The organism is Galactobacter valiniphilus (assembly GCF_003575975.1).
Taxonomy (GTDB): domain Bacteria; phylum Actinomycetota; class Actinomycetes; order Actinomycetales; family Micrococcaceae; genus Galactobacter; species Galactobacter valiniphilus.
Genome location: NZ_QQXK01000007.1, coordinates 56568 through 113165, shown reverse-complemented (window position 1 = coordinate 113165; position 56598 = coordinate 56568). Strand labels below are relative to the sequence as shown.

The 56598-nt window shown below is 72.6% G+C and carries 50 protein-coding genes, 1 tRNA gene and 1 pseudogene (2 of these 52 running past the window's edge); 22 read left to right on the top strand and 30 right to left on the bottom strand.

All coding sequences use genetic code 11. The features are described from left to right. Nucleotides 1-300, bottom strand: partial view of a WhiB family transcriptional regulator gene (locus DWB68_RS16600; protein ID WP_119424067.1) — the 5' portion only. 231 nt of this gene lie to the left of the window's left edge; only the first 300 of its 531 coding nucleotides appear in the window; the start codon lies at nucleotides 298-300; its stop codon lies off the left edge, out of view. A 202-nt stretch (nucleotides 301-502) separates the two neighbouring features. Here DWB68_RS16600 and DWB68_RS05120 point away from each other — a divergent pair, with 202 nt between their 5' ends. Next, complete coding sequence (locus DWB68_RS05120) at nucleotides 503-1216, top strand: TIGR03089 family protein (RefSeq protein ID WP_147391581.1); 714 nt, start codon at nucleotides 503-505, stop codon at nucleotides 1214-1216. A gap of 62 nt (nucleotides 1217-1278) precedes the next feature. Here DWB68_RS05120 and DWB68_RS05115 read toward each other — a convergent pair whose 3' ends face one another. Next, nucleotides 1279-1920 (bottom strand): GtrA family protein, encoded by a 642-nt coding sequence (locus tag DWB68_RS05115; protein ID WP_325048541.1) that lies wholly within the window; start codon nucleotides 1918-1920, stop codon nucleotides 1279-1281. A gap of 232 nt (nucleotides 1921-2152) precedes the next feature. Here DWB68_RS05115 and DWB68_RS16595 point away from each other — a divergent pair, with 232 nt between their 5' ends. From DWB68_RS16595 to manA, 4 genes are all read left to right on the top strand, one after another. After that, nucleotides 2153-3301, top strand: a complete 1149-nt coding sequence (locus DWB68_RS16595) for a 5-(carboxyamino)imidazole ribonucleotide synthase (RefSeq protein WP_233548624.1) — start codon at nucleotides 2153-2155, stop codon at nucleotides 3299-3301. 84 nt (nucleotides 3302-3385) lie between these two features. Beyond that, complete coding sequence (gene purE, locus DWB68_RS16590) at nucleotides 3386-3919, top strand: 5-(carboxyamino)imidazole ribonucleotide mutase (RefSeq protein WP_233548623.1); 534 nt, start codon at nucleotides 3386-3388, stop codon at nucleotides 3917-3919. Then, nucleotides 3916-5598: an LCP family protein gene (locus tag DWB68_RS05105; RefSeq protein WP_119424065.1), complete on the top strand. Its 1683-nt coding sequence runs from the start codon at nucleotides 3916-3918 to the stop codon at nucleotides 5596-5598. The genes purE and DWB68_RS05105 overlap by 4 nt, the downstream gene beginning before the upstream one ends. Nucleotides 5599-5649: 51 nt before the next feature. Then, nucleotides 5650-6852 carry a mannose-6-phosphate isomerase, class I gene (gene manA, locus DWB68_RS05100; RefSeq protein WP_119424064.1) on the top strand — a complete coding sequence of 401 codons (1203 nt, stop codon included), beginning with the start codon at nucleotides 5650-5652 and terminating at the stop codon, nucleotides 6850-6852. Nucleotides 6853-6955: 103 nt separating this feature from the next. Here manA and glpX read toward each other — a convergent pair whose 3' ends face one another. Further along, nucleotides 6956-7978 carry a class II fructose-bisphosphatase gene (gene glpX, locus DWB68_RS05095; protein WP_119424063.1) on the bottom strand — a complete coding sequence of 341 codons (1023 nt, stop codon included), beginning with the start codon at nucleotides 7976-7978 and terminating at the stop codon, nucleotides 6956-6958. 180 nt (nucleotides 7979-8158) lie between these two features. Here glpX and DWB68_RS05090 point away from each other — a divergent pair, with 180 nt between their 5' ends. Together DWB68_RS05090 and DWB68_RS05085 are read left to right on the top strand one after the other, a co-directional pair. Continuing rightward, nucleotides 8159-8860, top strand: coding sequence for a DUF4245 family protein (locus DWB68_RS05090; protein ID WP_119424062.1), 702 nt, complete (start codon nucleotides 8159-8161; stop codon nucleotides 8858-8860). A gap of 127 nt (nucleotides 8861-8987) precedes the next feature. Continuing rightward, nucleotides 8988-9593, top strand: coding sequence for a carbonic anhydrase (locus tag DWB68_RS05085; RefSeq protein WP_119424061.1), 606 nt, complete (start codon nucleotides 8988-8990; stop codon nucleotides 9591-9593). A 75-nt stretch (nucleotides 9594-9668) separates the two neighbouring features. Here the strand turns inward: DWB68_RS05085 and DWB68_RS05080 are convergent, their stop codons facing one another. From DWB68_RS05080 to DWB68_RS17120, 3 genes are all read right to left on the bottom strand, one after another. Beyond that, nucleotides 9669-10784, bottom strand: a complete 1116-nt coding sequence (locus DWB68_RS05080) for an adenylosuccinate synthetase (protein ID WP_119424060.1) — start codon at nucleotides 10782-10784, stop codon at nucleotides 9669-9671. A gap of 2 nt (nucleotides 10785-10786) precedes the next feature. After that, a complete protein-coding gene (locus DWB68_RS05075; protein ID WP_119424059.1) occupies nucleotides 10787-11788 on the bottom strand; it encodes a hypothetical protein in 1002 nt (333 codons plus the stop codon). 221 nt (nucleotides 11789-12009) lie between these two features. Beyond that, nucleotides 12010-12705, bottom strand: a complete 696-nt coding sequence (locus DWB68_RS17120; RefSeq protein WP_119424058.1) for an NUDIX hydrolase — start codon at nucleotides 12703-12705, stop codon at nucleotides 12010-12012. Nucleotides 12706-12864: 159 nt separating this feature from the next. Between DWB68_RS17120 and DWB68_RS05065 the strand changes: the two genes are divergently transcribed. From DWB68_RS05065 to DWB68_RS05050, 4 genes are all read left to right on the top strand, one after another. Next, nucleotides 12865-13524, top strand: a complete 660-nt coding sequence (locus DWB68_RS05065) for a DNA alkylation repair protein (RefSeq protein ID WP_119424057.1) — start codon at nucleotides 12865-12867, stop codon at nucleotides 13522-13524. A 106-nt stretch (nucleotides 13525-13630) separates the two neighbouring features. After that, complete coding sequence (locus DWB68_RS05060; RefSeq protein WP_119424056.1) at nucleotides 13631-14488, top strand: alpha/beta fold hydrolase; 858 nt, start codon at nucleotides 13631-13633, stop codon at nucleotides 14486-14488. A 215-nt stretch (nucleotides 14489-14703) separates the two neighbouring features. Further along, on the top strand, nucleotides 14704-16122 hold the full coding sequence (locus DWB68_RS05055) for a class II fumarate hydratase (RefSeq protein ID WP_119424055.1): 1419 nt from the start codon (nucleotides 14704-14706) through the stop codon (nucleotides 16120-16122). 229 nt (nucleotides 16123-16351) lie between these two features. After that, the gene (locus tag DWB68_RS05050; protein ID WP_119424054.1) at nucleotides 16352-18835 is read left to right on the top strand and encodes a DUF5129 domain-containing protein; all 2484 of its coding nucleotides are present in this window, start codon (nucleotides 16352-16354) and stop codon (nucleotides 18833-18835) included. Between the two features lie 80 nt (nucleotides 18836-18915). Here DWB68_RS05050 and DWB68_RS05045 read toward each other — a convergent pair whose 3' ends face one another. Both DWB68_RS05045 and DWB68_RS05040 read right to left on the bottom strand, forming a co-directional pair. Beyond that, nucleotides 18916-20496 carry a hypothetical protein gene (locus tag DWB68_RS05045; protein ID WP_119424053.1) on the bottom strand — a complete coding sequence of 527 codons (1581 nt, stop codon included), beginning with the start codon at nucleotides 20494-20496 and terminating at the stop codon, nucleotides 18916-18918. Nucleotides 20497-20548: 52 nt separating this feature from the next. Beyond that, on the bottom strand, nucleotides 20549-21445 hold the full coding sequence (locus DWB68_RS05040; protein WP_119424052.1) for a hypothetical protein: 897 nt from the start codon (nucleotides 21443-21445) through the stop codon (nucleotides 20549-20551). A 60-nt stretch (nucleotides 21446-21505) separates the two neighbouring features. Between DWB68_RS05040 and DWB68_RS05035 the strand changes: the two genes are divergently transcribed. Then, complete coding sequence (locus DWB68_RS05035; protein WP_119424051.1) at nucleotides 21506-23224, top strand: AMP-binding protein; 1719 nt, start codon at nucleotides 21506-21508, stop codon at nucleotides 23222-23224. Nucleotides 23225-23414: 190 nt separating this feature from the next. Here DWB68_RS05035 and DWB68_RS05030 read toward each other — a convergent pair whose 3' ends face one another. Then, nucleotides 23415-23945, bottom strand: coding sequence for an NUDIX hydrolase (locus tag DWB68_RS05030; protein WP_119424050.1), 531 nt, complete (start codon nucleotides 23943-23945; stop codon nucleotides 23415-23417). A gap of 94 nt (nucleotides 23946-24039) precedes the next feature. Between DWB68_RS05030 and DWB68_RS05025 the strand changes: the two genes are divergently transcribed. Continuing rightward, nucleotides 24040-25440, top strand: a complete 1401-nt coding sequence (locus DWB68_RS05025) for an FAD-binding oxidoreductase (RefSeq protein ID WP_119424049.1) — start codon at nucleotides 24040-24042, stop codon at nucleotides 25438-25440. A gap of 64 nt (nucleotides 25441-25504) precedes the next feature. Here the strand turns inward: DWB68_RS05025 and DWB68_RS05020 are convergent, their stop codons facing one another. Beyond that, nucleotides 25505-26596: a hypothetical protein gene (locus tag DWB68_RS05020; RefSeq protein ID WP_233548622.1), complete on the bottom strand. Its 1092-nt coding sequence runs from the start codon at nucleotides 26594-26596 to the stop codon at nucleotides 25505-25507. Between the two features lie 178 nt (nucleotides 26597-26774). Here DWB68_RS05020 and deoD point away from each other — a divergent pair, with 178 nt between their 5' ends. Further along, on the top strand, nucleotides 26775-27482 hold the full coding sequence (gene deoD, locus DWB68_RS05015) for a purine-nucleoside phosphorylase (protein ID WP_119424047.1): 708 nt from the start codon (nucleotides 26775-26777) through the stop codon (nucleotides 27480-27482). Nucleotides 27483-27594: 112 nt separating this feature from the next. Beyond that, entirely contained in the window at nucleotides 27595-29361 is a 1767-nt protein-coding gene (locus DWB68_RS16145; RefSeq protein ID WP_158588210.1) for a zinc-binding metallopeptidase family protein, read from the top strand. A 32-nt stretch (nucleotides 29362-29393) separates the two neighbouring features. On the opposite strand, the gene DWB68_RS05005 is transcribed toward DWB68_RS16145, so the two are convergent. The 8 genes from DWB68_RS05005 to DWB68_RS04970 all read right to left on the bottom strand — a co-directional run bounded on the left by DWB68_RS05005 (nucleotide 29394) and on the right by DWB68_RS04970 (nucleotide 38031). After that, nucleotides 29394-29891, bottom strand: coding sequence for a prepilin peptidase (locus tag DWB68_RS05005; RefSeq protein ID WP_119424046.1), 498 nt, complete (start codon nucleotides 29889-29891; stop codon nucleotides 29394-29396). Between the two features lie 91 nt (nucleotides 29892-29982). Then, nucleotides 29983-31155 carry a cysteine desulfurase family protein gene (locus tag DWB68_RS05000; RefSeq protein WP_119424045.1) on the bottom strand — a complete coding sequence of 391 codons (1173 nt, stop codon included), beginning with the start codon at nucleotides 31153-31155 and terminating at the stop codon, nucleotides 29983-29985. Beyond that, nucleotides 31152-32105, bottom strand: a complete 954-nt coding sequence (gene nadC, locus DWB68_RS04995; protein ID WP_119424044.1) for a carboxylating nicotinate-nucleotide diphosphorylase — start codon at nucleotides 32103-32105, stop codon at nucleotides 31152-31154. Before nadC ends, DWB68_RS05000 begins: the two co-directional genes overlap by 4 nt. Continuing rightward, nucleotides 32102-33691 carry an FAD-binding protein gene (locus DWB68_RS04990; protein ID WP_119424043.1) on the bottom strand — a complete coding sequence of 530 codons (1590 nt, stop codon included), beginning with the start codon at nucleotides 33689-33691 and terminating at the stop codon, nucleotides 32102-32104. The genes nadC and DWB68_RS04990 overlap by 4 nt, the downstream gene beginning before the upstream one ends. Beyond that, on the bottom strand, nucleotides 33688-34944 hold the full coding sequence (nadA, locus tag DWB68_RS04985) for a quinolinate synthase NadA (protein WP_119424042.1): 1257 nt from the start codon (nucleotides 34942-34944) through the stop codon (nucleotides 33688-33690). Before nadA ends, DWB68_RS04990 begins: the two co-directional genes overlap by 4 nt. Further along, a complete protein-coding gene (locus DWB68_RS04980; protein WP_158588209.1) occupies nucleotides 34941-35678 on the bottom strand; it encodes an NUDIX hydrolase in 738 nt (245 codons plus the stop codon). The genes nadA and DWB68_RS04980 overlap by 4 nt, the downstream gene beginning before the upstream one ends. A gap of 140 nt (nucleotides 35679-35818) precedes the next feature. Next, a complete protein-coding gene (locus tag DWB68_RS04975) occupies nucleotides 35819-37156 on the bottom strand; it encodes a PhoH family protein (protein ID WP_119424041.1) in 1338 nt (445 codons plus the stop codon). Between the two features lie 113 nt (nucleotides 37157-37269). Beyond that, on the bottom strand, nucleotides 37270-38031 hold the full coding sequence (locus DWB68_RS04970; RefSeq protein ID WP_119424040.1) for an isoprenyl transferase: 762 nt from the start codon (nucleotides 38029-38031) through the stop codon (nucleotides 37270-37272). Nucleotides 38032-38224: 193 nt separating this feature from the next. On the opposite strand from DWB68_RS04970, the gene trhA reads away from it, so the two are divergent. Continuing rightward, nucleotides 38225-38974, top strand: a complete 750-nt coding sequence (gene trhA, locus DWB68_RS04965; RefSeq protein WP_119424039.1) for a PAQR family membrane homeostasis protein TrhA — start codon at nucleotides 38225-38227, stop codon at nucleotides 38972-38974. A 158-nt stretch (nucleotides 38975-39132) separates the two neighbouring features. On the opposite strand, the gene DWB68_RS04960 is transcribed toward trhA, so the two are convergent. Beyond that, a complete protein-coding gene (locus DWB68_RS04960) occupies nucleotides 39133-39465 on the bottom strand; it encodes a hypothetical protein (protein ID WP_119424038.1) in 333 nt (110 codons plus the stop codon). Between the two features lie 148 nt (nucleotides 39466-39613). Beyond that, complete coding sequence (mca, locus tag DWB68_RS04955) at nucleotides 39614-40633, bottom strand: mycothiol conjugate amidase Mca (RefSeq protein ID WP_233548621.1); 1020 nt, start codon at nucleotides 40631-40633, stop codon at nucleotides 39614-39616. Between the two features lie 78 nt (nucleotides 40634-40711). On the opposite strand from mca, the gene DWB68_RS04950 reads away from it, so the two are divergent. Beyond that, the gene (locus tag DWB68_RS04950; RefSeq protein ID WP_119424037.1) at nucleotides 40712-41161 is read left to right on the top strand and encodes a DUF4307 domain-containing protein; all 450 of its coding nucleotides are present in this window, start codon (nucleotides 40712-40714) and stop codon (nucleotides 41159-41161) included. A gap of 238 nt (nucleotides 41162-41399) precedes the next feature. Beyond that, a complete protein-coding gene (gene greA, locus DWB68_RS04945) occupies nucleotides 41400-41885 on the top strand; it encodes a transcription elongation factor GreA (protein ID WP_119424036.1) in 486 nt (161 codons plus the stop codon). Nucleotides 41886-42010: 125 nt separating this feature from the next. On the opposite strand, the gene ilvA is transcribed toward greA, so the two are convergent. The 4 genes from ilvA to DWB68_RS04925 form a co-directional block, all read right to left on the bottom strand. Next, nucleotides 42011-43291, bottom strand: coding sequence for a threonine ammonia-lyase (ilvA, locus tag DWB68_RS04940; protein ID WP_233548620.1), 1281 nt, complete (start codon nucleotides 43289-43291; stop codon nucleotides 42011-42013). A gap of 3 nt (nucleotides 43292-43294) precedes the next feature. After that, nucleotides 43295-44668 (bottom strand): AI-2E family transporter, encoded by a 1374-nt coding sequence (locus tag DWB68_RS04935; protein WP_119424088.1) that lies wholly within the window; start codon nucleotides 44666-44668, stop codon nucleotides 43295-43297. Between the two features lie 187 nt (nucleotides 44669-44855). Beyond that, nucleotides 44856-45683 (bottom strand): Bax inhibitor-1/YccA family protein, encoded by an 828-nt coding sequence (locus DWB68_RS04930; RefSeq protein ID WP_119424035.1) that lies wholly within the window; start codon nucleotides 45681-45683, stop codon nucleotides 44856-44858. 75 nt (nucleotides 45684-45758) lie between these two features. Further along, nucleotides 45759-46397 carry a peptidyl-tRNA hydrolase gene (locus tag DWB68_RS04925; RefSeq protein WP_119424034.1) on the bottom strand — a complete coding sequence of 213 codons (639 nt, stop codon included), beginning with the start codon at nucleotides 46395-46397 and terminating at the stop codon, nucleotides 45759-45761. A gap of 128 nt (nucleotides 46398-46525) precedes the next feature. Between DWB68_RS04925 and DWB68_RS04920 the strand changes: the two genes are divergently transcribed. Beyond that, a complete protein-coding gene (locus DWB68_RS04920; RefSeq protein ID WP_119424033.1) occupies nucleotides 46526-48292 on the top strand; it encodes a SpoIID/LytB domain-containing protein in 1767 nt (588 codons plus the stop codon). A 697-nt stretch (nucleotides 48293-48989) separates the two neighbouring features. Here the strand turns inward: DWB68_RS04920 and DWB68_RS17115 are convergent. Next, nucleotides 48990-50666 carry a peptidoglycan DD-metalloendopeptidase family protein gene (locus tag DWB68_RS17115; RefSeq protein ID WP_119424032.1) on the bottom strand — a complete coding sequence of 559 codons (1677 nt, stop codon included), beginning with the start codon at nucleotides 50664-50666 and terminating at the stop codon, nucleotides 48990-48992. A gap of 221 nt (nucleotides 50667-50887) precedes the next feature. Here DWB68_RS17115 and DWB68_RS17235 point away from each other — a divergent pair. The 3 genes and pseudogenes from DWB68_RS17235 to DWB68_RS04895 all read left to right on the top strand — a co-directional run. Continuing rightward, nucleotides 50888-51520: pseudogene (locus DWB68_RS17235) on the top strand (phosphotransferase enzyme family protein); the annotation flags it as partial. Beyond that, nucleotides 51409-53172 (top strand): aminotransferase class III-fold pyridoxal phosphate-dependent enzyme, encoded by a 1764-nt coding sequence (locus DWB68_RS04900; protein WP_407645654.1) that lies wholly within the window; start codon nucleotides 51409-51411, stop codon nucleotides 53170-53172. The pseudogene DWB68_RS17235 and the gene DWB68_RS04900, both read left to right, overlap by 112 nt. Next, nucleotides 53169-53765: a TetR/AcrR family transcriptional regulator gene (locus DWB68_RS04895; protein WP_119424029.1), complete on the top strand. Its 597-nt coding sequence runs from the start codon at nucleotides 53169-53171 to the stop codon at nucleotides 53763-53765. Before DWB68_RS04900 ends, DWB68_RS04895 begins: the two co-directional genes overlap by 4 nt. Here the strand turns inward: DWB68_RS04895 and DWB68_RS04890 are convergent. The 5 genes from DWB68_RS04890 to DWB68_RS04875 all read right to left on the bottom strand — a co-directional run. Further along, nucleotides 53762-54154, bottom strand: a complete 393-nt coding sequence (locus DWB68_RS04890; RefSeq protein ID WP_119424028.1) for a hypothetical protein — start codon at nucleotides 54152-54154, stop codon at nucleotides 53762-53764. The genes DWB68_RS04895 and DWB68_RS04890 overlap by 4 nt on opposite strands. 9 nt (nucleotides 54155-54163) lie before the next feature. Then, nucleotides 54164-54313 carry a hypothetical protein gene (locus DWB68_RS16140; RefSeq protein WP_158588208.1) on the bottom strand — a complete coding sequence of 50 codons (150 nt, stop codon included), beginning with the start codon at nucleotides 54311-54313 and terminating at the stop codon, nucleotides 54164-54166. Between the two features lie 49 nt (nucleotides 54314-54362). Continuing rightward, a tRNA-Leu gene (locus tag DWB68_RS04885) sits at nucleotides 54363-54436 on the bottom strand. 124 nt (nucleotides 54437-54560) lie between these two features. Then, complete coding sequence (locus DWB68_RS04880; protein WP_119424027.1) at nucleotides 54561-55937, bottom strand: NAD-dependent succinate-semialdehyde dehydrogenase; 1377 nt, start codon at nucleotides 55935-55937, stop codon at nucleotides 54561-54563. A gap of 204 nt (nucleotides 55938-56141) precedes the next feature. Then, nucleotides 56142-56598, bottom strand: the final stretch of a protein-coding gene (locus tag DWB68_RS04875; protein WP_119424026.1) for an NAD(P)/FAD-dependent oxidoreductase. The gene runs 944 nt beyond the window's last position; 457 of the gene's 1401 nt are visible here — the last part of the coding sequence; the start codon falls outside the window, past its right edge; the stop codon is at nucleotides 56142-56144.

The window sequence follows — 56598 nt, the reverse complement described above, 5'->3', positions numbered from 1 at the left end:
GGCGCCGGGGAAGCCGGGCACGGGGAGCCAGACGCGGTTCGGCGCGGGCTGGAGCTCCTCGTCGGGGAGGAGCCCGGCGTCCGCCAGGTCCTCGTCGGGGAGGAGGCGCAGGAGCGCGGGGGCCTCGCTGTGGCTCTCCAGGAAGGCGGTGGCCGCGTCCTCGAGGGAGCGACCCGCCTCGTAACGCTCGGCGGCGTCCGGATCGGCCGGGTCAAGGAACCAATCGGCCGGTACGTTCCTGGGCCGGGCATTCTGGGGCTCGGCGGCGGTCACTGCGCCCTTGCGTACGACGTTCCCCATGGTTCTGAACCCTTCGTCAGTGTGCTTTCACGTAACACCGAGTAGGCCGAATCCCGTTCCCCTCGGTTCCGGCCACCGTGCTGTGGTGGTCATGCACCCGGCGTCACACCAGTAATTACACTGGTGTAAGTCGGGGGCGTCAAATGTCTGTTCACGAATGTGGCACCAAATTCCCCCAAAAATCGAGATTCTGGAGGAATTCATGCCGACGATGTCCCGCGCCGACGGCGCCGGAGCCGCCCTGCTGCGCTGGGCGGCCCAGCGCGCAGCGTCCACCAGCCCCGCCCTCGTGGATCTCTCGCTGGAGCCCGCGCGCATCGAATTGAGCGGGCGCGTGCTCGTGAATTGGTGGGCCAAGAATGCCGGGTTGCTTGATGCCGAATGGGGCATCGGTCCGGGTTCCCGGGTGGCAGTGCAGGCCCCGGCCCACTGGCGCGTCCTCCCGCTCGTGCTCGCGGCCCTCTCGCTCGGGGCTCAGGTGGGCCCCGCCGATCTCGAGGACGCGGATCTGCTCATCACGACCGACCCCGCCTCGCCGGAAGCCGCGGCACACCCCGAGGTCCTCGCCGTCACGACGGCCGCCCTCGCGGTGAGCTTCGGGGCACCGCTCCCGGCCGGCGCGGTGGATCACGCGGCCGAGGTCAGGGCCTATCCGGACCGCCTGCTGGCCCAGCCTGGCCAGGCGGACGCCGCGGCGTGGGAGCACGACGGCGCGGAGCTGACTTTGGGTGAACTCCTCGCCGGGGGCGAGGACGGGGAAGGCGCGGCGCTCGAGGTGCCGGCGCAGGCCGGTCTGCTGGCCGCGCTCACCGCGCTGCTGCGCTCCGGCGCCGCGGGATCGGTGGTGCTCGCGCCCGAGGGTGGGCTGAGCGAGAGGCTGCGGGCCCAGGAGCGTGTCACACGCTCCCTGGCCTGAGCCGCGACGGCGTGCGGGGTGCGAACCCCCGCCGCCTCGGGCGGCCCGGCGCGGCCGCTTGCTTAGGCCTCGCCGGAGCGGCGCGCGGCGTCGGCCGTGAGCTCGGCCTCCGCCTCGTCCGTGAGCGGGGCGTCCGGGTCGAAGCCGGCGGCACCCTGCAGATCGCGGGCCACCTGCAGGGCCTCGGCCTCGACGACCGGGATGGCGCCCGTGGGCTCGCGCTTGAGCAACTCGTGATCGCCCTTGAAGGCCTCTTCCTCGTCCATGACGTCGTTGAAGACCCAGAAGCGGTAGGCGAAGTAACGGAAGATCGTGCCGAGCACGAGGCCCACCACGGAACCGGCGATGAACAGCGCGGTCTTCGAGTCCAGGTGCAGCACGTACTTCGTGAAGGCGACACACCCGGCGGCGATGAGCAGGCCGATGGCGTTCATGACCATGAAGAGCGTCACCTCGCGCCCCATGTTCGCCTGCTTGCGGTGACGAAAGGTCCAGTAGCGGTTGGCGGCCCACGAGAAGATCGAGGCGACCACGGTGGCCCAGCCCTTGGCCCAGACCTCACCGGAGTGCATGGGGCCGTTCATGAGGTAGAGGTAGATCCCCGAGTCGATCACCCAGGCCACGGCCCCGACCACGCCAAACTTGGCGACCTCGCGCCACAGCATCTGGATGAGGCCGATCAGGCGCTGATACAGCTTGTTCACTCGAGTCCTTCGTCAATTCCCTCGTAGTGGGCCGCAGATGGGCACCCCAGGTGCCCCGGCCCGGCGCCGACAGCTCGCGGCGCAACGCCCCATCCTAGCGCCGTGCCCGCCCCGAACGGGTCGCGGCGGGTACTCCTGCCGCACAAGACCCAGGCAACACCCAGGCGCGTTCACAGCCCCCTCGCCGCGTAGCGCGGCCACGGCGGCGGCCTCGTTTCGCTAACCTGGTGGGGTGACTAGCCCCAAAATCGGCGTCATCGGCGGCGGACAGCTCGCCCGGATGATGGCCCCCGTTGCTCTGAACCTCGGCATCGACCTCTCCATCCTGTGTGAGTCTGCCGACGTTTCCTCCGCCCGCGCCGTGGCCACCGCCCCGATCGGGGACTACAAGGACCGCGAAGCGGTGCTGGCCTTCGCCCGCACCGTCGACGTCGTGACCTTCGACCACGAGCACGTCCCGCAGGACCTCCTGCAGGAGATGGAGGCCGAGGGCATCGCGGTGCGCCCCGGCTCGCAGGCGCTGCGCCACGCGCAGGACAAGCTCGTCATGCGCAAGGCGGCAGAGCGCCTCGGCCTGCCGAACCCGCGCTGGGCCGAGGCCGCAACGGTCGAGGACGTCCTGGCTTTCGGCGACGAGATCGGTTGGCCCATCGTCGCCAAGACGCCGCGCGGCGGCTACGACGGCAAGGGCGTGCGGATCGTGGAGCGCAACGAGGCCGAGGGCGTCGCCGAGTGGATGCAGACCAGCACCGTGCTGCTCGAGGAGAAGGTGAACTTCTCCCGCGAGCTCTCCGTGCTCGTGGCGCGCCGCCCCTCCGGCGAGGTGCGCGCCTGGCCCATGGCCCACACCATCCAGGTGGACGGCGTGTGCGACGAGGTCATCGCCCCGGCCCAGGACCTCTCCCCCGAGGTGCAGGCCGCCGCCGTGGAGACCGCCACGTCCCTGGCCTCCGAGCTCGGCGTTACCGGAGTGCTCGCCGTCGAACTCTTCGAGGTGCCCGGCCGCGCGCCCGGCTTCATCATCAACGAGCTGGCCATGCGCCCGCACAACACGGGCCACTGGACGCAGGACGGCGCGGTCACGAGCCAGTTCGAGCAGCACCTGCGTGCCGTGCTGGATTGGCCGCTCGGTGCCACGAATCCGCTGGCCGGCCCCACCATCATGAAGAACTACCTGGGCGGGGCGAACCAGGATCTGCACGCTGCCTTCCCCGCGGCCCTGGCCGCGGAGCCCGAGGCCAAGGTGCACATGTACGGCAAGTCGGTGCGCCCCGGGCGCAAGATCGGCCACGTGAACCTCGTGGGCGCCCCCGGCGCCGACGTCGACTCCCTGCGCGAGCGCGCCGGCCGCGTGGCCGGCATCATCCGCGACGGCGCCTGAGCGCCGTGACGCCGTGCGCTGGTCGGGGCTCCCGCCCAGCGCACGGCACCGACCCACCCACTTCAAGGCAAGGCATTGCAAGGCATGAGCTCCCAGAACACCTCCCCACGCGTCGGCATCGTCATGGGGTCCGACTCCGATTGGCCCGTCATGGAGGCCGCCGCCGACGCGCTCGACGAGTTCGGGATCGCCTACGAGGTGGGCGTCGTCTCCGCCCACCGCATGCCCCAGCAGATGATCGATTACGGCAAGAGCGCCCACGAGCGCGGCCTCGACGTGATCATCGCGGGCGCCGGCGGTGCCGCCCACCTGCCGGGCATGCTCGCCTCGGTCACGCCCCTGCCCGTCGTGGGTGTCCCCGTGCCGCTGAAGTACCTGGACGGCATGGACTCCCTGCTCTCCATCGTGCAGATGCCCGCCGGCGTGCCGGTGGCCACGGTGTCCATCGGTGGCGCCCGCAACGCCGGCCTGTTGGCCGCGCGCATCCTCTCCGCGGGCCGCGACGAGGAGGCGGCACGCCTGCGCGCCGCGCTCGTCTCGTTCTCGGAGCAGCTGCGCGAGGTCGCCGAGGCCAAGGGCGCGGCGCTGGCCGAACGACGAGGCGGCGCCAGCGCATGAGTCCTTCCCTGCTCAACCAGGACGATCCGCTCCGGCACCCGGAGGAGTCCAGCGCCCCCACCCGCACCAAGCGGGCGTGGACGCTGTGGCTGCTCACGCTGCTGGTACCGGGCGGTGCCCAGGTGGTGGCAGGGAACAAGCGCCTCGGGCGCGCGGCGCTCACCGTCACGGTGGCGTGCTGGGCGCTCATCGTGGCCGCCGTGGTCCTGCTGCTCGTCAAGCGCAGCTGGCTCATCTCGCTCGTGGCCGACTCGACGTTCCAGCTCGTGGGCGGCATCGCCCTGGCCCTGCTGGCGCTCGGCTGGCTCGCCCTCTTCCTCAACACGCTCGCCATCATCCGACCGGGGCTGCTGGCCCCGGGCATGAAGGCCATCGTGCCCACGGCCGTCGTCGCCGCCATGGTGCTGACCTCGGGATCGCTCGGCTACGGCAGCTACGTGCTGCTCAAGGGCCGCGACGCGCTCTCGGGCATCTTCGCCTCCGGGCCGCCCATCGAGGCCGTGGACGGGCGCTACAACATCCTGGTCATGGGCGGAGACGCCGGCAGCGACCGCATCGGCCTGCGTCCTGACTCCTCCGCGGTGTGGTCCATCGACGCGGCGAGCGGCCGCACGGCCGTCATCTCGATCCCCCGCAATCTGCAGAACGTGCCGTTCCCGGATAACTCGCCGATGCACAAGATCTACCCCAACGGCTTCAACTGCGGCGACGAGTGCATCTTCAACGCGATCTATCCCACGGTCGCCGAGAAGCACGCGGACCTGTACCCGGGCCAGGACGCCGGCGCCGAGGCGACCAAGGAGGCGGCAAGCGCCGTCACCGGGCTCACGGTCCAGGCCTACGTGGTGGTGGACATGGGCGGCTTCAAGGACCTCATCGACGCCATGGGAGGCGTCACCATCACCTCGGGCGGCTGGGTCCCCTACAACACCAAGAAGCCGTGGCCCGGCACCACCATCAAGACCCACTGGTTCGCCCCGGGCGAGCACCACTTCACGGGCAACCAGGCGCTGTGGTTCGCGCGCTCGCGCGACTTCACGACCGACTACCACCGGATCCGCCGCCAGCAGTGCCTGCAGCAGGCCATGATCAATCAGTTCACCCCGCAGACGCTGCTGACCAAGTTCACGGGCATCATGGACACGGGCAAGCAGATCGTTCACACGGATCTGCCACAGGGCCAGCTCGGCGACTTCGTGAACCTCGCGGACATGGCGCGCAAGAACGCCTTCCTACGGCTCACGCTGGGTGCCCCGGACTTCGGCACGGCGGCCGACAAGTTCTCCACCTTCCCCGACTACGAGCTCATCCACACGCGCGTCGACGCGCTCGTGGAGAAGGCAACGGACGCCGGCGCGAAGGCGGCCAAGGAGGCCCAGGCCTCCAAGAAGGCGCAGGCCTCGCAGAAGGCGAGCGACTCCGCCAAGGCCTCCGGCTCGGCCTCGAGCTCGGCCAAGGCTTCCTCGACTCCGAAGGCGTCCTCCGACACCGGCTCCACGGTGGACGAGAACGACGGCGAGAGCACCCTCAAGAACCACGACGACGTGCCCACCACCCAGCCCAACGGCTCCCCCATCGACGAGGACTACCTCGTGCGCCTGGAGAAGTCCGGGCTCAAGTACAACCTCGACCTCATCTCGCAGATCGCCCAGAACAACGACGCCTGCACCGCCGGCTGATCAGCGCCGATCACCGCCCCCCGGACCAGGCCACTTTTACGGAAGAGACGCATGGACAAGCTGAGCACGACCATTCGGGACTATGCCTGGGGGTCAACCACCTCCATGGCCGAGCTCTTCGGCCGCGAGGCCTCTGGCTCCCCCGAGGCGGAGATGTGGATCGGCGCCCATCCGGGCGCTCCGAGCGTGGTGGAGCCGAGCGGCCTGCCGCTCGACGCCGCCATCGAGGCCGACCCCGCGGGAACGCTCGGCGCGGAGGTGGCGCAGCGCTACGGGCGGCTGCCCTATCTCCTGAAGATCCTGGCCGCCGCGGCCCCGCTCTCGCTGCAGGTGCATCCCACGCTGGAGCAGGCCGCCGCCGGTTTTGCGTTCGAGGAGGCGAACGGCCCGGCCATCGACGCGCCGGATCGCAACTACAAGGACGATCAGCACAAGCCCGAGATGATCGTGGCCCTGACGGCCTTCGAGGCGCTCTCCGGCTTCCGCCGCCCGGCCGAGGCCGCCGGCGCGTTCGCGTGGCTGGCCGCCGCCGTGGACGAGCGCGCGGCCGCCGCCGCGGCGCAGAATCTCACGGCGGCGCTCACCGCCGGGGACCTGGCCCCCGCCGTGGCGCTGCTCCTGGGCGACGGCGAGGACGTGCGCCGCCTCGCGACGCTCGCTGCCCGCGCCGTGGATGCCGCCCCCGACGCGGCGGCCGCCGCCGACGCCTCCCTCGGCCTGCTCCCCCGCCTGGCCGGCTTCTACCCGGGCGACACGGGCGTGCTCCTGGCCCTCATGCTCAACCTGGTCTCCCTGCGCCCCGGGCAGGCCATGTCGCTGCCGGCCGGAAACATCCACGCCTACCTTCACGGCACGGGTGTGGAGATCATGGCGAATTCCGACAACGTCCTGCGCGGCGGGCTCACGCCCAAGCACGTGGACGTGCCCGAGCTCCTGAAGGTCGTGCGCTTCGAGGCCACCGAGCCCCACGCGGTGGAGCCGGAGCAGCTCGCGGAGGGCCTGGCCGTGTATCGCTCGGGCTTCACCGAGTTTGATCTCGGGTTGCTCACCCACGCCGCCGCCCCGGTGACCCTGCCGGCGGGCGGGCCGTGCGCCGTCGTCGTGGTCTCTGGATCCCTGACCCTGCGAGCTGGCGGCGCCGAGCTCACGCTCGGCCCCGGCGAGAGCGCCTTCGTCGAGGCGAACGACGCCCCGGCCACGGCGGAGGGCGACGCAGCGCTCGAGGCCTACGTGGCCTTCACGCCGCTGAGCTGAGGCCCCGCCCGCCGCGGCGGGCACCCACGCCATGCACGACGGCGGCGCCCCACCTGTTCCAGGTGGGGCGCCGCCGTCGTTGGTGGTGCGTTCCTTCCGCGCGTCAGCGCGTGAAGGCCTCCCACTTGCTGGCCTGGTGCTCGGCCTCGACCATGCGGACCGTGCCGGACTTGGCGCGCATGACGAGCGACTGCGTCACGATGCGGTTGCCGCGGTAGCGCACGCCCTTGAGCAGATCGCCGTCGGTGATGCCCGTCGCGGCGAAGTAGCAGTTGTCGGTCGTGACCAGGTCGTTGGTGGTCAGGACGCGGTTCAGGTCGTGGCCGGCGTCCAGCGCCTTTTGCTTCTCTTCCTCGTCCTTGGGCCACAGGCGGCCCTGGATGACGCCGCCGAGCGCGCGGATGGCGCAGGCGGTGACGATGCCCTCGGGGGTGCCGCCGATGCCCATGAGGGCGTCGACGCCGGAGTCGGGGCGGGCCGCGGCGATCGCGCCGGCGACGTCGCCGTCCATGATCAGCTTGGTGCGGGCGCCGGCCTCGCGGATCTCGCGAATGAGGCCCTCGTGGCGGGGGCGGTCCAGGACCGTCACGGTGACCTGGGAGACCTTCTTGCCGAGGGCCTTGGCGATGAGCTGGATGTTCTGCTTGACCGGCAGGCGCAGGTCGACGAACTCGGCGGCGGCGGGGCCGACCACGAGCTTCTCCATGTAGAACACGGCGGAGGGGTCGAACATGGAGCCGCGCTCGGCGACGGCCAGGACGGAGAGGGCGTTGTTGACGCCGAGGGCGGTCAGGCGCGTGCCGTCGATGGGATCGACGGCGACGTCGACCTCCGGGCCCTCGCCCGAGCCGACGTGCTCGCCGTTGAAGAGCATGGGGGCTTCGTCCTTCTCGCCCTCACCGATCACCACGACGCCGTTGACGTTGACGGAGCCGAGCATGGAGCGCATGGCATCCACGGCGGCGCCGTCGGCGGAGTTCTTATCTCCCATGCCGACCCACGGGCCGGAGGCGATCGCTGCGACCTCGGTGACGCGGACCAGCTCGAGCGCCAGGTTGCGGTCCGGCTCGGCATCGCTAACGGACAGGCGCGGGGACAGGTGCGAGTAGTCGTGTTCGACGGTCACGGGTTTCCTCTTCAGGCAAGTGGGCGCGTGGCGGCCATTGCCACCACACCGTGCGAGGCCATTCTAAGCGCTCGGCGCGGCCCGGGCCGGGCGGGGGTGACGAAGACGACGCCGCACTGTGGCTAAGGTCCGACCGCCGGCGCTTTAGGTCTGCGCGCGCGGGTGCGGAACAATGGGTGGGTGCCGCAGAACGATTCAGCCCCCCTCAGCCAGCCGAGCGTCGAGCCCGTGGAGCCCGCCGCGCCCGCCGAGCCCGCCGTTGAGGCACCGCGAGCCCCGCTTCCGGGCGAGCCCGGCTTCAAGGCCCCGCTGACCGAGAAGCAGCTCAAGCGTGCCAATCAGACCATCAAGGGCATGTTCATCTCGGTGGGCCTGACGCTCGCCGTGGTGCTTCCCGTGGTCTTCCTGAACCCCGGCAGCTCCAAGGACACCTACGACCGCCAGCACGTGGACCAGGCGGCCGTGGCGCAGGCGGCGCAGCAGAACATCACCACCCAGGGTTTCAAGGCCCTGAACCCTAGCTGGCCGGATGGCTGGTACGTCAACCGCGCCACCTGGAACGCAGGCGCGGCCGACGGCGTGGGCTACTGGAGCCTGGGCGTCATCAAGGGCGACACCCACTACGGCGAGGTGCTGCAGACGGACGCCGCGAATCCCTCGTGGATCTCCCTCGTGACGGACGGCTCGCTCCCCACGGGTGCCACGCGCCAGATCGACGGCGTCGCCTGGGAGGAGCGCAAGTTGCCGAGCGAGAAGAAGCCCAAGTCGCTGCTCGTCACCGAGATCGACGGCTACACCTACATCGTGCGCGTCGACGGCGGCGACGAGGACTTCATGGGCGAGCTGGCGACCCTCGTGCAGAAGGCGGCCCCTGGCCGCTGAGCGCGGCCCATCGAGCGACAGGCGCCCGCCGCCCCTCCTCACGGGAGGGACGGCGGGCGCCTTGGCGTTGCGTCACGTCGGCGCCATCGCTCGAAGAGCGGGCGGCCCCGGGCGTAATCTGGGGCGCATGAGCGAGACCCGCACCCTGTCCCCCGATGAGGCCCTCAAGACCCTGCTCGATGGCGCCGAGCGCGCGCGAGCCGGGCGCCCGGAGCGCCCGCGCACCTCCGTGGATCACCGCACCGTCCTGGCCGGCGGCCAACACCCCATCGCCGCCGTGCTCGGTTGCTCGGACTCGCGCGTACCCATGGAGTTCGCCTTCGACGCCGGCTACGGCGATCTGTTTGCCGTGCGCACCGCCGGCCACACCCTCGGCGAGACCGTGGTGGGCTCCGTGGAGTTCGCCGTGGCCGAGCTTGAGGTTCCGCTCGTGCTGGTCCTGGGCCACACCTCGTGCGGCGCCGTCACAGCCGCCGACCACACGCTGAGCACGGGCGACACCCCCGGCGGCTCGGTCGCCTCGCTCGTCGAGCGCATCCTGCCGTCCGTCATCGCCGCCCGCAACGCCGGCCACACCTCAGTGGACGAGGCCGTCTCGGTGCACACGGCGCGCACCGTGGAGCGCCTGCGCGAGGCCTCCACCGTCCTGGCCGAGGCCGAGGAGGCCGGGCGCCTGAAGATCGTGGGCGCCGTTTACGACCTTGCCACGGGCGCCGTGCACGTGGTGCTTTGAGCCCCATCGCCCTCGAGGGCCCGTCCCGGATCGTCCGGGGCGGGCCCTCGCGCGTTGAGCGCCGGCCCGCGCGAGCTACGGTGCCCGGCGGTCCCCGCGACCCGGCCCGTGCGCCACGAACTCAACGGGCCCAAAGTCGCCGATCCCCGCCCGCCCGGCGATCGTGACGAAGGGGTCGAACACGTCCAGGTGCGAGACGCACAGCGCGTCGACGCCGCTGGCCCGCACGGCCCACTCGATCACTTCGGGATCGTGGGCGCCCGTCCTGAACGCCCCCTGCGCGCCGTCGTCGGGATTGTCCGGCTCGGCCGGTGCGAAGGGCAGGGCGCCCTCGCCCGGCAGCGGGCCGGCCCCGTGGCGCGTCGAGTACGTCCGCAGGCAGCCGAACGCCCGCACCTCCCCGATCCCTGCCGCCGCGGCGAGGCGGCGGGCGTTCGCGGGCGTGGTGGTCGACCACGTCGTGTGGGGCTGGGCCCCCAGGTTCTCGTCCAGCCCAAGCCCCTGCGCCCCCTCGAAGACCGTGTACCCGCTTCCCAGCTCCTCCAGGAGCAGCTCGGTGGGAAGGACCAGGACCCCGCTCGCGGCGAGCGCCGAGCGCATCCGCGCGGCCACGTCGAGCAGCTCCGTCTCCCCCGGTTCCACTGCCAGCAGCCCCCGCGCCCCGAGGTGATCGCGCAGCGCCAGCAGCCCGGCCAGGAGGGCGTCGACCGAACCAAGATCGCCGGCCCGCAGCACGGGCAGGCCGGCGTCGCTGAGCGCCTCGGAGGCGCCGATGGTCTCGCCGAAGCCCGTCCCGGTGGTGCCGTGCGCGCCCGCGCCGCGGGCGGCCTCCCTCGCCAGGTTGGCGGCGACGTGCAGGGGTGTCGTCAGGAGGGCGTCCTCGCTGACGCTGAGCCGGGGCGTCAGCCCCAGCCCCCGCAGCGCCGCGGCCTCGGCCGCGGCCGGGCCGGGGGCGAAGGTGCAGCGCGGGCCGATCCACCCCGGCACGCCGGCGAGCGTGCCCGAGGCGAAGGTGGAGAAGGTGTGCTTGAGGCCTCCAGCCACCACGGTGTGGGCGGCCTGGCCCCCACCGTTGAAGCGCACCACCCGGTCGGCGAGCCGGGCGCCGCGGGTGCTCAGGTAGTCGACCGCCGCTCCCTTGCCCTCGTCGCCGAAGCCCAGCCCCACCACGATGTCGGCCCGCGCGCCCATGGCTAGCGACCTCCCATCGAATCGAAGGACCGGCCGCGGCCCGGGCCCAGGGCGAGCGGGGCGCGGGTCGCGCCGCCCGCCCGGCCCGCGCCGCCCGCCCGGGCCGACCGGGCGGCGTTGGGCACCACGCCCCACGCTCCCCTGGCCTCGAGGTCGTCCCTGACCTGGTCCACGCCGCGCCCCTCACACACGCCGACCACGGCGGCGATGGTCTCGGCGATCATCTCCGGATCCTCGACGTCCACGATGGCCTCGCGCCCGAACAGCTCCGAGTAGAAGCTCCGCGAACCCTGCGAGCGGGCCGCCCAGTTGTCGATGAGCAGCACCTTGACGTCCCAGCGCTCGCTCACGTCACGCGCGATGGAGTGCACATCCAGGGGCCCGAGCGGCCGGCGGTCGCCGATCGCGTCGGCCACGTGCCGGGCGGAGATCGGCACCTGGATCTCATCGGCGATAAGGAAGAGGTAGCCGCGCTTGCCGCGCTTGTCCCACGCGTCGGTGGCCGTGTGGTGGGCCAGGTAGTACATGAGCAGCTGGCTCGTCTCGCCGCCGTTGCCGCCGCCACCGCCCTCCAGGTAGAGCCGGTCGAGGTTCTCGTCGATGCGGTTGTCCGACTCGAACTGGCTGATCTGCAGCGGGACGTCGTCGCAGACGGCGTCGCCGTAGGTGGCGATCGCGATCTGCGGGTCGGTGGCGTAGCCGTTCTCCACGAGCAGCTCGAAGAGCGTGGCGAGCTTGCGCTGCACCGTCCGCGGCACCGAGCCCATGGACCCGGTCGAGTCGAAGCCCACCACGATCGGCGTGGAGAGCGGGTGCTCGGCGCTGTCGCGCGACTCCCTGACTCGCAGCCCGAGGCCGTTCGGCAGCGAGGGGTCGAGGCTCGGGTGCGGGCCGCTCGCCCGGCCCGAACGCACCTCGGCGTCGTAGCCGAAGGTCGCCCCGGCGCGCAGGCGCGCCCCCGTCACCCGGTTGTACGTTGCGTTGCTCCAGAATCCCCCGCCCATGACGGCCTCCTTGAGTTTTGGTCGAAGCGACCATTTATGTTGGTCATGTTGACCATAACGTGGGTTGTGATGGATGGCAAGGGTGAGGGGGAACACGGTTCGGCGCCGCACGACGGCGCGTGGGGCGGGCGCTGAGGGGCGCCCGCACGGCGCGGGGCCGGCGTCCTGCCGGGAGGGCGGGCTCTTGGGGCGCCGCGGGGTGCGCGTCCGCGGGACGCGCGCTAGGTGTCGTCGCGCCGGAAGGGCGGGAAGATCTCGGCGGTCTCGCCGGCCCGGTACAGCGCGGTGGGGCGACCCGGGCCCGCCGAGCGGGAGCCGCCCGTCGGCTCCACGAAGCCCTCGACGGCCAGCACCTTGCGCCGGAAGTTGGACAGATCGGGGGCCGAACCCCACACGCTCTGGTAGACGCCGCGCAGCTCGGCGAGCGTGAACGCGGCGGGAAGGAAGGCCGTGGCCAGGGTGGTGTATTCGAGCTTGGCGCGCACGCGCTCCACGGCGTCGGCCACGATCAGCGCGTGGTCGAACGCGAGGCCCGGCAGGGAGGCCACGGGCCACCAGCGCGCCTCGCTCGCGTCGCTGCCCGACTCGGGCAGCGGCAGGAAGGGCAGCAGCGCCACGTGGGCCACGGAGAGCACGCGGCCGCGGGGATCGCGCTCCGGCTCGCCGTAGCTGCCCAGCTGCTCCAGGTGCATGCCCTCCAGCACGGACAGGCCCGTCTCCTCGGCGAGCTCGCGGCGCGCGGCGGCCTCCACGGACTCGCCGTTCAAGACAAAGCCGCCGGGCAGGGCCCACTCCCCCACAAACGGCTCCACCCCGCGGCGGACCAGCAGCAGGCACAGACCCTCCTCGCGCAACGTGAAGACGGCGACGTCGGCGGCGAGCGCCGCGCTCGCGGCGTCCGGGGGGAAGGCGGTCATGGCTTGAGGTTAGTTCACCCCGGCCCGGCACACCGCCGCCCAGCCGGCCACCCGCCGTCGGGCACCGCCCGGCCACCCGCGCTTAAGCTGGGGCCCTGGCGACCCCGCGGGCCCCCACCGCCACCGCCCCGCCACCGCCACCGCCCAGGGGGGAACAGCATGAGCACCACCGACGTCCTCGCCGAGCTCGAGTCGATGCGCGACGAGCGTGTCCTCGCGGTGAACCGGCGCCACGGCGACGAGCACGCCGTGAACCTGACCGCCCTGCGCGGCGTGGCCAAGCGCCTCGGCAAGGACGCCGAGCTGGCCGAGGAGCTCTGGGCCTCCGGCTCCCCGGACGCCCGGCTGTTGGCCCTGCTCATGGTGCGCCCGTCGGCCTTCACCCCGGATCGACTGGACGCCATGCTGCGCGAGGCCTCCCTGCCCAAGGTGCAGGACTGGTTCGTGAACTACATCGTCAAGAAGTCCAAGCACTCCCCGGCGCTGCGCGAGCTCTGGCTCGCGGACGCCGACCCCGTCGTGGAGAGCGCCGGCTGGGCGCTTGTCTCGGAGACGATCGCGAAGGGCAAGGAAGCACTCGACCACGACGCGCTCCTGGCCACGATCGAGGCGCGCATGAAGGAGGCCCCCGAGCGCCTGCAATGGGCCATGAACCAGGCCCTCGCGACGATCGGCATCGAGGACGAGGCCCGCCGGGCCCGTGCAAGCGAGATCGGCGAGCGCCTCGAGGTGCTCAAGGACTATCCAGTGGCGCCGGGCTGCATCTCCCCGTTCGCGCCGATCTGGATCGCCGAGATGTCGGCACGCAAGGGCGCCTGACGCAGCGCCCGCGCCACGCTCGCCACGCCGGCGACCCGCCGCCTAGGGTGAAAGGCACCACCAGCACAGCGAGGGCCGCGAGGCGCGGCCGGCAAGGGGAACACGCATGAGCATCACCACCGTCCAGGTTCCGGACGCCGAGTCCACGATCTCTCTGCGCGTCAAGGACACGGGCGGCGAGGGCGCCCCCGTGGTGCTGATCCACCCCTGGCCGCAGCGGCTCGAGATCTGGGAGCGCCAGGAGACCGCACTCGTGGGCGCCGGTCATCGCGTCATCTCCTACGACCGCGCCGGCTTCGGCGAGTCCGAGCCGAGCCACGGCGAGGCCTACGACTACGACCGCCTCACCCAGCACCTGCACGGGATCCTCGAGGCCCTCGACCTGCGCGACGCCACGCTCGTGGGCTGGTCCATGGGCGGCGGCGAGGTGGCCCGCTACGTCGGCACCCACGGCAGCGAGCGACTGCGCGGCATCGTCCTGCTCGCGGCCATCCCGCCGTTCCTGCCCAACACCCCCGACAACCCGGACGGGCCGGTCGTGGACGCCGCGTGGCGCGAGGCCAACGAGTACCTCGCCAACGACCGCGACGGCTTCCTCGAGATGATCGCCGGCGCGTTCTTCAGCGTCAACGGCGAGCTGCTCGTGGGCGAGGAGATCGCGGCGCAGGCCCTCGCCTGGGCCAAGACCGCGGATCCCACCGCGATCGCCCGCTGTCAGGAGGCCTTCAGCACCACGGACTTCCGCGGGGACCTGGCCAAGGTGGACGTCCCGGCCGCGATCATCCACGGCGACGCCGACGAGATGGTGCCCCTCGAGTACTCCGGAGCCCGCGCCCACGCTGCCCTGCCCGGCTCGAGCCTCGTGGTCATCTCCGGCGCCCCGCACGGCCTCGGCATCACGCACGCCGACGAGGTGAACGAGGCGCTCCTGGCCTTCGTGCGCGAGGCGCCCTCGCGCGCCTGAGCCGCCCATGCGCCGTCGGGCAGGTCCTCAAGCCCAGGCTTTGAGGCCAAGAACGCGCTGTGAGGCGGGGTTTTCCCGCCTCACAGCGCGATGCGCGCCTCACAGCGTGGACAGGGCAGCACGCTGTCCGACGCCGCGTGCTCACCCGGGCGTCGCCCGTCACCGAAGATCCTGAGCGCACGTGGAGGCCTCGCGCGGGCGGTAGCATCGGAACCATGGCTGATTCCACGGAATTCCGAGTTGAACACGACACCATGGGCGAGGTCCTCGTCCCGGTGAACGCCCTCTACCGCGCGCAGACGCAGCGCGCCGTCGAGAACTTCCCGATCTCCGGCAAGACCCTCGAGCACCAGCACATCCGTGCGCTGGCCGAGGTCAAGCGTGCCGCCGCGATCGCCAACGCCGAGCTGGGTGTCCTGGACGCCGAGCGCGCCGAGGCCATCGTCGAGGCCGCCGAGGCCGTCGCCACGGGCGAGTACGACGACCAGTTCCCCATCGATGTGTTCCAGACGGGCTCCGGCACGTCCTCGAACATGAACACCAACGAGGTCATCGCCGAGCTCGCCAACCGCGCGCTGAAGGCCAAGGGCTCCACCACCGAGGTGCACCCGAACGACCACGTCAACGCCTCGCAGTCCTCCAACGACGTCTTCCCGACCTCGGTGCACGTGGCCGCTACGAACGCCCTGATCAACGACCTCATCCCGGCGCTGACCTACCTGGCCGCCTCCTTCTCCCGCAAGGCCGCGGAGTTCAAGGACGTCGTCAAGTCCGGCCGCACCCACCTCATGGACGCCACCCCGGTCACCCTTGGCCAGGAGTTCGGCGGCTACGAGGCGCAGGTCCGCTACGGCATCGAGCGCATCGAGGCCTCCCTGCCGCGCGTGGCCGAGGTCCCCCTCGGCGGCACCGCCGTGGGCACGGGCATCAACACCCCGGACGGCTTCCCGCAGCGCGTGATCGCCGAGCTGGCCCGCAACACGGCCCTGCCGATCACCGAGGCCCGCAACCACTTCGAGGCCCAGGCCAACCGCGACGGTCTCATCGAGGCCTCCGGCCAGCTGCGCAACATCGCGTACTCGCTCATGAAGATCAACAACGACCTGCGCTGGATGGGCTCCGGCCCGAACACCGGCCTCGGCGAGATCGCGATCCCGGACCTGCAGCCGGGCTCCTCGATCATGCCGGGCAAGGTCAACCCCGTCATCTGCGAGGCCGCCATCCAGGTCGCCGCCCAGGTCATCGGCAACGACACCACGATCGCCCTGTCTTCCACGAACGGTGCCTTCGAGCTCAACGTGGGCATCCCGGTCATGGCCGCGAACCTGCTCGAGTCGATCCGCCTGCTCGCCAACGTCTCGCGCGTCATGGCCGACAAGATGATCGACGGCATCGAGGCCCACGAGGACCGCTGCCGCTTCCTGGCCGAGGCCTCCCCGTCCATCGTCACGCCGCTGAACAAGTTCATCGGCTACGAGAACGCCGCCAAGATCGCCAAAAAGGCCGTCAAGGAGAAGCTGACCGTCAAGGAGGCCACCATCGCGCTCGGCTTCGTCGGCGACGGCGAGGGCCAGGTCCCCGCCGATCAGCTGGACGGCCTGCTGGACGTCACCACCATGACGGGCAAGTTCTGATCCATCGCTGAGGCGGCTTCACCGCCGCCGTGAGTGCCCGACGGCGCCCGGTCCCCTTGCGGGGGCCGGGCGCCGTTTGCGTGCGGTCCGACGGCCGGGGCCTCCTCCGGCGCGGCCTCCGGGGGCGGGGCCGGCCAACGCACCCGACCCAGGGCGCCCCGCCGTCGTAGGCTGTGGCACACACAGCCGCCCCGCCCCCGCGGGAGGCCGCAAGCCATCAGGGGGACACATGGCGCAGCCCGTCGGGCCGAGCAGGGCACCGCGCGCCGGCGCGCCGTGGGCCGCCTTGGGAGCGCTCGGGCTCGCCGTGCTGCTCAGCCTCGTGGCGGTGTTCGTCAGCATCCCCACCTCCAGCGTGAGCGTGCGCATCGCGAGCGGCCCCGTCACCGAGGCCCAGGTGCGCGCCGTGTGGGGAGGCGAGCTCAAGGCCTTCGAGCGCACCGAGCTGCTCGTGTGCGGCAGCGAGAACCCCCGCCCCTGCGTGGATCCCCCACGGGGCAGGGTGGCCGTCATCGTGGATGGCCGCTACTCCTGGGCGCGCGTGGCCAAGGGCTGGCTGGACGTTCCCCACAACGAGGAAAAGTACGAGCCCAACGGCAACGACATGGTGCTCAACGCCTTCCAGACCTCGGAGCGTGCGGGGCAGCTGGCCGGCTCCGCGGCGCTCGCGGCCCGCGCGGCGGTGGACGCTCAGGCGCAGGCGCTGGGCCGCTCGCCCGTGCTCTGGGCGGTCCTCATCCTCGCGAGCCTCGTCGCGGCGCTCGTCCTGTGGCGCCGCCACGCCGCCCGGGCCGAACGGCGCCGCGAGCTCTGGCACACCCTCGCCGTGGGCTCCAGGCACCTCGCCACCGTGAACCTGGACCTCGAGGCCACGGCCCTCAACGAAGCCGCGCTGCGTGACCTCAAGGTCGGCGGCCAGGGGCCCAAGAACCTGCGCGGCGCCCTCCTGCGGCTCGCTGGCCGCGTGCGGGAGAAGTCGCTCGAGCTCACGCGCCGCGAGGACGAGCTATACCCCCAGCTGCCCCGGGCCCTCCCCACCGCGGGCGACCTCTCGGCGGAGCAGGCCGGCGCCTTCCGGCGCGCGGCCGAGCGGCTGGACGGCACGGACGACGCGGTACAGGACGGCCTGGCCCTCCTCTCCGGCGGCGCGAGCGCGCTCGACGCCTGGGACCGGGCAGCGCGCCCCGTGATCGAAGCTCCCGATCGCCTGGAGGCGCTGGCCGGCGAGTCCGCCGGAACCGCACGCGCGCTCGCCCCGATCGTCGAACGCCTCGATGCCCTCCGCACCAAGGCCCTGGCCCTGCGTCCCGGGACGCGGGCCGAGACGGGGGCGAAGAGCGACGAACCGGCCCACCCCGCGGCCGCCGCCACGAGCCTCGCCGCCCTGGGGACGCTTGCAGGCGAGGCCTCGACGCTCCTCGACGAAGCCCTGGCCCCGCTGGCCGCGCTCCTCGCGACCGACCCGGCGTCCGCGCGCGAGGCGGCAAGGGACGAGTCCTGGTCCCGGGACGAGGCGCCCCTGCTCTCCGCCCTGGCGCGCGGCGAGGACGCCCCGGCCCTCAGCATCGGCGGCGTCGAGGCCTTCGTGCAGGAACGCACCGCCGAGCTGGATACCCCGGCCGGGCGGGTGCAGCACGAGCTCGCCTCGCCGGCCGCGCGCGAGGGGCTGCGTCGGCGCGGCTCGCGCTTCGGGTGCGTTTCGCTCCTCGTCCCGCTCCTGGCGCTGGCCGGCATCATCTGGGGTACCCAGGCCGTCATCAGCGCCGTGGGCGAGCGCGGGCGCGTGCACCCCGTCAGCTTCGCCGACCTGCCGCAGGGCGAGGGCTGGCCCACGCTGGCCCAGGCCCAATCGGACGCGGACGAGGTGCGCGCCTTCATCCCCTGGCGCATCTCCGTGGCCGTGCTGCCCGCCGACCCGGCGCAGGACATCGTGAGGGAAACGACCCCCAGCAAGTACGACTCAGGACGCCGCTTCGAGCTGCTCGCCTCCCGCGATCGCGGCCAGGCCGTGCGCACGGCGATCGCGAGCCGCCCCGACCTCGTCGACCCCGCGACCGGGGACCTGTTCCCCGACGTGCTGCTCATCGTGGTGCGCGACGTGGGGCAGGGCGAGTACCGCGACCTGGGCCTGGCCTGGGGGCCCACCCCGGCCCCGCGCCTCAGCGGGGAGTACCTCACCGGTTCCTCCGAGAGCGTGAGCGTTGAACGCCCCCGTTTCATCCCCTACGGGGCCGTGTACTACCTCAAGCAGGACCTGGCGGGCGCGCTCGGCAAGCCCGCCTGGACGGAGTCGGCCTCCGTCCGCTTCGGCCTCGGGGCCCTCGTGGTGCTCGCGGTCTCGGGACTCTCGCTGCTCGTGCTCTGGCTCATCGGCCGCCGCCGGCCGGAGCGCGTCTCCCGCCGCGAGAACGACGACGCGCTCGAGGCCACGCGGGCCCGCCTGGGCGGCCTGTTCACCGCCGAGGACGAGGCCCTCCTCTCCGCCACAGCGGCCGAGGCCAGGAGCGGTGACCCCGAGCTGGAGGACCGGCGCGTGCGCGTGCGGGCACAGCTGCTCGCCCTGCGCCGCCTCGAGGAGCTGGCCTCCCGGCCTCGTGGCGAGCGCGCGGGCCGGCCTCACGCCGCCGATGTCGCCAGGGCCTCCACCTTTGTCGAGGCCCTGCGAGAGCGCGAGGACGAGCTGGCCTCGCGGGCCAGGTCGCTGCTGGCCTGACTCGCACGGGGCGGCGCCCCAGCGCGATCCGGCGGGCACGACGCGTCCTCGGCCGGGTGCCGGGGATTGCCGCCGGCCGCTCAGGCGAGGTCGTCCGCCGGCATAGCCAGCGTCTGCTCCGCCGCAAGGGCCAGGGCCTCGTCCCGGCGTCCGATCGCGTCGACGAGGTGCCCCAGCGTCTTGAGCCGCTCGGCGAAGGCCTGCGTCCGATGCACCGCCAGGGCCTGGGACTCGGCCCGGTCCAGCTCGCGCCAGGCCTGCACCGCCACGGCACGCAGCGAGCGCTCCTCGGCGAGCGCCGCACCCGCCGCCGGGAGGCCGGGGACCCCGTCCTCGGGGCCTGAAGCGTCGGCGAGCCGGCCCGCCGAGGCGGCCAGCACGGCGTCGAGGGTGGTCCCGTCCTCGTCGAGGACGACGGCCGAGAGCCGGCGCCTCGCGGCGGCGAGGCGACCCCGCCGGCGCCGGGTTTCCCTCACGCCCGCGCCGCGCGGCGGCCGCCCGTAGGCGTTGAGGAAGGGGAGGGCGAACACGGGGACAAAGAACAAGAGGACAAACTCGGGCGGGGCCCCGAGCATCGGGAGCGCGATCCCGCCAGCGCCCACCATCAGCGAACCCACCAACACGGCCCAGAACACCGCGCGGCGGCGGCGCAGGTGCGGCGAGCGCCGGCCCACGGCGTCCGCGTGCGCGGTGCGGCGCAGGCGGGCGCGGGTCGTGAGCTGGGTCGGCTGATAGAAGTAGCCCTCCCCCGCGTCCCGATCCCTGAGCCGCCGTTCCAGCTCGGCCGCGGCGAGCGGACCGCGCCGACGGCGCAGCTTCTCCACCGCATCGAGCGGCCGCTGGCGCTGCGTGGCGAGGCGGTACTCGTGCCGCATCCACTTGTTGTCCATCTCGGCCCACCAGGCCTGCAGGGCGCGCGGGGTCAGGAGGGACTCCTCGCCTCGGCGCGGGATCAGGGCCAGGCTCGCTTGGGCGCTGGGCGGGAAGAGGTTTTTGGCGCTCGTGAGTTCCACCCCCGTGATGGTGTACCTGGCGGCCTCCTCGTCGCGGGGCAGCACCCAGCCCAGCAGCGGTGCGAGCTGCGTGCGCGCCGCCTCCTGCAACAACTCCGAGAGCGCGCGCTGGGCCGAGGCGAGGGCCTCGAGGGCGGCTCCCTTCGCGTCCTGTGCCGAGCCCTCCACCGCGCGCTCTCCCGCGGCTGCCACCTCGTCCCGCAGCCGCCCGGCGCGCGCGAGGAGCCCAGCGCTTCCGGCATCGGCGCGCACCTCGGCCGCCTCGAAGACGGCCTGCAGCCGCGCGGGAGCCTCCATGACGTCCGCGGCCTCGAGCTCCCAGACCCGCGGATCCAGCGGCCCGGGCGCGGCGAGGGAGACGGCCCGGCGCAGGCGCTCGGCCTGCAGGGCGATGTTCTCCGCCCGCTCCGCCAGGCCGTAGACGGCGGCGTCGCTCGGCTTCGGGTCCGCGCGCAGCTCGGCCAGGCGCACGGTGGCGCTGTCGATGCGGCGCTCCAGGCGGGAGCGCAGGGAGGCGGCTCGCCCCGCGAGGGCGCCCTTGCCGAGCCCCGCCACTCCGGCCGCGCGCTCGTCGGCGGCGTGATGCAGGGCTCCCAGCGTCGCGGCGGCGCGGTCGAGCAGCGCGATCCGGTCGTGGTTGATCCCCATGGGGTGCAATGCTCACACGCGCCGGGCCCCGGAGCCAGTTCGGGGCGCTCCCTTAGCGCCGGGGCTCCGCCGCCAGCAGCTCGGCCCACCAGTGCGCCACCGACGCGGGCGAGACGAGGTCGAGGCTCCCGCCGGCCTCGGCCTCGGGGTCCAGCAGGTCCGCGGCGGCCGATGCGGCCGGCCAGCGCCGGTTCGCGGCGTCGAAGGCCACGAGCGCGGCCCGGCGCGCAGCCCGCTCCGCGTCCCACTCCCGCCTGGCCCGGCGCGCAAAGACCCCGGGCCGCTTGTCCCTGCCCAGCGGCCGCTCCAACGCCGCGAGGAACACGTGGTCAACGGCGTCGTCGAGCGCCTCGCTCGTGTCGGACTGGGCCTCCGCGAGCCGACTCACGGCCGCCGCGGGCGCCGGCAGCCCGCCGGCCAGGGCGTCCTCGGCCGCGGCGAGCGCGCGTCCGGCCTCGATCCCGCCGGAGCGCAGGGCCGCCTCGAGGATCCCCGCCCGCGTCCGCACCTCGGCGAACTCCGCCGCGTCGAGCCGCTCGGCTCCGAGCGCCACGGCCTGGCGCAGGCTCGTTTCAAGGCTCGACGACGCCTGGATGAGCGCCGCGGTCTGCCCGCGCCACGCGGCGAACGCCTCCTGCCCCGCGCCCAGGAGGGGCGCGGCACCCAGCAGGCGCGCCGCGTCGTCGTGCAGGTCAACGAGGCGATCCGCGACCAGGCGCGTGTCCGCCTCCCCCTCGGCCCGCGTGCCGCGCTCCCGGCCCTCCGGAGGCAGCGCCAGCTGCGCGCGCTCCGCGACCAGGCGCTCGCCCAGCCGCACGGCAAGCGCCGCGTACAGCCCGGCGAGCTCGCCGAGCACGGGAGCCGAGGCGGCGGCGCGCACGCAGGCCTCCGCGCGGGCGGCGAGCTGGGGCAGATCGGGGGTCTCGGAAACGCCGGGTGAGGGGGCCATGAGCGCATCCTGCCAGCTGCCCCGGCGCGGCCCCTGGCTACCACGAAGTAAGATGTCCCGGTGCATGTGAACGAGAACCGCGAATGGAACCGCTTCTACGCCCCGGGCACCCCCGTGGACATCGAGGTGGCGACCGGCTCGCTGAGCGATCTGCTGGACGAGCGCGTGGAGCAGTACGCCGACCGCGACGCCATCAGCTTCTTTGGCAACACCCTCAGCTACGCCCGCCTGGGCGAGCTCGTCTCCCGCGTCGCGGCGGGCCTGAAGGGCCTCGGCGTGGGCGCCGGCGACCGCGTGGCGCTCATCATGCCCAACGCCCCCGCCCACGTCGTCGCGTTCTACGCCGTGCTGCGCCTGGGCGCCGTGGTGGTGGAGCACAACCCGCTCTACACGCGCGACGAGCTCGAGGTGCAGTTCCGCGATCACGGCGCGCAGACCGTGATCGCGTGGGACAAGATCGCCCCCACTATCCAGTCGCTGCCGGGCGAGCTCGGCATCCGCACCGTGGTGGCCGTGGACATCACACGTTCCATGCCGCTCTCCATGCGCCTGGCGCTCTCGCTGCCCATCGCCAAGGCCCGTGAGTCCCGCGAGAAGCTGCACGCCAAGGCGCCGGGCACCCTGCCGTTCACGGCCCTGGAGAAGACGGCGCCGCTCCCGGCCTCGCACCCGCGCCCCACCGTGGACGACATCGCGTGCCTGCAGTACACCTCCGGCACCACCGGCACCCCCAAGGGCGCCATCATCACGCACGGCAACCTCTGGTCCAACGCGCGCCAGGGCGCCGCGTGGATGCCCGACTTCGAGCACGGCGCCGGCAGCATCTACGGCATGCTGCCGATGTTCCACTCCTTCGGCGTGCTCCTGAGCGTCATCTACTCCGTGGAGACCGGCTCCCGCGCGGTCCTCTTCCCCACCTTCGACCCCGAGCTGATCAAGGCCGCGGCCAAGAAGTTCCCTCCGACCTTTATCCCCGCCGTGCCGCCCATGTTCGACCGCCTGGCCCGCGTGGCGGCGCAGGGCGAGCTGGACCTCAGCCAGGTCGTCTACTCGATCTCCGGCGCCATGACGCTCACCCCCGCCATCGTGAAGCGCTGGGAGGACCTGGCGGGCTCCATGCTGAACGAGGGCTACGGCATGACCGAGACGAGCCCCGTGGCCCTCGCCAACCCCTTCTCCGACGTGCGCAAGATCGGCGCGATCGGCATCCCCTTCCCCTCCACCGACATCAAGGTCGTGGACCCCGAGCATCCGGAGAACGAGGTGGCGCTCGGCGAGGTGGGCGAGCTGCTGATCCACGGCCCGCAGGTCTTCCACGGCTACTTCAACCGCCCGGAGGACACCGAGGCCGCACTGCTGCCCGGACGCTGGCTGCGCACCGGCGACCTCGTGGTCCAGGACGAGGACGGTTTCGTCACCGTCGTCGACCGCAAGAAGGAGCTCATCATCACGGGCGGGTTTAACGTCTCGCCGTCCGAGGTGGAGCAGGTCATCAACACCGTGCCCGGCGTGGCAGAGTCCGCCGTGGTGGGCCTCCCGCGCGGCGGCGGGGCCGAGGTGGTCACGGCCGTGGTGACCCTCGAGGAGGGTGCCGAGTTCGACGTCGAGCTGGCGCGCGCCGCCGCCCACGATCACCTCACCGAGTACAAGCGCCCCAGCCGCTACCTCGTGTGGGAGGAGCTGCCCAAGTCGCTCATCGGCAAGATCCTGCGCCGCACCGTGCGCGACACGCTCATCGCCGACCGCAAGGCAACGCGCGCGGCAGCCGAGGAGGACTGAGCCCCCGGCCCGGCCGAGAATGCGTGCCGTGCGCCGTGAAGACGCTGGTCTTCACGGCGCACGGCACGCATTTTTGTTTGGGAGGCACGACGGCGGGCGGCGGGGACGCTGACCGGTGGCCAACGGCGCGCGCCCGGGTGCCGGGGCGGGTGCCCGACGGCGGGCGGCCGGGTGAGGCGCGGGGCGCGCCTCAGGCGCGCTTCGCCGCGCCGTCGTGCACGAAGTAGGCGCCGCCCCCGGTGCTCTCGCCGTCCGCGTAGCGCGGGTCCTGACTGCGGGCCCACTCGATGGCGCGGCGGTGCAGCGGCGGGACGTCGTCCAGCCGGGCCACGGGGCGCCAGGCCACGGCGAGGTTTTCGTCGTCGTTGACGCGCGCCTCGCCGCCCTCGGCCTCGAGGGCCATCACCACGTCGAGGTACTGGGCTCGGTCCCCGTTGGGGTACTCGGTGGGCTGCGTGGTCTGCACGCCCACGAGGCGCAGCGGCCTGGCCACCACGCCGGTCTCCTCGAGCACCTCGCGGGCGATGCCGTCCGCCGGCTCCTCCCCCGGCTCGAGGATCCCGGCCGGCACGGTCCAGCGGCCGTTGTCGCGGCGCTGGACGAGGAGCACCTCCGGCCCGTCCGCACCGGCGCGCAGCACCACGCCCTTGCCGCCGGGCATCCACAGCGGGGCGTTCCCGATCTTCTCGCGCAGCTCGAGGACAAAGCGTGGGGTCGTCATGACACCAGCCTGTCACGCCGCCGCGAGTGGGATAACCGACCAAGCGGTCGCTAATGTGGTGGGGATCACCCCGATTCCCCACCCCCGGAGCGCCATGACTCAGCCCGCCAGCCCCGCCACGCCCGACGCGAGCCCCGACGCCGCGGCCCTCGAGGCGCTGCACGCCGCCCTGCCCGGGCGCGTCAGCACCGACCCGGAGCTGCTGCGCGAGCGCTCCCTCGACCGCTCCGGCCAACGCGTCCCCGGGCTGCCGACCGCCGTGATCCTGGCGGCGAGCGTCGAGGACGTCCAGGCGGCCTGCCGCGTGGCCCACGCCCACGGCGTCCCGCTCGTGACCCGCGGCGCGGGCACGGGCCTGGCCGGTGGCGCGTTGGCCGGCACGGGCGAGCTGGTCCTCGACCTCTCCGGGCTGACCGAGGTCCTCGAGATCAACGCCGCCAACCGCCTCGCCGTGGTGCAGGCGGGCGTGATCAACGCCGAGCTCAACGCGCGGCTGGCCGAGCACGGCCTGTGGTGGGCGCCGGACCCGGCCTCGAAGGCCATCTCCACGGTGGGCGGCAACATCGCCATGAACGCCGGCGGCCTGCTGTGCGCCAAGTACGGCGTGACGCGCGAGGCGGTGCTTGGCCTCAAGGTGGTGCTGGCCGACGGCAGCGTCATCGAGACGGGGCACCGCACCGTCAAGGGCGTCACCGGATACGACGTCACGGCGCTCATGATCGGCTCCGAGGGAACGCTCGGCGTCATCGTCGAGGCCACCCTCAAGCTCCTCACGGCCGTCACGGGCCCCACGCCCACGCTCGGCGCGGCCTTCGGCTCGCTCGAGGAGGCGGCCCGCGCCGTCGCCGACGTGAGCGAGGCCGGCCTGGTGCCCGCCGCCATGGAGCTGCTCGACCGCCCCAGCCTCGACGCGCTGGCAGCCCACACCGGCACCGACGCGGCACCCGGCGCGCAGGCCTACCTCCTGGTGCAGACCGACGGCGTGGCCGGGGCCCCCGAGCTGGAGGCCATCGCCGCGATCCTCTCCCGCCACGGCGCCGCGTGTTCGGTGGCCGCCGACCAGGACGAGGCGCACAAGCTGTTCGCCCTGCGCCGTGAGCTCTTCCCCTCGCTCGAGGGGCTCGGCGGGACGCTGCTCGTCGAGGACGTCGCCGTGCCGAAGGACCGCCTCGCGGAGGCCTTCGCCGGCATCCGCGAGATCGAGGCCCGCTTCGGGCTCAGCATCCCCACGGCCGCCCACGCGGGCGACGGCAACCTCCACCCCACCTTCGTGGTGCCGGGCGACGAGGTGCCCGAGGTGGTGTGGGAGGCCGCGAGCGAGCTCTTCGCGCTGGGCCTGGCGCTCGGCGGCACGCTGAGCGGCGAGCACGGCATCGGCCTGCTCAAGCGCCGCTGGCTCCGGGACGAGCTCGGCGAGACCCAGCACGAGCTGCAGCGCGGCATCAAGGCCCTCTTCGACCCGCGCGGCATCCTCAACCCCGGCAAGGTGTTCTAGGGGTACGACGGCGGGGGCCGGGCTGGGCGCAGGCCCGGCCCGGCCCCGCGCGCGGCGGGCCGGCTCAGGCCCCGGCGATGACCTCGGCGTGCAGGCGCATGAGCGGCTCCGTGCGCTCGGCCGGGCCGCGGCCGAAGCCGCACTCCGTCCCCACCCCGAACTCGGTGATCCCCGCCTCGGCCAGGGCCGGCGCGGCGGCGGCCAGGCGCCGTCGGGCCCCGTCCACCCCGTCCTCGTGGTGCACGGCGCCCAGGAAGAGGCGCGTGCCCTCCTGCAGCGTCAGGCGCGCCAGCGGCGCGAAGTAGGCGGCGTCGTCGCGCTCGATCGGCACGGGAAGGTGGATCCAGTCCACCGGCCGGCCCGCGCCGTCACTCAGGGCCTGCGCCACGGTCGCGAGGTGCCCGGCGGTCATGGGCTCCACGAAGTGCTTCTCCCCCACGTCGCCGTAGCAGAGGTGGAAGCCGAGCTGCACGCCGGCGGGAACGCTCGCGGCGAGCGGCAGGGCCAGCGCCGCGGCTGCGGCGGCGATCTGCTGGGGTGAGGCGCCCTCGGCCGCGAAGAACGGCTCGAGCGCTCCGCCGCCCATCGAGACGCCCTCGATGTAGCCAAACTCGGTCGCCAGGTCGATCTGGATCGCGAGCTGATCGGCGGGGATCGCCGCGCTGATCGCCTCGACCTCGCGGATCAGCGCCGCCTCGTAGGCGGGCAGCACGGCGGCGCGCAGGGATGCAGCGACGAAGCTCGTGACGGGGGCGAGCGGCGAGGGCAGGCAGACCTGGAAGCGCGTGGCCTCGGGGATGACGCCCTCGGCCTTCAGGCGCGCGAAGACCGCGTAGGACTCGAGGGCAGCCTCGGCGTAGCCCAGCGCGGGGACCTGGAGCTCCGCAGCCTCGACCGTGCCGTCCAGGATGAGCGGGCGCAGGTCGAAGCCCTCGTGCAGGATCGGGTCCATATCCACGCGGACCAGGCCGGGCGTGGCCTCGAGCCTCTTGCCCTGGAAAAGCATCCAGTGGAAGCGCTCACCCACCTCACCGTCGGGCAAACGGGGAGCCAGGGCTCCGAGGGCGCCGGCCGCGGCCCGGAAGGTCGCCTCCGCGGTGGCCTGATTCACGGAGCCAACGAGATGTGCGTCACGCACCACAAGATTCTGAGTCACCCACTCACAATAGATCCGCCCGCCCCGCGCGGCGGGAGCGTGACGAAGCGGACGGCGCGTGCGACACGACACCCCACCGGCGTTGCGCACCACGGCGCCGGAACCGATATCCTGGTCAACGCGCTGCGAGGCGATGCCCCCTCTCGCCCGGCGCTGGCAGCATTCGAAGGAGAACCCCGTGACCACTCCCCACATCAGTGCCGAGCCCGGCGACTTTGCGCCGCTCGTGCTCATGCCGGGCGACCCGCGCCGCGCGCGCCTCATCGCACAGACCTTCTTCACCTCGCCCCGTCTCGTGACCGAGGTCCGCGGCATCGAGGGCTACACGGGAACCGTCAACGGCACCGAGGTCTCCGTCCTCGCCTCCGGCATGGGCATGCCGTCCATGAGCATCTACGCCACGGAGCTCATCCGCTTCTACGGCGCCAAGCGCATCGTCCGCGTCGGCACCGCCGGCGGCATGGCCCCCGAGGTGCAGCTCGGCGAGCTGGTCATCGCCAGCGCCGCCCACACCGACTCCTCCATGGCCGCCTTCCGCGTGCCAGGCGTGCACTTCTCCCACGCCCCGGCGTTCTCGCTCCTGGAGCGCGCGGTGTCCACGGCCCGCGAGCAGGGCATCGCCCACCGCGTTGGCCCCATCTTCTCCTCCGACACCTTCTACTCGGATCGCCCCGAGCAGACCGCGGCGCTGGCCGCCCACGGCACGCTCGCCGTGGAGATGGAGGCCGCGGCGCTGTACGGCATCGCCGCCGCCGAGGGCGTCGAGGCCCTCGCCGTCTGCAACGTGACCGACCACCTCCTGCGGGAGGAGGCCATGAGCTCCGAGGAGCGCGAGACGCGCTTTGAGCCCATGGTCGAGGTCGCCCTCGGCGCGCTGCTGAGCTAACGCTCCCCCCTCTCAGCGCCGCCGATCATCACCGGCGGCGCTCTCCTCGCGCGCGCCATGCCGCGCGCCCACCGAAGCCGTTTTCCTGCCCTCAAGGAAGTGCCCTCCCCTCATGACGCCCCCTCCCAGCAGCTCGACCCTGTCCTCGACCATCCCCGACGGCAACGCCGGCGAGGTCAAGGTCATCCGGGCCACCGTCGCTCCCCGCACGCGCACCTTCGCGTCCCCGTTCCGCAAGGGGCGCGTCTCGGCGAACCAAGAGGCCGAGGTGCAGCGCGAGATCGATCCGCTGGATGAGCTGGAGGCGCTCATGGCCGCCGAGACCGGCGGCTTCGACGACGACGACGAGCCGGGCACGGCCCCCGAGCCCAAGAAGGCACCGGCCAAGCGCGCCGCCCCGAAGAAGGCTCCGGCCAAGAAGGCGACCGCGCCCAAGGCCTCGGCCTCCCCCGTCGTGAGCCGCTTCGTCGAGCCGAAGCTGCCGGCCATGCTGGCCGAGCCCGCGGCGGCGCCCGCGGCCGAGATCGCCGCCGAGCCCGTCGCCGCGGTGGCGGCCGAGCCGAAGGTGGCCGCCGCGCCGGTGGCGAGCGCCCCCGCCGTTGCCGTCGCCCCCGCCGCCCCGGTGGCGAGCGCCGCCCCGGCCCCCGCGCCGTCGTTCGCTGAGCCCGTGGCCCCCGTGCCCCAGGCCCAGGAGGCCCAGGCCGTCGCGCCCGTGGCCGACGCCCTCGAGGCCGTCGACGCCGCCGCCGTGGACGGACTGGCCCTCAGCGAGCGGGCCGCCGGCTCCGCCGTGATCTCCGAGGCCGAGCGCGAGCTCCACGCCAAGGGCTCCGACGCCGCGAACTGGCTCGCGGTCCGCGTGGGCCCGGCCGCCGAGGCCGCGCTGGCCGAGGCCCGCCGCGACCTCATGCGCCTCTCGCGCTCCGTGCGCGTGGGCGAGGGCACCATGGCCAATGTGCGTATGCACCAGCTGGCCTCGGCCGTGCTGCTGCGCCACGGCTTCAGCCTGGACAAGCGCCAGCCCGGCGTAAAGACCGGCTTCTCCGCCTCCGTGGGCTCCGGCGCCGGCGCCGTGGCCCTCTTTGTGCTCGAGGCCGACACCCCCGGCAGCGCCGAGGACCACGCGGATGTCGCCGCGCTCGTGGGCGGCGCCATCGCCATGGCCGCCGTGGCCCCGGGCCTCGGCCTGACCGTGCGCTTCGTTGGCGTGCCCCGCGGCACCGACGCCCTCGCCGCGCTGCACGCGGACGGCTTCCTCGACGGCACCACCCTCGTGCTCGCCGCCGCCCGCTCGAGCGTCGACGAGGTCCGCCTCGGCGGCCTGGGCGGCTCCGTGTGGCAGGCCCGCTACGCGGCACCGAGCAAGGCCGAGGCACTGGCCCTCCCCGTGGATCCGGCCGACGCCGTGGCCCTGGCCCGCACCGCGCTCGGCCTGCTCGCTCGCGCCCTGCCGGCCGACGCCTCCGTGGGCGCCTCGCTCGAGGACAGCACGCTGTCGGTGAGCCTGCGCACCTCCTCGAGCGCCACGGCCGAGCCCGCCGCCGAGCGCGTCGAGGCCGCCCTCCGCGGCGCCGCCGAGGCCAGCTGCGCCGTGCTGCGCCTCAAGCGCCTGGCCGGCGGCGACGCCTCCGTGCAGCAGGACGCCGTCCTGGCCGGCGCGCACCGCGCCGCCGTGGAGCGCCGCGGGCGCGACATCGCCTTCAGCTCAGAGTCCCCCGACGCCTCGCTGGCCGGGCTGTCGCGCGCCTTCCCCTTCCTGCAGGTCGGCATCGGCCCGGGCGAAGGACTGCCGGGCGGCAGCGACGCCGGAATGCTCGACGCCGCGTTCGGCCTGGCGTTGGCCGGCGCGGCCGGGTGCCTGGCCGGCACGGCAAGGTGACGGAGCCCCTTCCGTTCTCTCGGGTGCAATCCTCAAACCACGTACGCCAGCCACACCCCCAGGACGAGGCCCGGCCCGAGGGGCACGTGCGCCGTCCGGCCGCCGCGCGCTAGGAGCACCGCCGCCCAGACGCCGCTGAACAGGCACGCCGCCACCCCGGCCAGGGCCAGGTGCCCCCACGAAAGAAATCCGCAGGCGAAGCCGAGCACGGGCGCGAGCTTCACGTCGCCGAAGCCGAGCGAGCGCGGCGAGGCGAGGTGCAGCGCCAGGAACAGCCCGCCCGCCGCCGCGGCCGCGGCCAGCGCCCTCGACGCGCGGCCTGGCTCCCCCGCCCACAACGCGGCAAGCGCGAGTGCAGGGATCACCGAGAGTGCCAGGAGCACCACCAGCCGGTCGGGCAGGAGGTGGCTGTGGGCGTCCCTCCAGGCGAGGGCTCTCCCGAACACCAGGAGGCCGCAGCCTGCCAGGGCCAGGAGCAGCACGGGGCCCCAGGCCCCCTGCCCCGCGTAGTCCTGCGCCAGCCGCACCATGCAGGCAAGCTACCCGGCGAGCAAGACCCGGTCGAGGCCCGCATCAAGGACTGGGGACGCGCGCCCATTGTGAGGGAAACGCGGGGGGGGCTCAGCCCCGGGCGCCCAGCCCGTGCACCGCAAGCACCGCGTCCACCACGGCCGCGCCGGCCGCCTCGAGCTCGGCGGCTGGCAGCTGCGGCGAGAAGGACAGGCGCAGCGCGCCCACCGCCACCTCGGCCGGGTAGCCCATGGCCGTGAGCACCTCGGAGGGTTCGGAGGAACCCGCGGCGCACGCGGAACCCGAGGACGCCAGCACGCCGCGCCGCCCCAGTTCAAGCAGCACCGACTCGGCGTGCACGCCGGGGAACACGAAGGACACGATCCCGGGCACCCGGGACGCCGGATCCCCCGTCAGGGACGCCGGCACCCCGGCCGCCGCGAGCCCGACGAGCACGGCGGCGGCGAGCGCCTCACCCGGCCCCGCGCCACACGGAGCCTCCCCGCCCAGGAAGCGCTCGACGTCGTGCTGGGCCAGCCGCACGGCGAGGCCCGTGGCCACGGCGCCGGGCACGTTGACCGTGCCCGAGCGCACGCCGCCCTCCTGCCCGCCGCCGTCAAGGAACGGCGCCACGGAGACCCCGCGCCCCAGCACCAGGGCGCCGGCGCCCTTGAGCCCGCCGAGCTTGTGCCCGGACAGGGACAGCGTGTCCGCCGAGGTCGCGAGTGGCGCCAGGTGCAGCCAGGCCCCGGCCTGCACGGCGTCGACGTGCACGCGCGCGCCCACGGCCCGCGCTAGCGCGGAGACCTCGGCGACGGGCTGCACCGTCCCCACCTCGTTGTTGACCGCCATGAGCGCCACAAGCGTCGTGTCCGGCCGCAGGCGCGCCGCCACCTCGGCCGGGTCCACGAGACCGGAGGCCAGCACCGGCACCGTCTGAACCTCGAAGCCGTGCCACTCACCCAGCTGCTCCGCCGCCCGCGCCACGGAGGGGTGCTCGATGGCAGAGACCAGCACGTGCCGCCCCCGCGGGCGGGCCAGCGCCGTCCCGTGCAGGGCCAGCGCGTTCGACTCGGTGCCGCCGGAGGTGAACACGACCCGCCCGGGCTTCACGCCGCAGGCCTCGGCCACCAGCCCCCTCCCCCACTCGAGCGCCCGCGCCGCCGACTCCCCGGCCTCGTGGTGGCTCGCCGGGTTCCCGAAGGTCTCGGTGAAGAGCGGCATGACCGCCTGGAGCACCTCGGCCCGCACGGGCGAGGTGGCGGCGGCGTCTAGGTGGATCACGGCGCGGCGCTCACGACGAGGTCCAGGCCCAGGTCCAGGGCCCGCACCGAGTGGGTGATGGCGCCGGAGGAGATGACGTCGACGCCTGTCGCGGCGATGGCCCCGATCGTCTCCTCGGAGACGGTGCCGGAGGCCTCCACGATGGCCCGGCCGGCGATGTGCTTCACCGCGCGGGCCGTGTCCTCGAGCGAGAAGTTGTCGAGCATGATCGTGTCCACGCCGGCGGCGAGCACCGGATCGATCTGCTCGAATCGATCCACCTCGACCTCCACGTGCACCGTGTGGCCCCAGCGGGCCTTGGCGGCCAGCAGCGCCTCGGTCAGGGCCTTGCCGTCGCCCAGCAGCGCGAGGTGGTTGTCCTTGGCCATGACCGCCTCGGAGAGCGAGTCGCGGTGGTTGGAACCGCCGCCGCAGCGCACGGCGTAGCGCTCCAGGACGCGCAGGCCCGGCGTGGTCTTGCGGGTGTCGGCCACGCGGGCGTGGCCTCCAGCCGCGCTGACCAGGCCCACCAGGCGGGAGGTCGCCGTCGCGATGCCCGAGAGCCGCTGGAGCAGGTTGAGCCCCACGCGCTCGCCCAGGAGCAGGCCGCGGGCGGGCCCACTCACGCTCAGCAGGACGGCGCCGGCCTCGAAGGCCTCGCCGTCCGCGAGGTGCGCCGTGACGGCGAGGTCCGGGTCCGCCTGGCGCATGGCCTCGGCAAACACCCCGGTGCCGGCGAGCACGCCAGGCACGCGCGCCACGACCTGGGCGGTGGCCGTGGCAGTCGCGGGGATCAGGCCCTGGGCCGTCACGTCGCCGTGGGGCGCGTCCTCGGCGAGCGCCAGGGCGATGATCGCCTCGATGGTCGCCCGCGGGGCGGGCGGGACGGGAAAGTCGCTGCCCGACGACGGGGGGCCGGGTTCCGTGCCCGGGGTCGGGGCCGGCGTGTGTTCCTGCGCGATGGTGCTCATGCCGGGACCTTTCGGGGGTCGCTCATGCCCGCGGCCGCGCCAGGCGCCGTGGTGGCGCGGCGCGTGGCGGGGTGGGGGTTGACGAGGGTGACGGTGGCGCCGGGCCGGGCCTCGCCCGCGGCGTCCAGCCGGTGGTGGGCGCCGAGCGGGCCCGGCCGCAGCTGGGCCGAGTGCGCGATGAGCCGGGCCGTGAGCGCCTCCGAGGAGGCGCAGGAGGGGTCGCGTTCCGCGCCCAGGCCCTCGGTTGCGGGGTCAAGGGCCACGAGGGAAGCGGACAGGCCGGCCGCTTCCCGCTCCACGCCCAGGTGGCGGTCGGCGAGGGTGCGCACCGTGGCCAGCGGTGCACCCCGGCGATCCTCCAGCTCGAGCGGCACCGGCGCGCCGAGGCGCAGGGTGGCAGGCTCCCGGTGCAGGCCGGCACTCACGGTGGCCACGGCGGCGAGGCCTGTGTGCACCGCCTCGAGCAGCGAATTGGAGGCCAGGCGATTGGCGCCGTGCAGGCCGGTGCGGGAGGCCTCCCCCGCCACGAGCAGGCCGGGGACCGTGCTGCGCGCGTGCGCGTCGACGGCCACCCCGCCCATCCAGTAGTGCTGGGCCGGGCGCACGGGAATCGGTGCCCGCTCCAGGTCCAGCCCTGCCTGTGCGAGCGTGGCCGTGATGGTCGGGAAGCGCCTGGCGAGGAAGCCTCGCCCCTCGCGCTCGACGATGGGCGAGGCGTCTAGCCAGGCCCCGCCCTGGGCCCGGGCCACGCCGCGGGCCACCACATCGCGCGGGGCCAGCTCGGCGCGTTCGTCGATCTCCAGCATGAAGCGACGCCCCGTGGCATCGCGCAGCACGGCGCCCTCGCCGCGCAGCGCCTCGGAGACCATGAAGCCGGCCTCGGCGCAGTAGGTGGGGTGGAACTGCACCATCTCGGCGTCGGCGAGCACGGCGCCGGCCCGCCAGGCCAGCGCCGCGGCGTCGCCGGGGTTGGCAAAGCGGGAGGTCCGCGTGCCGTAGGCGCCGCTGATGCCGCCGCTCGCGAGGATCACGGCGTCGGCCCCGAGGAGGCCACCGTGGGCCCCGGCCACGCCCGCGACCGCGCCGCCCTCGAGGAGGAGGGCGCCGGCCTCCTCCAAGCCGTCCAGGCGTAGCCGGCCCTCGGCGCCCAGCGCCTCGGCCCGGCGACGCAGGGCCTCCACGATCCCGGCCCCCGTGGCGTCGCCGCCCACGTGCAGGATGCGCGACGCCGCGTGGGCCGCCTCGCGCGTCAGGCTCACCGTTCCGTCGGCCTCGGTGTCCCACACGGTGCCCCAGCGCGTGAGCGTGCCGACGTGCTCCTCGGCGGCGGCGCACACGGCGGCGGCCACGGCCGGATCGCCGTGGCGGGCCCCCGCCTCGAGGGTGTCGGCCACGTGGGAGGCCACCGAATCGCCGGCCGCGAGTCCGGCGGCCGTCACGGCGCTGAAGCCGCCCTGTGCCTGGACGCTCGCCGAGGAACGGAACGCCCCGTCGTCGAGCAGCGTCACCTCATGCCCGGCCTCGACGCCGGCGAGGGCGGCCGTTAGGCCGGCCAAGCCGCCGCCCACCACGACGATGGCGCTCATCGCGGCAGCGCCGCCAGCATGCGCTCCAGGGCCACCTTGGCGTCCGCGGAGGTCTCCTCGTCAACGCTGATCCGGTTGACGACGTTGCCGGCCACGAGCTCCTCGAGCACCCAGGCGAGGTAGCCGGGGTGGATGCGGTACATCGTGGAGCAGGGGCAGACCACGGGATCCAGGCAGAAGATCGTCTTGTCGGGGTGCTGCGCCGCGAGGCGGTTGACCAGGTTGATCTCGGTCCCGATCGCGATCGTGGCCCCGGGCTCGGCGGCCTCGACCATGCGGCGGATCACGTCGGTGGAGCCGGCCACGTCGGCGGCCTGGACCACGGGCAGCGGGCACTCGGGGTGCACCACGACCTGTACGCCCGGGTACTGGGCGCGGGCCTGCTCGATCTGGGCCACGGAGAAGCGCTTGTGCACGGAGCAGAAGCCGTTCCAGAGGATGACCTTGGCGTCCATCAGCTCGGCCTCGGTGTTGCCGCCGTTCGGCTTGCGCGGGCGCCACAGCGGCATGAGGTCCTGGGAGATGCCCATCGCCACGGCGGTGTTGCGGCCCAGGTGCTGATCCGGGAAGAAGAGCACGCGCTGGCCGGCCTCGAAGGCGCGTTCAAGCACCGTGGCGGCGTTGGAGGAGGTGCAGACGATGCCGCCGTGGCGGCCCACGAAGGCCTTGAGCGCCGCGGAGCAGTTCATGTAGGTGACAGGGATGACGGGGAGCTTGCCCTCGGCGTCCGGCTCCGTGCCGTAGAGCTCGGTGAGCGCGTCCCAGCAGGCCTCGACGTCGTCCTCGTTGGCCATGTCGGCCATGGAGCAACCGGCGGCCAGGTTCGGGAGGATGACCGATTGCTCGGGGCGGGACAGGATGTCGGCGGTCTCCGCCATGAAGTGCACGCCGCAGAAGACGATGGCCTCGGCGTGCGGGTGCTCCAGGGCGGCGTTGGCGAGCTGGAAGGAGTCGCCCACGTAGTCGGCGTGTTCCACGATCTCGTCGCGCTGGTAGAAGTGCCCGAGCACCACCACACGGTCGCCGAGCGTGGCCTTGGCGGCGCGGATGCGCTCGTGGAGCTCGGCGTCGGGTGCCTGCTTGTACTCGGCGGGGAGCTCGCCCTGGCGCGGGGCGGCGGCCGGGATGACGTCGTCCGCGGAGGCGCCCGGGCCGTAGCCGGGCGCGAGGTCGATGTCCCACGGGGCCGTGGTGAGGCCCGTGTCGCAGGAGTCCGCGCCGGGGCGGGAGAGCTGGAGCTGCACGCTGGTCATGAGGGGTTCCCTTCCGGGTCCGGGAGGCCGCTGCCGTCCCGCTGGGTGAGTGCGTGAGTGAGGGCCGTGTAGAGGCGCGGCGGGCGGTTGCGCACGCCGGTGAGCACCTCGCCCGTGTCCTCGATGCCGCCGCGCGCCAAGACGGTGCGGCGGAAGTTGGCGGGGTCCAGGCGCGTGCCGAGCACCGCCTCGTGGGCGCCGCGCAGCTGGGCCAGCGTGAAGCGCTCCCCCAGCAGGCGGTGGGCCACATCGGCGTACTCGACCTTGGCGCGCAGGCGGGCCAGGGCGTACTCGACGATGCGGCGATGGTCGAAGGCGAGCTCCTCGGCCACCGCGGCGTCGACGCGACGCCAGGCCACGTCCGGATCGTCGACGAGGCTCGCGTCGGAGTCCTCGAAGCGCACGAGCGCCCAGTAGACGACCGACACGGTGCGGGCGCCCTCGCCGCGGGCCACACCGCCGAAGGTGTAGAGCTGTTCCAGGAGCGTGGGGGTCAGGCCCGTGGTCTCTTGGAGGGTTGCCGCCGCGGAGTCCCTGAGGGAGGTGTCGCCGCGCAGGGGGCCGCCGGGCAGGGCCCACAGGCCCTTGTAGGGTTCGCGGCCGCGGCGGACCAGGGGCAGCCAGAGGCTCGGGGCCTCCTCGCCGTCCGCCGGGGCGCGCAGCGCGAACACCACCGTGGACACGGCCAGGGGCGGCGTGACATCCGCCCGTTCGCTGACGTTGGCCCAGTACATGGCGCCTCCTGGCTGCGCTCGTCGCCTTAGAGTCAATCTGACTCTAAGTGATGATACGCCGGGGCGCCAGGGTGATCCAAACGTTCGACGGCGCGTGGCCGGCCCGCCCGGGCCGGCCACGCGGCGTCGTTCGCTGGGATTTAGTCCAGCGCCCCGTCCAGGAGCTGCGAGACGAGCGCCGCGACCTCAGAGCGTTCCGAGCGGGTCAGCGTGACGTGACCAAAGAGCTCGTGGCCCTTGAGCGTCTCGACGATCGCGGCGATGCCGTCGCCGCGGCCCACGTGCAGATTGTCGCGCTGGGCCACGTCGTGCGTGAGGACCACCCGCGCGTTCTGCCCCACGCGCGTCATGACGGTTAGGAGCACATTGCGCTCGAGCGACTGGGCCTCGTCGACGATCACGAAGGCGTCGTGCAGCGAGCGGCCGCGGATGTGCGTCAGCGGCAGCACCTCGAGCAGCCCGCGGTCCTCGACCTCGTCCAGCACGGCCGGGGAGACCAGCGCCTCGAGCGTGTCCCGCACGGCCTGGCCCCACGGGCCCATCTTCTCCGCCTCGGAGCCGGGCAGGTAACCGAGGTCCTGGCCGCCCACGGCGTAGAGCGGGCGGAACACGATGATCTTCTTGTGCTCGCCGCGCTCAAGCACCGCCTCGAGTCCGGCGCAGAGCGCGAGCGCCGACTTGCCGGTGCCGGCCCGGCCGCCGAGCGACACGATGCCCACGTTTTTATCGCTGAGCAGGTCGATCGCGAGGCGCTGCTCGGCGGACCTTCCCCTGACCCCGAACACCTCCCGGTCGCCCTTGACGAGGCGCAGGCCGCCGTCGGCGTGCACACGAGCCAGCGCGTGCGAGGTGGGGCTGTCCACGATGACGCCCGTGTTGACGGGCAGCTCGTCCGCCTCGGGCGTGAACACGGCGTCGCCGGCGTAGAGCGACTCGATCCCCGCGGCGCCGAGGGCCACGTGCGCGATGCCCGTCCAGCCGGTGTCCACCACCTGCTCGTGCAGGTACTCCTCGGCGCCGAGCCCCATGGCGGAGGCCTTGAGCCGCAGCGGCAGGTCCTTGGAAACGAGCACCACATCCTCGCCCTCCGCCGCCAGGTTCGCGGCGACGGCGAGGATGCGCCGATCGGCCTCGCCGCCGTGGCGGAAGCCCACGGGCAGGCCGGACATGTCCACGTGGTTGAGCTCCACGCGCAGCACGCCGCCGGCGTCCCCCACGGGGATCGGCAGGTGGAGGCCGCCGTGCGCGGCGCGCAGATCGTCGAGCAGGCGCAGCGCCCGGCGGGCAAAGGGCCCCAGCTCCGGGTCGTGGCGTTTGGCCTCGAGCTCCGAGATCACCACGGCCGGAAGGACCACGGTGTGTTCGGCAAAGCGCTCAAGCGCGCGCGGATCAGCGATCAGCACGCTGGTGTCCACCACAAAGGTGCGCAGTCCCGTATCAGCGGGTGCGTGCGTGGCGGTGTGGCTCGTCGTCGTCATGGCATCCCCTCGAAACCGGGGGCCGGATGCCCCCGACACGGCCCACACTAGGAGCGCTTGTGCCGCTTTTGCTGGCGCGCCACGCGAGCAAAAGATGACGACGGGGTGAAGGCTTAGGAGCCGAAGCGGCGCGAGCGCAGCTCGTAGTCGCGCAGGGCCCGCAGGAAGTCGACGCGGCGGAAGTCCGGCCAGAGGGCCTCGCAGAAGTAGAACTCCGAGTACGCGGACTGCCAGGTGAGGAAGCCGGAGAGGCGCTGCTCGCCCGAGGTGCGGATGAGCAGGTCCGGATCCGGCTGGCCCGAGGTGTAGAGGTGGCGCGAGATGTCGCCGTCATCCAGCGAGGCGGCGATGTCCTCGGGGCTGCGCCCGGCGGCCCCCTCCTCGAGCAGGAGCTTGCGCACGGCATCCACGATCTCGCGGCGCCCGCCGTAGCCCACGGCCACGTTGACGTGGAGCCCCTCGCGCCCGGCGGTCTTCGCCTTGAGCTCGGCGAGCGTCGCGGCCAGATCGGCGGGGAGCAGCTCCACTGCCCCCACGGGCTGCACGCGCGGACCGCCCTCCTCGCCGAGGCGGGCGAGGGTGTTTTGAATGATGTCCAGGAGCGGCTTGAGCTCGGCCTCCGGACGCGTGAGGTTGTCCGTGGAGAGCATGTAGAGCGTGACGGTCTGGATGCCGATCTCGCGGCACCAGCCCAGGAACTCATGGATCTTGTCCGCTCCGGCCTGGTGGCCGTGGGCCGTCGTGGCTCCGGCCAGCTTGGCCCAGCGACGGTTGCCGTCCACGAGCACGCCGATGTGGGCCGGAAGTTTCAGGACGTTGAGCTCGCGCGACAAGCGACGCTCGTAGAGGCCGTACAGAAAGCCGGGCCACCGCATCAAGGTCCTCCTGGGCCACGCCATTCATCGTAGGCCCGCAGAGGGTGGCGCGGGCCGTGCCTCTCACCGTACACCGGGGCGGGGCCACGGCCGCGCCGGGGGCAACCCTCGCGCACGCCATCGACGCAGACTCCCAGGCTTCACACAGTGCCCACCACGACTAAGTTACCGACAGGTAGGTTATCCTTGGCCCATGGTTGGCACCCCAGCACCCGCGGCGGATCCCTCCGCCACCACCCCCCACTCGGCCGACGCGACGGCGCAGCCCGCCGCCCGCAAGGGCAGCGTCCCCCTCGACTACGACCCGCAGGCGGAGCGCCCCCACCTGCGCGGCTGGATCCACGCGCTCACGGCGCCCCTGGCCCTCGCCGGCGGCATCGTGCTCATCTGCCTGGCCCCCGGCGTGGCCGGCAAGATCACCACGTCGGTCTACGCCTTCACGGCGCTGCTGCTCTTCACGATCTCCGCCGTCTATCACCGCGGCCGCTGGTCCCCCAAGGTCAAGATGGTGCTCAAGCGCCTGGACCACACCAACATCATGCTGATCATCGCGGGCACCTACACGCCGCTCGCGTGGTTCCTACTCCCCCGCCAACACGCCGCCTGGCTGCTCATCGGAGTCTGGACGGGCGCCCTCCTCGGCGTGCTCTTCCGCGTGCTGTGGACCAACGCCCCCCGCTGGCTCTACACGCCCGTCTACATGGTCCTCGGCCTCGCGGCCCTGATCTTCCTCGGCGACTTCTTCGCAGCGAACGTGGCCGCGGCGATCCTGATCTGCGCCGGCGGCGCGCTCTACATCGCCGGCGCCGTCTTCTACGCGCTCAAGCGTCCAAACATCTCCGTGCGCTGGTTCGGCTTCCACGAGCTCTTCCACGCCTTCACGGTGGGCGGCTTCACGTGCCACCTCATCGCGGTGTTCCTGGCGGTGCTCGGCGCGCGCTAGAGCGCTAAACGGCACCCCGAACGGTTTGCTGTACCGGGAACGGTTTCCTAGCGGTGCTGGGTATAGCAAACCGCTGTGGACTGACACAGAACGACGGCGGGCGGCGCACCTTGAGGTGCGCCGCCCGCCGTCGTTCTGGTCTCTGCTGAGGCCGGGCCTCAGGCCCGGGGAGTGCCGCCCGGCTCGCCGTCGGCACGGACGCCAGACGCCGGGGCCTCGAGCGCGGCGTCCGCGAGCGCCTCGCGCTCGGCGGCCTCCTCCTGGCCCAGATCGGCCAGCTGGTCCTGCTTGAGCTGGGCCTCGGACTCGTAGCGAATCCGGCGGATGCGGCGGGTCATGTCCACGATCAGGAAGATCACCACGATCACCATGGCGGCGGTGGCCACGAAGCCGGCGAAGCCCGGGCCGATGTCGCGGAAGCGATCCTCCTCGGTCGTGGGGACCGCGGGATCGGTGGCGGCGTTCAGGTAGAGCGCAAGCAGGGTCTGCACGGTGAAAGGGGCCTCTCGTGGATCGGTGCCGAGATCGGAATCGACACGCGCCCTATTCTACCGCCGGTAGAGGTCAGGACCCAGCCAGGCCCCTCCCCCGCAGCAGCCCGGCATGGCCCCCGGCGCGGCACCCCACGCCGGGCCCGCGTCAGGCCTCGTGGCCGGCGTCGTCGAGCGAGACGTCGGCCCCGCCCGGGCGGCACGCCGCCGGGGGCGTCGCCGAACGCCCGATCGCGTCGCCGACGCCCTGGTGCAGGCCGGCGAAGAGGTCGGTCTCCGGCAGGGAGACCGCCACGCGCGTGGAGATGAGCGTGTAGTCCTCCCACGGGTAGACCTTGGCCGCGATCGCCGTGGGGACGGCGAAGAAGAAGCCGTTCGGGTCCACCTGGGTGCGGTGAGCCAGCAGCGCGGCGTCGCGGCGATCCATGAAGTCGGCCACCTCGATCTTGGTGGTCGTGACGTGGCGGGCGGCGCGGCCGGTCCCGCTCTCCAGCTCCTCGACCACGGCCTGGATGCGCTCGCCCAGCGGGCTCGGCAGGCCCGCCTCGACGAGCCCCTCGTGCCAGGCGATGAACTTCTCCGGCGCGAAGCCGCGGTCGTAGTAGAGCTTGGAGACGTTCCACGGCTCGCCAAGGCCCGGGTACTCGTCGGCGAGGCCGGCGGCACGGAAGGCCTCGACGGAGACCTCGTGGGTGCGGATGTGATCGGGGTGCGGGTAGCCGCCGTTCTCGTCGTAGGTGACGATCACGTGGGGCTTGAAGGAGCGCACAAGGCGCACGAGCGGCGCGGCCGTGGTCGCGAGCGGCAAGGACGCGAAGCAGCCGAACGGCAGCGCCGGGAGCGGGTCACCCTCGGGCAAGCCGGAGTCGACGAAGCCGAGCCAGCGGTGCTGCACGCCGAGGGCCTCGACCGAGCGGGCCATCTCCACACGGCGCAGGCCGCCGAGGTCGCGGTGCGCGCGGGCCATCTCGGTGGCCTCGGCCACGAGGATGTCGCCCCGCTCGCCTCCCGTGCAGGTGGCCACCATGACCTCGGCGCCGGCGGCCACATAGGCGGCCATCATCGCGGCGCCCTTGCTCGCCTCATCGTCCGGGTGGGCGTGCACGGCCAGCACGCGCAGGCCGCGGGCGTCCGGCAGGGAGGAGTGGCTCTGATTCTGAACGCTCAACGCGGACCTTTCTGAAGCAACAGGGGGGCCGCCCGCGCGCGGTGGGTGCCCCCTGCGCGCGGTAGACTCTTCTACATCATGTCGAACCCCGAAACGGCAACGGCGGGGATCCCCGCCGGCCCGAACGCCAGCCTAGCCAATCGCTACGGACGCCCCAAGAGTTCGCTCTCGAAGCGTGCCGTGGCCCTGCTGGCCGCCGTGGGTCTGGTGGTCTTGGTCCTCGCGGCCCTGTTCCTCTCGATGCGCAGCCAGAAGAGCTTCAGCACCACGGACGTCGCCTTCGACATCGTCTCCAATCGCCAGGTCGACGTGACCGTCGCCGTGACCTTGGACGAGGGGCACAGCGTGACCTGCGGTGTGCAGGCCCTCAGCGAGGACAAGGCGATCGTCGGCTACAAGGACGTCGTGTTCGACGCCGCCGACGGCCAGGACGCCGGCGGCAAGCTGCGCACCGTCCAGATCACCGTGCCGCTGCGCACCGTGTTCGCGGCCGTCAACGGCGGCATGCACGGCTGCCGCGAAAACTGACGCCGCTCCCCCATCGACACGCCCCGCTCGGCTCACCCGGGGCACCGCGGGGCAAGCGGGGTAGACTCGCTGTTCAAACGCGTTAGCCACCCCGTCACAGCTTCTGGCCGACCAAGCGCCACGAAGCCCCAGCGACGGGGTTTCTTGTTGCTTCGACCCGGCCGGGTGGGGGCACCGAGCGGCGAACGCGAATGCGCCTTTTGCCAACCCCAAGGCAAACCGAACAAGGAGGAACCCCGTGGCGACCGAATCCGAGGTCTGGCTCACGCAGGAAGCGTACGACCGCCTGAAGGCCGAGCTGGAGAACCGCACCGGCCCACTGCGCGCCGAGATCGTCGAACGCATCGAGCAGGCCCGCTCCGAGGGCGACCTCAAGGAGAACGGCGGCTACCACGCCGCCCGCGAGGAGCAGGGGAAGAACGAGGGCCGCATCGTGTACCTCAAGCAGATGCTCGAGCGTGCCCAGGTTGGCGAGGCCCCGGCCGATGACGGGATCATCGAGCCCGGCATGGTCGTCGAAGCCACCATCAACGGCGCCGAGCAGAAGTTCCTCTTCGGCTCGCGCGAGCTCGCCGGCGACTCCGACCTTGACGTCTTCTCCGAGAAGTCGGCGCTCGGCGCCGCAATCCACGGCAAGTCCGTGGGCGAGAAGATCACCTACACCGCGCCCAACGGCAACGAGATCCCCGTGGAGCTCATCTCGGCGCACCCCTTCAAGGGCTGATTCCTCGCACCTCACGGCGCCGGGAACGGGGCGCCGTGAGGCGCACCCCCCCTTGAACGACGACGCGGCCGGGCCTTTCGCACGAAAGGCCCGGCCGCGTCGTGGTTCCTCGAAAGGGGCCCGCGTCAGTTGATGATGAGCGGCTCGTAGCCGACCTCGCGCAGCGCCTGCAGCACGAGCTCGGAGTGGGCGGCGCCCTTGGTCTCCATGTCGATCGTGATCGCGACCTCGCCCATCGAGAGCTCACCGCCGATACGCGTGTGGTCGACGCGGGTCACGTTGGCGTCGTTCTCCGCCATGACGCGGGAGATCGTGGCCAGCTCGCCCGGACGGTCCTGCAGCATCATGCGGACCGTGATGTAACGACCGGCCGCTGCGAGGCCGCGCTGGATGACCTTGAGCATGAGCAGCGGGTCGATGTTGCCGCCGGAGAGGACCACCACGGTCTTGCTCGGCTCGAAGCCGGCCGCGGCCAGGGTGCCCTCCAGGAGCGCCGCGACGCCCACGGCGCCGGCGGGCTCCACGACGAGCTTGGAACGCTCAAGGAGGAAGACGAGGGCGCGGGCCAGCGCGTCCTCAGAGACCGTCACAACGTCGTCCACGAGCTCGCGGATGATCTGGAACGGGAGCTGCCCGGGGCGGCCCACGGCGATGCCGTCGGCGATGGTGCGCACGCGCTTGAGCGGCACCAGGGCGTCGGCGGCGAGCGAGGGCGGGTAGGCCGCCGCGTTCTCCGCCTGCACGCCCACCACGTTGATGGTGCGGCCCAGCTCGGCCGCACGGCCCTTGAGCGCCACGGCTGTGCCGGCCAGCAGGCCTCCGCCGCCGACGCCCATGATGACCGTCTCGACGTCGGGATACTGCTCCAGGATCTCAAGGCCGATGGTGCCCTGGCCGGCGATGATGTCGCTGTGGTCGAAGGGGTGCACAAAGACGGCACCCGAGCTCTTGGCGTACTCCTCCGCGGCGGCGAGGGCCTGGTCCACGGTGTCGCCGTGCAGGATGACCTCGGCGCCGTGATCGCGCGTGGCCGCGAGCTTCGGCAGGGCCACGCCCAGCGGCATGTAAATGCGCGCCTTGATGCCGAGACGCTTGGCCGCCTGTGCCACGCCCTGGGCGTGATTGCCGGCCGAGGCGGCGACGACGCCGCGGGCGCGCTCCTCCTCGCTGAGCTTGGCCATGCGGACGTAGGCGCCGCGGACCTTGAAGGACCCGGCGCGCTGCAGGTTCTCTGCCTTGAGCCAGACGGGGGCGCCGACGAGCTGCTCGAGGGCGCGGGAATGGTACAGGCCCGTGCGCTCCACGACACCGTCGAGGAGCTCGGCGGCGTGCCGGACGTCCTCCAGGGTGACGGGCAGGTGCGCCGTCGGGTCGTCGACCGCCACGGCGGTGGACGTAGTGCTCACGTGTTACTCCTTGGAATCCCGCGCCGCATCGGCGGGGTCTGCGGTGAGGGGGGCCTCGAAGGGCTCCGCATGTTCGGGGTCCGGGAGCGGGGGCGCCGTGGGGTGATCGGCGAGTTCGGCTACCGGGTCGTCTTCCCAGGCGCGGGTGGCGAGGTACTTCACGACGGTGTTGACGACGGCCATCACGGGCACGGCAAAGAGCGCGCCGGCGATGCCGAAGAGCATGGATCCGCCGGCCACCGCCAGGACCACGGCGAGCGGGTGAAGGCTCACGGCGCGGCCCATGATGAGGGGCTGAAGGATGTGGGACTCGACCTGCTGCACGAGCAGCACGATGCCGAGCATGATGAGGGCCACGAGCCAGCCGTGCGCCACCAGAGCGAGCAACACGGCGATCGCGCCCGTGATGAGGGCGCCGAGGATCGGGATAAAGGAGCCGAGGAACACGAGAACGCCGAGCTGGAGGGCCAGCGGCACCTGGAGGATCGCCGCACCGGCGCCGATGCCGACGGCGTCGATGAATGCCACCACGAGCTGCACGCGGACGTAGGAGACGAGGCTCCCCCATCCGCGGCGCCCGGCGCCGTTCACGGCCGTGCGGGCGCGGCGCGGGAAGAGGCGCACGACCCAGCGCCAGATGCGCTCGCCCTCTAGGAGGAAGAAGATCAGGGAGAAGAGCGTCAGGAGCAGCCCGGCGCCCACGTGGGTCAGGGCGCTGACGCCGCTCGCTGCGTTCTTGACGATCTCGCTCTGGTTCGATTGCAGGGCCTTGAGGCCCGTGTCCAGCCATTGGTTGAGCTGATCGCTGCTCACGTGCAGCGGTCCGTCGGCGAGCCACTGGCGCACCTGGTTGATGCCCTCCACGGCCTGGCTCCACAGCCCCTTGAGGCCGGTGGACATCGTGGAGATGACGAGCGCGAGCGCGCCGCCCACCACGATGAGGAAGGCGAGGAAAGTGGCGGCGACCGAGAGGCCGTTGCTGAGGCCCGCGCGGCCGAAGAGCTGTTTGATGGGCAGCAGGAGGCCGGCCAGCAGGGCCGCGATCATGAGCGGGATGACGAGAGTAGAGACCTGGCTGAAGCCCCAGAACACGGCGGCGCCGACGAGGATGACCACGCCGATCCGCCACGCGTAGTCGCCGGCGATCTGCAGGCCGGGCGGGACCGGGGGCGTCGAGGGGCGGGCGGCTTCCGCACCCTGCGCCGCGGGCTCACGCTCGGCGCGGCGCTGGGCTGCGCCCTGGCGGGCGGCGCGGACGGTCGCGTCCTCGCCCCGGTTGGCCTCCTCGATGCGGCGGCGGGCCGCCTGAAGCCATTCGGGCGTGGTGCTTTCGCTCGCCACCCGGCGCAGCGACCACCTCGGCCGATCCTTGCTCATGCTCACCCGTTCCCTCGTGGAGCCCGATGGCTCAACGGTACTCCGCGGCGGTCCGGGTTGCGGACCACCCCTGCCGGTGCGCTCCACCGGCCCTGACTGCGCGTGTTGAGGCTACGCACGTTGAATGCGCGCGAGGGGCCCGGCGATAACCGGGCCCCTCGTCAAGGCGCTGCGTGCACGGGCCGAATCAGTCGGCGAGCGAACGCAGCGACGCAATCAGGCGAAGCATCTCCACGTAGATCCACACGATGGACAGCACGAGGCCGAAGGCGCAGCGCCAAGCGAAGGACTTGGGGGCGCCGTTCTCCACGGCCGTCTGGATGTCCTCGAAGTCGGTGACGAGGAAGAACGCGCCGAGGCCGATGCCGAGCAGGCCGATGCCCACGCCGATCCAGCCGTTGAACGTGTTCATGCCGCTGCCGAAGAGGCTCAGCACCCAGTTGATGAGCAGGAAGCCCACGAACGCCATCGCCACGATGGAGACGATGCGGCGGGACTTGGGCGAGGTGCGGAACTTGCCCGAGCGGTAGCCGATCATCACCACGGTGAACACGGCGGCGGTGCCGAGCACGGCCTGCAGCGCGATGCCGGGGTAGACGATCTCCAGGACGCCCGTCAGGGTGCCGAGCAGGAAGCCCTCCAGCACCGAGTACAGCATGGAGAGCACGGGCGAGGCCGCGCGGCGGAACTGGTTGACCAGGCCGATCACGAGGGCCGCGATGCCGGCGCCACCGGCGAGCATCATGAGCGTGTTGAAGCTGGAGCCGCTGGCTACGAGGCGCGAGACCGCGACCCAGCCGGCCAGGCCGCCGGCGAGCACGCCGAGGGCCATGAGGAGGACCTTGTTCAGGACGTCCTGCATGGTCATCGTGGATCCCTGCGGGACCGGGCGCTGCGCGTACATGTCCTCGAGCGAGCCCGCGGTGGGGGTCTCGAACGAGTTCGCGGCCGTTCCGGCCTTCAGCTGATCCTGAAAGCTGGCGGAATTGAAGACCGGGTTGCTGTTTCTGGCCATTACATCACTCCTGGTTGGTGAATGGTCGTGTCGGTAGCTTATAGGAGCACCCCATGAATCCCCTGTGCGCTCCGCCTACAGCGCTATCGCCGTGAGCGAACCGGAGGCGATCTCGGTGTGCCCGGCGTCGTGAATCTCCACGCTAGCGGTCGGAAGGAGGGCCGCCATGTCCTGGCGCCCCAGCGGGAGGAGCCGGGCCGGTTGCCCGGCCTCGACCCAGGACGCGAGGCACTCGGGGCCCAGGCTGACGGCCCAATCGAACGCGGCGTGGGCCGCCTGGGCGGCGGCCTTGCCCGTGCTCATGCCGAGGGCCGTGTCGAGGCCGATCTGCAGCGAGGGCACGCCCTCCGGGGCCGGCCAGGCGTGGGAAACGGGGCGGCCGGTGTGCTCCAGCTCGGTTCCGGCCACCTGCAACTGGCGCATGCGGCCCGTGAGCGGGTACTCGCGCGGCGGGTAGGCGGCGGCCACGGCGGCGCCGACGGTCACGACCACGGCGCCCTCGGCCTGGAGAGCGCGAAGGTCCTTGGGCTTGCCGCGCCGCACCGACTTGCCCTGCCCGTGGGGGTACCAGGCCGCCCACAGCGGATCCTCGGGGAAGGCGAGGAGGGCGGCGGTGGAGGCGAGCGCGGCGGCGAGGCAGGTCTCCTCGTGGCAGGCGGGCTCGGCGGGGTCCTTGAGAACGGCGATGGGCTGGATCATGTCGACGGCGGGCACCCACCCATGCTCCCACCGCCGGGCCCCAGCCTGTGGCTTACGCGTGACCCCTGTGACTGGTGTGACTCATGCGGCACAATGGGTTCGCGCGCGAGCGCACGAAACTCACCCTGCCCACGGAGGAACGGATGCCCCGCCTCACCCCCCGGTTTGCCGCGATGGCGCTCGCCCTCGCCGTGCCGCTGGCCTCCGTAGTCTCCGCCGCCCCGGCGGGCGCGGCACCCTCCCTCGCCGCCGCCGTCGTGCCCACCGCCACCGCGGCGCCCAGCGCCGGCTACTGGAAGACCGTGACCACCTCGGTCCCGGCCACGCGGCAGGTGACCAAGACCCGCAAGGTGACCAAGACCCGCACCGTCACCAAAAAGGTGAAGCAGATCCGCACCACGGCGGCCCTCAACCTGCGCAAGAAGGCCAGCGCCAGCTCGGCCCGCGTGGCGCTGCTGAAGAAGAACACCACCCTCACGGCCGGGGGCACCAAGTCTTCGTGGCGCAGCGTCAAGGTCAAGAGCAAGAGCGGCTGGGTGCTGAAGAAGTACCTGCGCACCACCACCGTGAGCAAGAAGGTCAAGCAGAAGTACACCGTGACCGAGAAGTACACGGTCACGGAGAAGCACACCAAGACCGCCACCAAGCGCGTGTGGGTGGCGACCTCCGCCCCGCCCAGCTCGTTCACGGTCTCCGGCTCGGGCTGGGGCCATGGCGTGGGCATGAGCCAGTACGGCGCCAAGGCCCGCGCCGAGGCCGGCTGGAGCGCCGAGCGCATCCTGACCTACTACTACGACGGCGCGGAGCTCGACCCCTCCCCCAGCTACGCAAACGGCGACATCCGCGTCCAGGTGCTGCAGGCGGCCACGGCCAGCGCCACGGTGTCCGACGGCGCGTGGAGACTCCGCGCCGGCGGCGCGGTGAGCGCCGTGGTCACGCTGAACGGCAAGGCGAGCACCACCAAGTACGCGAGCGGCGCGGCGCTCCCCACTCCGGTGGGGAGGCTCAGCGCGAGCGTCAAGAACGGCGCCCTCACGCTCAGCTACGGCGCGGGAGCCGCCGGCACCGTGGTGCTCACGGGCCCCGTGACGGTCCAGTGGCAGGACACCCGGGCCTGGACCTCCGGCACGGCCAAGACGGTGGTCAAGGTCCCCCGCGCCAACGAGGGCACCGGCACCGTGGCCTACCGCCACGGCGTGCTCGAGCTCTCGGCGCTGGCCGGCAAGGTCAACATCATCAACAAGCTGCGCCTCAACGACGAGTACCTCTACGGGCTCGCCGAGATGCCCTCCTCGTGGAGTTCCGCGGCCCTGCAGGCCCAGGCGATCGCCGGGCGCACCTACGCCATGAACGACATGAACGCCGTGGACAAGTACGGGACGCCCAAGAGCAATTGCGCGTGCAACGTCTCCGACGAGGTCTCCTCGCAGAAGTTCACGGGGTGGAACAAGGAGAACGAGGGGACCAACGCGTACTACGGCAAGCGTTGGAAGGCCGCTGTTGACGCGACGCTCGAGAAGAGCGGGACCACGCCGCTCTCCGGGGTCGTCATGCGGTACGGCGGCAAGCTCATCTCCGCCGTCTACTTCTCTTCCTCGGGCGGCAAGACCCGGACGGGCCAGTCGGTGTGGGGCACCGCCACGGCCTACCTGCAGAGCAAGGACGACGCCATGGGCTCCCGCCGCACGTGGAGCAGCTCCGTCTCCCAGGCCAGCATGGCCAAGGCATTCGGCCTCGAAAACGTCGCGGCGCTGAGGCTGGCCCACAACGCGGACACGACGCTGCTCTCCGCGACGGCCACCTCCTCCAAGGGCGTCACCAAGACGCTCACCGCCTCCGCCTTCCGGGCGGCCGTGCCCACCACGAGCGCGTGGGTGGAGAAGGCCACTCCGGTCTGGGCGGCGCCGTAGCTCCGGTTCGTGTCGCCCGAGCCCGGGTGCACCCAGGCCGCCCCGCGTATCAATCCGGTCGCCTTCTTGAAAGTCTTTCGAGATGGGTGGCCCCCAGATATTCTTCCGGGATGCTCGCGACCTCGGGGTCGTGCGAGAGGACGGCAGCGAGCTGCACGGTGGCCGCCCCTCCCTCACCTACTGCATCGACGGCACCGCCTTCCCCGTGATCGGGGTGGACGTGGGCGCCGGGCGGGTGGCTGTGCGCCTGGCCACGATCGACGGCTCGCCGCTCGGAGCCGGAGAGGCGCCCCTCAGCACGCAAGAAGGGCGCGGTCCTCGACGCCGCGGCCTGGGGCGTGCGCGGGCACGAGGGCATCCGCGAGAGCTACCTCGCCCTGCAATGGGGGGCCGCGGCTGGGCGCCGGCGTCATGCTGGCGGGGGAACTGCACCGCGGGCCGCGCGGCGGGGCGGGCGAGATCGGCGGCCTGCCCCGGCCCCAGTAAGCACAGAGCCTCGAGGCCTTCGTGGGCGAGGCGCCCTACGCCGCCCCGGACGGCACCGGCTCCGTGACGGTGCCGGCCGAGGTCCTCGCGCAACGGGGGGTCGGGACGGTCGAGTGCCTTCCCTCCCCCGCCGGTGAGGACAGCGTGGTGGAGGGAGCCGTCGGCTCGGCGGCCGAGCACGCCTGGCGCGCTCTCCTGGGGCGCTCACGGATCAGCGCAGGTAGGCCCCTGACACCCAGCCGGTGCGCTCGCCGAGCGCGACCTTGTACCAGGTCACCTTGCCGACCTTCTTGGTGCTCCCGGAGAGCGTCACGGTGCTGTTCTTCTTCAACACCACGATGCCCTTGCCCGTCTTGGCGGCGGCGCGCAGCCACACATTGGACGTGGTCTTCTTCGTCTTCTTGGCCGGCTTGACCGCGGGCTTCGCCGGCTTGGAGGCCACCGAGCTCGGGACGTCCTTGAGGGAGCTGGCGGCAACCCAACCGGTGACCGCCGCACCCTTGGCCGGCGTGTGCTTCACCTCGCGCCAGGCGCCCTTCTGGGTGATGCGGCCCGTGGCCGTGACCTTGGCGCCCTTGGGCAGCGTGGCGCGGACGGCGTCGCCGGGCGTCGAGGCCCGCAGCACCACGTTCGCGGCGGTCGTCGTGGAGGCCTTGCCCTTGAGCGTGGCCTGGGTGCTGATCGGATCGGCGGCCGGAGTGCTCGGCTTCGCCGGCGCGGGAGGCGTGGCCGGCTTGGCCGGGGCGTCCTTGAGGTAGGCGGCGGAGACCCAGCCCGTGAGGGCCGTGCCCTTCGCCGGGGTGTACTTCACCTCGCGCCAGGAGCCGCCGGAGACGATCCGGCCCGTGGCCGTGACGCTCGCGTTGGTGGTCAAGACGGTGCGCACGGTGCCCGTGACGGCGGCGGCGCGCAGGTTCACGGGGCTCGTGACGGTGGAGACCCGGCCGGCCAGCCCCGCCTGGGTCGTGATCGCGGGCGCCACGTAGCTCGGCGAGAAGGAGAGCCACGCTGCGTAGCCCGTCTTGCCCTTGTACGTCACGCGCAGGCGCTGGTTCATCATGGCGCCGGGGGTGGAGGTGACCGTGTCGCCCGTCGCGACGGTCGCCAGGACCGCCGAGGTGTCGTTGGCGCCGGCACGGATCACGCCGGTGCTGCGGGCGTAGTACGTGCACGACGACGGCGTGGAGGGCCGGTAGACGGAGCTCGCCTTGGCAGCGATCCCGAGGCCCTTGGAGGCCAGGAAGGCGATCGGGTCGAGCGCCGCGGGGGTGCCCATGACGTTTGCCTGCTGCTGCATGAAGGTCCCGTTCCACACCTCGAGGTGCAGGTGCGGGCCGGTGGACGGGCCGGAGGAGCCAACGGTGGAGATCTGCTGGCCAGCCTTGACGGTGTCGCCGACCTTGACGAAGGCGTCGGCGTCCCACATGTGAATGTAGGCGAGCTGGTAGTTCTTCCCGCCGATCGTCGACTGGATGACGATGTAGCCCGAGTTCGCGCTCGTGCCGTCCTTGGTCTTGAGCACCTTGCCGCCGGCCACGGCGTAGATCGGGGCGCCATTCTTGGTCGCGATGTCCTGGCCCAGGTGCTCGGTCGTGGCCCCCACCGTGGGCATGCAGCGCGCTCCGCGCGGGGAGGTGAGGCGGTAGCCGCCCCACTTCTTCTTGGCCGCGGCGACGCCGCTCTCCGGGTCCAGCGGCAGGTAGAGCCCGCCGGCCGACTTGAGGCTGGCCGGCGCCATGACGGGCGCCTTGCGCGGGTCAACGTCGCTTCCCTGCACGACGGCGGTCGGCTGGGTCGGCGCGGCACTCGCCGGGGTGGCGGGCAGGACAAGGGCGGCGCCGATCAGTGCCGCGAGCGGAAGGCGCGCGGCCCGTGGGAGGAGGGCCATAGCAGGGTGCTCCTGTGCAGGATGTGGCGAGTGTGACAGGTGTGACTGAAGATCACGGTACAGTCTCGGGCCCACCCGGGCCAGCACGCGTCGTCGGGCGCTTAACTTCACTAGACTCACAGTCTAGTGAATGGACTGCGGTTCACTTCTCCGTCCCCCGGATCCATGCTGAGAAACAGCAGATCATCCGGACCCCCGCAGTCCGCGCAGGAAGGACACCCATGCCCCCGCTCAGCACCGAGGCCGCCCTCGCCCTCGCCACGGCCGCGCTGGCCCACTTCGACGTGGCGCTGGACGCGACGCTCACCTTCATCAAGCAGCGAGAAAACGTGGTGTTCCGCGTCCGGGACGGGGCCGGCGACTACGCCCTGCGCATCCACCGCCACGGCCACCGCACGCCGGAACAGCTCACGAGCGAGCTGGACTTCATGGCCTCGCTTGCAGCGCGCGGCCTCGCCGTGCCGAAGCCGGTGCCGGCCCGCTCGGGCGCGCCCTTTGTGGTGGAGGCGGACGCTGACGGCAACGCGCATCAGGTGGACCTGCAGCGCTGGGTGGATGGGGCCGCCGGGCTCGGCGAGGCCCCCGAGGCCTGGACGGGCGGCGACAACCCCGAGCCCGCGCACTTCGAGGCGCTCGGCGAGCTCGCAGCGGCGGCCCACGCCGCCTCCCGCGCCCAAGGGCGTCTGCCCGGCTTCTCCCGCCCGGCCTGGGACGTCGAGGGACTGCTCGGCGAGGGCGCGCTGTGCGGCGATCCCCGCCGACTCGCCGCCGACGCGGAGCAGTGCGCCGCGATCGAGGCGGGCACGGAGATCCTGCGCAGGCGCCTCACCGCGCTCGGCACGGGGCCCTCCACCTACGGCGTCATCCACGCCGACTTCACGCCGGAGAACGTGCTCCTCTCCCCGAGGGGATCACGCTCATCGACTTCGACGACTTCGGCGAAGGCTTCTGGCTCTTCGACCTGGCGACCATCCTCTTCTGGTACCAGAATCAACCGCGCGCCGTCGAGTACCGCGAGGCCCTGCTGCGCAGCTACGAGCGCACGGAGCCGATCAACCCGCTGCACGTCGATGCCCTGGACGCGCTCATCCTGGCGCGCGGGCTCACCTACCTCGGCTGGGCGGCCGACCGCCCGGGAGGTGAGACGAGCGCCTTCCTCGAGGCCGAGGTGCTGCCCATCGTGGCAGCTCAGTGCGCCGAGCTCGCCGCGCGCGACGCGGAGCTGCTCGAGCGTCGTGGCACCACGATCGGCCCCTACTCCCCGCTCTTCTACCGCACGCCGCGGCACTTTGTGCACGGCGAGGGCGTCTGGCTCACTGACGCGTTCGGGCGCACCTACCTCGACGCCTACAACAACGTGCCGCAGGTGGGCCACGCGAACCCACGCGTCGCCGCCGCCGTGGCGGAACAGATCGCCACGCACAACGTCCACACGCGCTACCTGCACGAGGGCGTGGTGAACTACGCCGAGGAGCTCCTGGCCACCTTCTCCCCCGAGCTGGACCGCGTGTACTTCACGAACTCCGGTTCCGAGTCCAACGACCTGGCGCTGCGCATCGCGCGGCACGTGAGCGGCAACAGCGGCATCCTCACCACGGACTTCAGCTACCACGGCAACACGCTCACGCTCGCGGCGATGACCACGGGCCTGGACGTCTCCGAGCCCTTCGGCGAGCACGTGCGCCGCTTCACCATCCCCGACCTGGACCACGCGGGCGGGCGGGGCGAGCCCGAGGTCCTCGCCGAGGCGCTGGCCCAGGTCGCCGAGGCCATCGCCTCCCTCCAGGAGGCCGGCCACGGGCTCTCGGCCGTGCTCGTTGACCCCTCCTTCTCCACGGAGGGACTCCCCCGCCTGCCCCAGGGCTACCTGGAGGGCCTGGCGGCCCTCGTGCACGACGCTGGCGGGCTGGTCATCGCGGACGAGGTGCAGTCGGGCCTGGGCCGCCTGGGTTGGGCGTGGTGGGGGCACCAGGTCACGGGCCTGGTGCCCGATCTCGTGACGATGGGCAAGCCGCTCGGCAACGGCTTCCCGCTCGGCGGCGTGGTGACCTCGCAGGCGGTGATGGACTCCTTCAGTTCCACCAACATGTACTTCAACACCTTCGCCGGGACGCCCGTCGCGTCCGCGGCTGGGCGAGCAGTGCTGGCCGAGGTGCACGAGCGTGGCCTGGTGCAGCGCGCCGCCGACCTCGGCGAGCGTGTGCGCGCCCGGCTCGCCGAAATCGAGGCGGAGCACCCGCTCGTGGCCTCCGCGAAGGGCCGCGGCCTGTTCTTCGGCCTGGAGCTCGTGGACGCCGACGGCGCCCCGAACCCGGAGCTCGCCAAGGCGATCGTGGAGCGCCTGGCCAACGAGGGCATCCTCATCAGCCGCATCGGCCCGCACGATTCGGTGCTCAAGATTCGCCCGCCGCTCGTCATCACCGCCGAGCAGCTCGATGTGGTCGTGGACACCCTGAGCCGGGCCCTGCACGAGGCCGCGCCGCTCCCGGTCGGGGCCGGCGCGTGAGCGCCCAGGCCCCGTCGCTGCGGGAGCGGCAGCGTTCCCGCACGCGGGCCGACCTCGTCAACGCCGCCCTGACCGTGCTGGCGCGGCGTGGCCTCGAGGCGTCCACCGTCACGCTCATCACGCAGGCGGCCGGGACCTCGCGCGCCACCCTGTACGCGCACTTCCCGGAGGGGCGCTCCCAGCTGCTGCTCGAGGCCTACGAGCTGCTGGGACACCGCGTGCTCGAGGCGGCGAAGGCGCACCGCGCGGGGGCCGAGGACTGGGCGGGACGGATCCGCGCCTCGCTCGTGGCGATGCTGGAGCTCGCCTCCGAGCGCGAGATCGGGCTGTTCTACAACGTGAGCGGGCCTCAGCTCGTGGGTCGCGGCGCGCGCGGGATCGGCTCGAGCACCACGCGGCGCACCATTGCCGACGAGCTGGAGCTGGCCCGTTTCCGCGGGCTCCTGGCCGAGGGCGTGGACCCGGAGGCCACGGCGGCACTGCTCGTCGGGGCCATCCGGGAGGCGGGCATCGACGCGGCGCTTGAACCCTCCAGCGCGGCGTCGCGCCTCGCGGCGTTCGACGGCCTACTGCGGGGCCTCGCTGTGCGCTAGTTCGACGTTGGAGGGGCGGGTCGCCGGAGCAAGCGCGCGACGCCCGCCCCTCGTCTGTCGGGGGCCTCCGTGCCAACGGAGCGGATGATCTCGCGGAGCTCCTCAAGGCTCCCCGCCCGCGCGGCTCGCTCGAACTCCGGGGCGTGCTCGCGCCCCGCCTCCATGAGCCCCACCAAATGCTTGAACCGCTGGACCTCCACGCGTTCGGCCAGCACGGCATCCACGGCCGCCGCGCACTCGGCATCGACCGCCGCCAGCGCCTCACGCTCGCTCAGGTACGCGTCCGAAAGCTCGTTGAGCTGCAGCAGCGGTTCCTGCCACGGCGAATCACCAGCCCGGTGCAGCGCAACCGGGTGCTTGTACGTCTCGGCCACCTCCCGGGCGAGCACATCGGCAGGCTAGCCCAGCTCGTCCCGCAGGCGCGGCGCAAACGACGCCAGGCGGCCCGCCCGCCACTTCTGCACCCGATCGGGAACGACCTTGGCCTCGACGAAGCGCTCGAGGGCGCCGGCAAGGCTCTGGGGCTGGGCCCGTCGGAACAGCGGCATGCGGGTTCCTTCTCGCGCGGTGCACCCCGCGATCACGGGGAATTTGACGTACCCCCAGTCGGGTTCGAACCGACACTTGCTCGATTTTAAGTCGAGTGCCTCTGCCAATTGGGCTATGGGGGCCCGTGCGCGTTCCCGAACGGGCGGCGCACGGGTTCCAGTTTAGTGGCGAACGACGGCGGGCCGGTCACCTTGAGGTGACCGGCCCGCCGTCGTGCTGTGGCCGGCTGAAGCCCGGCCGGGTCAGCTACTTCGCGACGAAGTAGAGGCGCTGGTTGGCGAACTCGCCGATGCCGATGGGGCCCATCTCGCGGCCGAAGCCGGAGCGCTTCACACCGCCGAAGGGCAGCTCGGCCGACTCGGCGGCGATCGTGTTCACGTGGGCCATGCCCACCTCGAGCTTCGAGGCGATCGCCGCGGCGCGCGCCTCGTCGTCGGAAAACACCGAGCCGCCCAGGCCCAGGGCGCAATCGTTCGCGAGGGCCAGGGCCTCCGCGTCGCTGCTGACCTTGTAGACCGTGGCGACGGGGCCGAAGATTTCCTCGCGGTACGCGGGGCCGTCCACGGGGACGTCCACGAGCACCGTGGGGGCGTAGTAGGCGCCCGGGCCCTCGCTCAGGACGCCGCCGGCGAGCACGCGGGCACCCTCGGACACGGCCTGGCGCACCTGCGCGTCAACGGTCTCGGCCGCGGCGCGCGAGGACATGGGGGCGTACTGCCCCTCCTGCATGTTCAGCTGATCGCCCGGGGTGAGGCCGGTGGCCAGCTTCACGAGCTCGGCCACGAACTCGTTGTAGATGTCCTCCATGACGATGAGGCGCTTGTTGGAGTTGCAGACCTGGCCCACGTTGTAGGTGCGGAAGTCCCAGGCCGCCTTGGCCACGGCCGCGACGTCGGAGGAGTCAAGGACCACCATGGGGTCGATGCCGCCGAGCTCCAGCACGGCCTTCTTCAGGTGCGTGCCGGCCTGCGCGCCGATGATGGCGCCGGCGCGCTCCGAGCCCGTCAGGGAGACGCCCTGCACGCGCGGATCGGCGATCATCGTGGCGATCTGATCGTGCGAGGCGAAGGAGTTCTGGTACGCACCCACCGGGGCGCCGGCCTGCTCGAAGATCTCCTGCACCGTGAGGGCCGAGCGCGCGCAGATGTCGGCGTGCTTCAAAATGATCGTGTTGCCCAGGAGCAGGTTCGGCGCCGCGAAACGGGCCACCTGGTAGTACGGGAAGTTCCACGGCATGACGCCGAGGAGCGCGCCGATGGGCAGCTGCTCGATGACGGCCTTGCCCGGCACGGTGCTGGGGATCTCGCGATCCGTGATCAGCGAGGGGCCGTGCACCGCGTAGTAGTCAATGATGGAGGCCGCGAACTCGACCTCGTCCACGGACTCCGCGTACGTCTTGCCCATCTCCAGCGCGATGAGCTTGGCCAGCTCGTCCTTGCGCTCCTCGAAGATCTCGGCTGCCCGCTTGATGACCGCCGCGCGCTCCTGCACGCTGCGCTCGCGCCAGCCGCGGTAGGCCGACTCGGCCGCCGCGAGGCTCTCCTCGATCTGCTGATCGGTGGCGGGATCGAAGCTCTCGATCAGCTCACCCGTCGCGGGGTTCTGCACACGATACTTCGCCATGGTCTATCGGTTTCCTTGTCTTAAAGGTGTCACCGTGCCTGAAGGTGACGCTACTCACCATTCTGTCATTGCGCCGTCGTTCCCGCATCCATGATGGCGCTCCCGCAACGAAATCCGTGCCGGCATCGACACACGGCACACAAAAACGCGGGTGGCCCCGGGGAGAAGATCCCCGGGGCCACCCGCGTTCACGCGATGAGGCGCTTACTTGCTCTCGGCAGGCTTCGGCTTCGGCGTGGCGGCCTCGATGAAGTCGGCGTGCGGCGTCTGCACCTTGCGCACGCCCCACACGTCGCGGCCCGAGATCAGCTGGTTGAACCAGCCGCCGAACACGCGGAACTTGCGCTCCCACGTGGGCATGGCCAGGCCGTGGTAGCCGCGGTGCGCGGCCCAGGCGAGGAAGCCCTTGAGGGGGAACTTGATGATCTTAGCGACGCCCTTGCCGTAACCCAGGCCGGCGACGGCGCCGAGGGGCTCGTGCTTGTAGTCGGTGACCTTGCCGACGCCGTAGCGGGCGGCGTACACGTTCTTGGCCAGGCGCTTGGCCTGACGCACGGCGTGCTGGGCGTTCGGGACGCAGGTGTTATCCGGCAGGCCCTTGCCCGAGAGATCCGGCACGGCGGCGACGTCGCCGGCGGACCAGGCGCCCTCGATGACCTTG

Coding starts and splice junctions, on each gene's coding strand:
- DWB68_RS05120 (WP_147391581.1), top strand. CDS start 503: ATGCCGACGATGTCCCGCGCCGACGGCGCCGGAGCCGCCCTGCTGCGC.
- purE (WP_233548623.1), top strand. CDS start 3,386: ATGAGCTCCCAGAACACCTCCCCACGCGTCGGCATCGTCATGGGGTCC.
- DWB68_RS05105 (WP_119424065.1), top strand. CDS start 3,916: ATGAGTCCTTCCCTGCTCAACCAGGACGATCCGCTCCGGCACCCGGAG.
- manA (WP_119424064.1), top strand. CDS start 5,650: ATGGACAAGCTGAGCACGACCATTCGGGACTATGCCTGGGGGTCAACC.
- DWB68_RS05085 (WP_119424061.1), top strand. CDS start 8,988: ATGAGCGAGACCCGCACCCTGTCCCCCGATGAGGCCCTCAAGACCCTG.
- DWB68_RS05080 (WP_119424060.1), bottom strand. CDS start 10,784: ATGGGCGCGCGGGCCGACATCGTGGTGGGGCTGGGCTTCGGCGACGAG.
- DWB68_RS05075 (WP_119424059.1), bottom strand. CDS start 11,788: ATGGGCGGGGGATTCTGGAGCAACGCAACGTACAACCGGGTGACGGGG.
- DWB68_RS17120 (WP_119424058.1), bottom strand. CDS start 12,705: ATGACCGCCTTCCCCCCGGACGCCGCGAGCGCGGCGCTCGCCGCCGAC.
- DWB68_RS05065 (WP_119424057.1), top strand. CDS start 12,865: ATGAGCACCACCGACGTCCTCGCCGAGCTCGAGTCGATGCGCGACGAG.
- DWB68_RS05060 (WP_119424056.1), top strand. CDS start 13,631: ATGAGCATCACCACCGTCCAGGTTCCGGACGCCGAGTCCACGATCTCT.
- DWB68_RS05055 (WP_119424055.1), top strand. CDS start 14,704: ATGGCTGATTCCACGGAATTCCGAGTTGAACACGACACCATGGGCGAG.
- DWB68_RS05050 (WP_119424054.1), top strand. CDS start 16,352: ATGGCGCAGCCCGTCGGGCCGAGCAGGGCACCGCGCGCCGGCGCGCCG.
- DWB68_RS05045 (WP_119424053.1), bottom strand. CDS start 20,496: ATGGGGATCAACCACGACCGGATCGCGCTGCTCGACCGCGCCGCCGCG.
- DWB68_RS05040 (WP_119424052.1), bottom strand. CDS start 21,445: ATGGCCCCCTCACCCGGCGTTTCCGAGACCCCCGATCTGCCCCAGCTC.
- DWB68_RS05030 (WP_119424050.1), bottom strand. CDS start 23,945: ATGACGACCCCACGCTTTGTCCTCGAGCTGCGCGAGAAGATCGGGAAC.
- DWB68_RS05025 (WP_119424049.1), top strand. CDS start 24,040: ATGACTCAGCCCGCCAGCCCCGCCACGCCCGACGCGAGCCCCGACGCC.
- DWB68_RS16145 (WP_158588210.1), top strand. CDS start 27,595: ATGACGCCCCCTCCCAGCAGCTCGACCCTGTCCTCGACCATCCCCGAC.
- DWB68_RS05005 (WP_119424046.1), bottom strand. CDS start 29,891: ATGGTGCGGCTGGCGCAGGACTACGCGGGGCAGGGGGCCTGGGGCCCC.
- nadC (WP_119424044.1), bottom strand. CDS start 32,105: ATGAGCACCATCGCGCAGGAACACACGCCGGCCCCGACCCCGGGCACG.
- DWB68_RS04990 (WP_119424043.1), bottom strand. CDS start 33,691: ATGAGCGCCATCGTCGTGGTGGGCGGCGGCTTGGCCGGCCTAACGGCC.
- nadA (WP_119424042.1), bottom strand. CDS start 34,944: ATGACCAGCGTGCAGCTCCAGCTCTCCCGCCCCGGCGCGGACTCCTGC.
- DWB68_RS04980 (WP_158588209.1), bottom strand. CDS start 35,678: ATGTACTGGGCCAACGTCAGCGAACGGGCGGATGTCACGCCGCCCCTG.
- DWB68_RS04975 (WP_119424041.1), bottom strand. CDS start 37,156: ATGACGACGACGAGCCACACCGCCACGCACGCACCCGCTGATACGGGA.
- DWB68_RS04970 (WP_119424040.1), bottom strand. CDS start 38,031: ATGCGGTGGCCCGGCTTTCTGTACGGCCTCTACGAGCGTCGCTTGTCG.
- trhA (WP_119424039.1), top strand. CDS start 38,225: ATGGTTGGCACCCCAGCACCCGCGGCGGATCCCTCCGCCACCACCCCC.
- DWB68_RS04950 (WP_119424037.1), top strand. CDS start 40,712: ATGTCGAACCCCGAAACGGCAACGGCGGGGATCCCCGCCGGCCCGAAC.
- DWB68_RS04935 (WP_119424088.1), bottom strand. CDS start 44,668: ATGAGCAAGGATCGGCCGAGGTGGTCGCTGCGCCGGGTGGCGAGCGAA.
- DWB68_RS04930 (WP_119424035.1), bottom strand. CDS start 45,683: ATGGCCAGAAACAGCAACCCGGTCTTCAATTCCGCCAGCTTTCAGGAT.
- DWB68_RS04920 (WP_119424033.1), top strand. CDS start 46,526: ATGCCCCGCCTCACCCCCCGGTTTGCCGCGATGGCGCTCGCCCTCGCC.
- DWB68_RS17115 (WP_119424032.1), bottom strand. CDS start 50,666: ATGGCCCTCCTCCCACGGGCCGCGCGCCTTCCGCTCGCGGCACTGATC.
- DWB68_RS16140 (WP_158588208.1), bottom strand. CDS start 54,313: ATGCCGCTGTTCCGACGGGCCCAGCCCCAGAGCCTTGCCGGCGCCCTC.
- DWB68_RS04880 (WP_119424027.1), bottom strand. CDS start 55,937: ATGGCGAAGTATCGTGTGCAGAACCCCGCGACGGGTGAGCTGATCGAG.